Here is a 56,245-nt window from a genome sequence, read left to right as displayed (position 1 = left end):
TTCCGACGACACGATGAACTGGTCAATCATGGTCTGGGCGCCGTTGGCGAAGTCGCCAAACTGCGCTTCCCAGATAACCAGGGCCGTGGGGTTGGCCATAGCGTAGCCGAATTCAAAGCCCAGCACCGCGTACTCACTCAGCAGCGAGTTGTAGATGCTTAGCTTTTCCTGGCCTTCGCCGATGTAATTGAGCGAGTTGTAGGGCGCCGAGGTTTCGGCGTCGTGCAACACGGCGTGGCGGTGGGAGAAAGTACCGCGCTGCACGTCCTGCCCGCTGACGCGCACAATGTGCTTTTCGCTCAGCAAGGAGCCATAGGCCAGCAATTCGCCGGCGGCCCAGTTGAGCACCCGCGTCTCGAAGAACATCTTCTTGCGCTCCTCCATCAGCTTTTCAATCTGCTTCAGCGGGCGGAAGCCTTCGGGCAGCGTGGTCAGGGCCTTGCCCACCTGCTGCACTACTTCTTCACTGATACCGGTTTCGGGCGACTGTTCGAAGTCCTCGGGCTTGGAGCGGCGCAGGCTGCGCCACTCGTTTTCCAGGGCCTGGTAGTTGTAGGGCAAGGGCTTCTGCTTCACCATATCCAGGCGGGCCTGCAGGGTTTCGCGGAACTCCTTGTCCATCTGGGCAGCCAGCTGCGCATCTACGTCGCCGCGCTGCACCAGCGTCGCGTTATAGACTTCGCGCGGGTTCTGGTGCTTGCTGATGATGTTGTAGAGCGTGGGCTGGGTGAATTTGGGCTCATCCGACTCGTTGTGGCCGTGGCGGCGGTAGCACACCATATCAATGAAGATATCGGCGTGGAACTGCTGGCGGTACTCGGTAGCCAGGCGCACAGCAAACACCACGGCCTCGGGGTCGTCGCCATTTACGTGCAGCACCGGCGCGTCGATAATCTTGGCCAAATCGGTGCTGTAGATAGACGAGCGGGCGTCCTCGAAGTCGGTAGTAAAACCAACCTGGTTGTTAATCACGAAGTGAATCGTGCCCCCGGTTTTGTAGCCTTCCAGCTGCGACATCTGGGTCAATTCGTACCCAATGCCCTGACCCGCCAGGGCCGCGTCGCCGTGGATGAGAATGGGCAGAATCTGGTGGTAGTCGCCGCCGTACTGGTGCTCAATCTTGGCCCGCACGAAGCCTTCCACCACGGGGTTCACCGCCTCCAGGTGGGACGGGTTGGGCGCCAGCTTCAGGTTCACTTTGCGGCCGCCTTCCGTATCGACTTCCGACGAGTAGCCCATGTGGTACTTCACGTCGCCGTCGCCCATGGTCAAGTCCGGCACGGCCGTTCCCTCGAATTCCGAGAAGATCTGCTCGTAGGTTTTGCCCATGATGTTGGCCAGCACGTTGAGGCGGCCACGGTGGGCCATGCCAATCATGACCTCGTTCACGCCCAGCTCGGAAGCCTTGTTGATAATGGCGTCGAGAGCGGGAATCGTCGTTTCGCCACCTTCCAGGGAGAAGCGCTTCTGCCCCAGGAATTTGGTGTGCAGGAAGTTCTCGAAGACCACGGCCTCGTTGAGCTTCTTCAGGATCCGCTTTTTGTAGTCAACGCCGGGGTTGAAGGCCAAGGAATCCTTCTCGACTTTGGCCCGGAACCAGTCCAGAATCTGCGGGTCGCGGATATACATATACTCGAAGCCAATGCTGCGGGTATAGATTTTCTCCAGGGCCGAAATAATGTCGCGCAGCTTGGCGCCGGCACCGAGGCCGATAGCCTCACCGTTTTTGAACGTTGTGTCCAAATCGGCTTCGCTCAAGCCGAAATCAGCAATGTCGAGACGGGCTTTGCGGTCCTTACGCTCCCGCACCGGGTTGGTTTTGGCGCGCAAATGGCCGCGGCTGCGGTAGGCGTGAATCAGGTTACTGACCTGAGTTTCCTTGTCGGCCGATACCGTATCCACGGCGCGAATCTGGCCGGCGCCATCGGTGGAGGCATTCGTGCTGAGCACGCCGGAGCCAACAACCTGGGCTTCCCCGTCGGCAGGATACTGCTGGGAGAAGTCGAAGCCTTCGAAGAATTTGCGCCAGCCGAAGTCTACCGACTCGGGGTCGGCCTGATAGGCTTTGTAAAGCTGGTCGATGTAGTCGCCATGGGCATTGGCGATGTAAGAGTAAGCGTCCATGCGGGTAGGAGCTAAGTGATGTGGCGTAAATGTATTACGCTTCACAATAAGGCAAAAACCTAAATTCGATTACGCAAATATGCCTGTATTTCACAAGCTTATTTTTCGCAACGTCGGTTTGGGCATATTGGTGCCGGTCAATCTATTCAAAATAAAGCGCAAAGCTTTCCAGTGGATTCGGAAAGCTTTGCGCTTCAGTCGTTTATTATTTAGGCAGGGCCAACTTAAAAATCCGGTAGGGCTGGTTCTGTTTGCCGACGCCTTTGTTCCAGGTCGGCGTTTTGTGGATGGCGGAAGTCGTGACGTACATCGAGCCGTCGGCGGTGAAGGCAAAGGTATCGGGCCACTCCAGGCGGGGGTCCTGTACCACGGCTTCAATCTTGCCATCCGGCGTGCGACGCTTGATAGAGTGGTCTTCGAAGGTGGTCAGGTATAGGTTGTTGGCAGCGTCGATTTCCATTCCGTCGCAGGCCGGCACTTTGCCTAAGTCTTCAATCTGCTGGGCAAGCTGGGCATCCGACAAGGCCGGGTTGCGCAGAGCTTCGGTTTTGATGCGGTAGAGCTTGTAGCTCGTCAGGGGCTTCCAATACAGATACTGCAGGTCCTGGCTCAGGGCAATACCATCGGCGTTGAAGCGGGCCCGCTTACCGGTAGCATCAATCATTTCGTGGCCGTCGGCCTTAATGTTGAGCGTAGTGTCGCCCATCATGGAAGGATGCATGGCCAGCAATTTGCGCGCTTTGCCCGACTTCAAATCCACGACTACCAGGCTACCCACACCCGACTCGGTGATGTAGGCGTAGTTGTTCTGGGTATCGATGCGTACGTCGTTGAGGTAGGATTTGCGCGAGGCTACGTTTTCCGGAATGCTGATATTCAGCACCACCTTGTTGGTCTTGGGGTCAATCTTGACCAGCTTCGGACCGCCGGGCACGGTACCTTTCAGGCCGGGCGAGGCCGGGTCGAGGACCCAGAGCATACCCGTTTTGTCGGCGTGCACACTCTGCGGGCAAATCCAGTGCTTTTGGGGCTCGTTGCGGACCGTCTCATTCCACAGGCACCAATTGGAATCGGGGTATCCTTTTACGGAGCCATCCTTGCCAATTTCGGCGATGGGCGCCACGGGGTTGTCGTCCCAGCGGGGAAAGTCGCCGAACACGCGGCCATCGGGCAGCACGGCTACGCCCACAATCTGGGGCTCCCGAAACTCGGCCACGACCTGCAAGGGCGAGTTGGCTGGGGCCGCCGGGCCATTGATAGCCGTCGAATCGGCGGCGGCGGCGGGGCCTGAGCTGCCCGCGGGCTGGGATGGGGAAGAGCAGCTGACGGTAAGGCAAGCCACGAGCAGCGCGCAGCTGCTTGGTCTTAATAGGAATTGTGCGAAAGAGGACATAACAAAGAATTCTAGGGTTTTGGAAAGTAGCAAGCGAGATCAAACAGGTCGTATACCTGGACTATTGCTTACGACATGCCGCTCCCTGGGTTTATCCTTTGGAAAGTTAGAAGTAGTACTTTTTGCAGTAGAGCTTGCTTTTACGGCAATTCATTATTTGATTTACACTATAATTTATTAATTTTGTCTATATTTATCTTCTCTTCGTTCGACTTATTCTCCCGGCTCGGTAACCTTTTCGCCTAGTTGAGAGTTAACCCCATCTTGCCCGCCTTCCATATAGGCAACCCATTCTCTTCGGGTCTGAAGAAGAGTCCACCAACCTAACCGTCATGTCTATTGCGTTAGTCCTACTGACCCTCCTTTTCCCCCCGCGGCCCATTTTTTCCGCAGCTCTTCCTTCTACTGTTGCTCATTTGAGCCCCCGCACAGTAGCTTTCGTTTCGGCCCCCATCATTGCCAAACGTCCACCGCGTCGCCTGCCTATTTACACCGTTACGGCTACTATTTACGAAGCCGACGCCCGGCAGACGGATTCCGAGCCCTTCATCACGGCCGACAACTCCCGCATTCCCCGGCGGCACTCCAGCAAAATGCGGTGGATGGCCCTGTCGCGCGACCTACTCAAGCCCTGGGGCGGCGACTTTGCCTTCGGCGACTCGGTTCGCGTCACCGGAATTTCCCCCAAGCTCGACGGCAACTACATCATCCACGACACGATGAACCGTCGGCACCGCCACTGCATGGACATCCTGGCCGCCAAGTCGGAGCACCTGGACGAAATGTGGAAAAACGTCAAGATTACGAAAGTCGAGCCCCAGTGGCACGCCAGCTAAACTACTTTACACCAAGCACTTGCTGTTAGTTTTGCTGCACTATTCGGCTGCAACGCCTTATTGGGCGGCGGAGTCAGCCAAGCCGTTCCAACGCTCCAGGGTGAGCGGCTCGCCTTCCCGATCATAGAGGTAGCTCAGTGGTTGCCGCGGGTCCCGCATGATTTCGGTGTAGGGAATCTGCCACCGTTTCCACATTTCCTGCAAAGAGGTGCCGTAGGCCGAGTTTTCCCAGGGGTTAAAAATCTCGCGGGTTACGTCGTCAATCAGCGTATCGAACACCAATTCAGTGTCACCGGGCTGCACGGGCCGGGGAAAATAGTCGGGCACCACGTTTAGCAGGTAGGCGCCGTAATACACCCGGGCCTTGAACTCGGCCACCTGAATGGGATGCAGGGGCCGTTGGGCATCCCGGTACACCCGACCCATGGCCTGACGCAGCAACCCATTGTCAATCAGGCAGCTGACCAGCACCGTCTCGTCGAGCTTGATGCTGAACGTCATCGTGCTCAGGTCGTCGTCGTACTCGAAGGGAATTGTGTCTTCCCCGGGGGCAGCGTCGAGTAGGAAGATAGAGGCCGGCGTGAAGTCTTCGTACACGATGGGTACGCGCAGGGCCTGAAACACTTGGAAAAAGCACTGCAGCTTACGCAGCAGCTGGGTGTTTTCGGCCAGCGGGTAAAGCGGCTTCACCAACGGGTCCAGCTCGTTGAGAATTTCGAGCAGCATCACCCCGTAGAACATTTTGCCCAGCCACAGAAACAGCGTCTTCTCGTCGAGGCTGCGTATGGCCTGAGGCCCGGCCTGCACAGCCTGAGCCACGGTGTGCTCCAGGGGCTCCACGTGCTGCTGCCGGCACTCGGCGCAGCAGGGCATGCGCAGCTCATGGTAGGCTAGCACACTCTGGTCGAGCAACTTGATCTGCAAGTCGGCCAGCTGGTAGCGTTCCAGCAGCCACTGGTCGAACACCAGCACCGAGTCGGACGGGGCCGGCGTGGGCGTGCCGCACAGAAAGCAATGCTGGGCGAAGCGCATACCCGTGAACGGGTCGTAGAGCGAGAGGTCGGGCGTGGTGGCGGGCATAAGCGGCACGAGAAAATGAAGGCGCAAAAGTACGGCACCCCCGGCTGGTATCCGCCATTGGCTGGCAACTTCGCTTGGGATGCGCCTAACAACCAAAAGCCTCCGCCAGTGTTTGGCGGAGGCTTTTGGTTGGGTAACAATCCGGAACTAGCGGGAAAGTGAGGAACCCATTTTGATTAGGAGCTTGCCCAGCTGGGTGAGCGGGCCGCTGTAGTCGTCGGAGGTTTCATCGGCGACCTTCACCGTTTCGGCCCCGAGCGTGGCCAGCGTTTCGGCAATGTCGTGAGCGGCGGTATCGGGGGTGCTGAGTTGCTGGTTGAGCGTGGCCAGCTCCTGGATAATTTTGGCCAGGCCAGGCCGCTCAGAAGCCCTTAGGACCTGCTCCCACCGGTCAATTTCGCCCAGGCCGCGCTGGTCGGCTTTCTCGGGCACCCCGCTGTTGAGCAAAGCCAGCGTATCATCGAGCAAAGCGGAATTTTGCTGGTCGGTTACGTCCAGCGGCACGGTGGGCGTGGGAGTATTTTGGGGCGTAGGCGCAGTGGAATCCATGGGAGTAGAGCAAATAAGGCGAAAGATCTTACCTGCTATACTGGCTTCTTTGCAGAAAAGTTAAGTCACCACTGCCGGGCTACTTTCGTACACTGCGCCCACCCCTCCTCCCCGGCCCCGGCCGAGGCTCCTGCTTTTTTATGTTGCACGCCGTCATTCTTAGTCCCTTCTCCTGCCCAGTCCGCCACGAGCAGTTTGAAGCCGTACGCGCGGCCCTGGCCGCCGAGCCCAACGCGCCGGCCACGCTGCTGCTGGGCAACTGGCCTTTAGCCGAGAAAGAAGTAGTGGATGCGGTGGTGCTGCGGCCCCACCTGATAACGCTGCTGTTGCTGGAGCCCCGGGGCGGGCAGCTCACCATCCGCGACTTTGCCCACGCCGCCTGGCAGCTCGACGGCACCCCGCTCACCAGCGCGGGCGGGGCCGACAACCCCTTTCAGCAGTTTGTGCAGCAAAAAGCCGCGCTGGCCCGGGTGTTGGCGCCGTTCCTGGCACCCGGTCAGGCCAACCTCAACTTTATCAGTGGCCTGCTGCTGTTTGGGGAGCCAGTTGGGTTTGGGCCGGAAGTAGAGGCGAGACTGAATGCCGAGCCAGCGGCCAACAACTTTCAACTGCTGGCCGACCCCAGCCGTTTTACCCGCCGCCTGGCCCAGCTGGCCACGCCCCACATTGAGCTTACGCCAGCCGATTTAAAGTACTTAGCCGCTGAGCTGGCGGCGGCCACTCCAAGTACTGCCGCGGCTAACCGGCCAGCCCCTGAGCCGCCGATAGAAGCTGATGCTCACCACCCCTTCTGGCAGCAGAAAGCCGCCCAGCTCTGGCGGTGGCTAGGAGCCGAAGACGTTGCTGAGCTGGATGACGCACCCTACGGATTTGCGGAAACCAGCCTAGCGGCCCGCAACCAGGAAAAGCAGGAGCTGGAACAGCTGCGGGCCACGATGCAGCAGGAACTAAGTGCCCAGCTGCGGGCTATGGAGGCCCGGGAGGCGGAGCGGGAAAAAAGCATTGCTTACTTACGGGAGCAGCTGGCGGCCGCCCCGGCCGTGGCACCCGAGGCGGCCGTGCTCCAGGCGCGCCTGGCCGCCGAAAACCGTGAAAAAGACGCCCTGGAAACTGCCATCCAGACTTCCCGGGCCGAATCGGAGGAGCGTAACCGGGCGCTGGACGCCAAGATCCAACAGCTCGAGCAGCTGATGCGTCGCCTTGAAACTCACCCGGCAGCGGGAGCAGCCAGCGCCGCCGCGCCAAGCCCGGCCGCAACGGCACCAGACCAGCCGCGGCGGCCGTTGAGCTTTCGGCAGCTGCGGGCCTGGCAGCGGCGCCTGCCCCGCCTGGCGGCCCTGGGCACGGGAGTATTGGCCATGGTCATGGTCGGGAGCGGGATTAAGTCCCTGACGGCGGGGCCACCGACGCGGTTTGGGCAGGGTAGCACATGGGGGTTGCTCGCTGCAAACGGCGATACGCTGGTTCCGGCGCGGTATCAGGCCATCGGGGAGTTTCAGGACGGCCGGGCCGTGGTGGAGCAAAACGGCAGTTTCGGCTTTGTCGACGAGAAAGGCCAGCAAGTACTGCCCCCTACCTACGACGCGCTAAACCCCTACCACGACCAGTACGCCCGGGTCCGGATTGGCAACACCTACACCTTTATTGATGAGGACGGGCAGGAATTTAGTCAATATTACTACAACGCCCGGGACTTTGCCGAAGGCCACGCCGCCGTACTCGATTACCGCGGCTGGTTTTACATCACCGGCCCCGAGGCCCCGCCCCAGGCCCCGAAGCTGTTTCGGGAGGCTTACTCCTTTCATAAAGGCTTGGCGCGGGTGCGCTTGGCCGATGGCTATACCTTTATTACCAAAGACTACCTGCGCAACCCCGAGGCCGATACCAAGCCCTTCGGGCGCTACGCCCGCGCCACCGACTTCAGCGCGGGCAAGGCCCAGGTAACCCAAAACGGCCGCACGTTTTACATTGATGCAGACGGTGACGAAGTGGAATAAGCAGGTCTAATGATGATGCTTAGGACCTTTGCCGTGCTTTTTCTTTTTGAAATGCCCCCGGCCCCGGTGCTTGTCCGGTTTGCCTGCCGGCGGCGGCCGGTAGCCAGCGGGTAGGACAAACGGCCCAGCCGGCGCCCCGGTTCGGGGTGAAGTAGCGAGTTGGAGTTTACCCTGCGCGCCTACCCTAACGTCCACCACGGCCCCGGCCAAATTGCAGCCCTGCCCTTCGGCTAGCTCCGTGCGCTGCCCGCTGCGGCTTACCACAACTCCATCGGGCGTGACGACGCGGCCGTTGGGCAGGCGCACGTCCTGGGTCATGGGCCGCTTCACGCCGTTGCGAATAATGTACATCGTGCCATCCAGCCGCTGAAATCCGTCGTTATCCGCCCGGCCCTGGCCAAGGCTAGCAGCCGGTAGCAGCAGGATGTTCAACAAAACCCAGAGGCAAAAACAGGAAAGCGACGTATGCAAAGCAGTAAGAATGAAGAAAGGTGAACCCAGTACGACTGGGGCCCAGCGCAAGTTTTCAGCCATTTTCTGGCCGGCCGGTGGGTTACTTCTGAGCTTTGGCCGTATGAAAGCGCACCTAATCTTCTAATCTAATTCCTTTTAGCCATGAAAATGTCTTTCAAAGCTCTGTTCGTTGCCGCTGCTGCCTGCGCCATGTTCGCCACCACTTCCTGCTCGGAGAAAACCCAGGAAAACGCTGAAGCCACGACGGAAAGCGCCGCTACCGACGCTGCCAACAACACCCAGGACGCCGTAAACGGTGCTGCTGAAGCTACCAACAATGCCGCTGAAGAAGTGAAAGCCGACATGGCTCCCGAGAAAGGCGACACGGCCGTAGTAGTAAACAAAGAAGCCGACAAGCTGGTCGAGGAGACTCCCAAGAAGTAGTTTCTTCGTCTTGCTTGATTCATAAAAAAGGCCCGTGCTGTTACAGCACGGGCCTTTTTCGTGTAGCTGGTAGTCTCTGCCTACCGGGCCGCCGGGGCCGAGAGTTCCAGCAGGACGTCGTAGTAGGGCCGGCCGACGGCCCGGGATTTCAGCCAGGCGTAGAAGCTCATGGCGTGCAGGTCTTCGCGCTCCAGAGGCAAAAAGTCGGGCAGGGCTTCCATCCGGGCCACGAAGCCGGGCTTGGTGGGCGCCGCCGGGTCGTCGATAATTTCGCGGACCAGGGCCAGGTAGCTGAGGATGTAGTGGTAGTCGCCGCCCTCGTCGCCGAGCCGCTCGCGCAGCACCCGCTCAATGGCCCGCAGGCGGTTCAGGGCCAGGTCGGGGTTGCCCATTTCCAGCTGCACCAGCATTTCGCCCAGGCTCTTATTGAACACCCACTCCAGGCCCATCTGCTGCTCGCACCACCGGTCGGAGCGGCCGATGCCGATGAGGACCTGATTGGTTTTGTTGAATTTACCCTCGGCGAAATAGTGAAAGCCCAGCCCCAGCCGGGCCGTGAGCTGGTCGCGCGGGTTGAGCACCACGTCCCGGCCCTTGAGCACTTCCTCCAGCAGCTGAATACTCTCGGTGTTGCGGCGCAAAAAGGCGTAGTTGGCAGCCAGCAGGAAAGTATACTTGGGCACGAAGTCGGCGTAGTGCCCGCGCGGCCCGGCGTACAGGGCCGTGCGCAGCTGCTCCAGGTACTCGATGGACTCGGTGAAGCGGCGCGTGCGGTAGAGCCCGTGCGCAATCATGTAGAGTAGGTTGAGCTGGTAGTAGCGGTGGGAAGAGGCAAAGCCGTGACGCTTTTCCATGAGCTTGTAGCACCGAATCACGAAGGGCGTGAAGGAGGCAAAGTCGCGGCGGGCCAGCATGGCGCTGCGGGCAATGGCCATGAGGCGGTAGAGCAACGAGGGCCGGCGGGCAAAGGCCTCCTGCAGGTCGTACTCGCGCAGCACTTCCTGCATAATCCCGTCGAACGACTCCCCGGCCCGGCCCCGCACCCGGGCCTCGCGCAGGCGCTGCCGAATGAGGCTGTGAGCAATACCGGCCCGCTCTTCTTCGTCGGCGGCCTTTTTGTTGAGGTTGCGCCGCTTGATTATCTCGTGCAGGTCGTCGGCGTACTCACTTTCGGCCTGGGCAATCTGCAGGTTGTAAATCGTGTTGAGCAGCTCGTACTGCTCGTTGGCCTGGGCCTGCTTCTCGGCCTTGCGCAGTGTGAGCCAGGCCAGGCGCGGGATACCGGCCTCAAACAGGTACTGGGCCAGAGTCAGCTGCCCGCGCACAGAAGAAGCCGCCGTCGGGTCTTGCTGGCGCTGGCGCAGCAGCAGAAAGTCGGTGACGTGGCGCATCAGGCGCTTGCGCAGGGCGTAGTAGGCCACCGTATTGGGCTCCTCCGGGTAGAGGCGGGCTACGAGCTCCTCGGTATCATATTCCTTCTGGTGCAGCAGCAGCTCATACAGGCGGGAGTCCATTCGGCCCTTCTGTTTTTTGCGCTGGCGCTGAATAAAGCGGCCAAAATCCTTGCGGTCTTCGGCCGAGAAAGTGGCGAGGGTCGTGCGTAAGTCATCCATGGGGTAGAGCGAAGATGTAAATAAATCTATAAAGTCGAATTATTAATACATAACGACCTTAATATCAAGTATATATTTTACTATTTAACTTATTTCAAAAATCCCCAACCCTTAAAACGTGGCTAGTAAACGCCCAGCTTATCCTTGCATCTTTCGGATACAAATTTTCACTCTTACTACCACACCATGCAACGAACCCTACTCACGCTTTTTCTCGTCCTGCTGGGTTTTGTGGCCCAAGCGCAGGATGTCCTCACCAAGCAGAATGGGGAGGAAGTCCAGGTCAAGGTACTGGAAATTACGCCCTCGGAGGTGCACTACAAGCGTTTTGACTACCTGGACGGCCCGCTGATTATCGTGCCCAAAGCCGACGTCTTTATGATTCGGTACGCCAATGGCACCAAGGAGCTATTTGGCACATCGGCGGCCCCAATGGGCGCGGGGCCCGGCAAAACCAGTGCGGCTCCCGGCCCGGTAGTACCCGGCGACGAAGAATCGGCCTACGACGAGGTGCATCTGGGCGGCCCGCGCATTGGCGTTACGCTCTTAAGCGGCGGTGTGGCCGACAAGGCCCGGTCGGAACACGACATCAAGCCCTTTCTGACCCAGTTTGGTTGGCAGTTTGAAACCCGGATTTTCCGCCTGCCCAATGGTACGTCGGGGCTGGTCGAGTTTGTGCCGCTAATTGGGGGGTTAGAGCAAAACAAGTTTGTGCCCAGCCTGAATGCGTTGATTGGCATCCGCGGGCCCAAGGGTCTGGAATTTGGTCTGGGTCCCAACGTGACGCCGATTAGTGCCAGCATTGTGCTGGCGGCGGGCACCAGCTTCCGCTCCCACGGCGTCAACTTCCCGGTCAACTTTGCGGTGGTGCCCGGCAACGGCGGGGCCCGCTTCAGCTTGTTGTTTGGCTTTAACTCCCGCCGTAACTAGCTATGGCACGCTCCTTTACTTTAAGCCTCAAAACGCTGCTGCGGACGGGGGCCCTGCTGCTGAGTGGCCTGTTCAGCCAGACGGCCCACGCCCAGCACGACGTTATTTTGCGCGCCGACGGGCAGGAAATCAAGGCCAAGATTCTGACGGTGAGCCCCGAAAACATTCGGTATGTTCGCTCCGATACGGTTAGTACCGATACCCTGCAGATTGCCACCGCGCAGGTTTTTCTGTTGCGCTACGCCAATGGAGTCCGGGAGCTGGTGCACCCCCCGGCCGTGAGTAATTCCACAGAAATTCCCCGCGCGGAAGCCATCAGACTGGGTGCAGCTGATGCCCGCAAATATTTCCGGGCGCCCGGGGCCTTCTGGGGCACGTACGGGGCCACGCTAGCCAACCCCATGGCCGGGGTGGTCACGGGGGTAGCCGTGGGCAGCACCCGCCCCCCCGCGCACAACCTAATCGTATCCGACCCGAATTTGCTGCAAAACCCGGACTACGTGCGCAGCTACCGTAACCAAGCCCAAAATAAGAAGCTGGGTAAGGCCGCCGCGGGGTTTGGAGTGGGCATGGCTACGTGGGCCGTGGCAGTGGTCTATTTATTAAGCATTACCACGCACTGGTAACAGCTGGGCAGGCCGCCGCTAAGATCAGCCAATAATAGTTGAGCTCTTTCTTAACTCAACCATTGGGCTTGCGTAGTAGGATAAACTGTTTTTTCCAACCAACCCACACCCACCATGGACTTAAACAACAATAACTTCGACGACAAAACCGAACTGCGGGCCCGCGGCAACTGGAACGAAATCAAAGGCAAAGCCAAGCAGCAGTGGGGTGACCTCACCGACGACGACCTGGACTATCAGGAAGGCAAGCAGGATGAGTGGCTTGGCCGGCTCCAGGAAAAAACCGGGCACGCCATCGACGACTTGAAGAGCTGGTTTAACCGCCACTTGTAAGCCCCTAGCATAAAGCAAAAGAGTCCCGGGTCCGATAAATTTTATCGGGCCCGGGGCTCTTTTTTATTGCTCAGAAGGTTTATATATAGTATTCTGACGATTGAAAGCAGCATCTCCCCTCTCTAACGTAACATTTTAGCGTTTACGGCTGAGCAACTTATGGTTATTGGCCCCGAAGAACTTCGCAAACTAGGCAACGCCGCTCTACTGGGATTGTCGAAAACGGCATTTTTTTGCTCGCGGCATTATCCCAGCAGCGTGGAGCACCCCACGTATCTGTGGGCGTTGGAGCAACGGGCCGCCGGGTGCTGCATTATCTCGGGCTTTCACTCCATGCTGGAGCAAAGCGTGTTTCGGTATCTGCTGCAGGGACCCGAACAGCCCATTATCTACGCGCTGGGGCGCGGAATTCAGCCCAACCTCCGCCTTGAGTACGAGCCCGAGGTGACGGCCGGCCGCCTGCTGTTTATCACGCTCTTCGAAGCTGAGGTGCAAACCGTTACGCAGGACACGGCCGATATTCGCAACCTGCTGGTGGCCGATTTAGCCGACCAGATCTTTATTCCCTACATGGCTCCCCACGGCAACCTGACCCGCCTACTGCAAAACGTGGCGGCTCAAGGCAAGCCCATTCTAACGCTCGACATCCCCGAAAACCGGCCGCTGCTTGAGCAGGGCGCCACGCTGTTTTACCCGAGCGGCATACTGGGGCGGCAGAGCCAGCGGCTTTGAGGGAGGAGGTTGTACCCAAACTGTGGACGGGTTCGTAAGCAGGAGCCACACTCAATCTGCCTACGACTATGACTTCCCTTTCCTCTGCTCTTCCCCACCCCTCGCCCAGCCAGGGCATCCGCACTCTGGCCCGGTTTGGCTTCGCGGCTAAAGGCGCCGTGTATCTTACGATGGGCATTCTGGCCCTGCTGGCGGCTACTGGCCAGCAGGGCGGCAAAACCACCGACAAGCAGCAGGCCGTGCAGGCCATCCAGGACCTGCCGATGGGCCGCTTCCTGCTCGGCCTGATTGCGCTGGGCCTGGCCGGGTACGTTATCTGGCGCTTCACCCAGGCCCTGCGCGACACCGAGAATAAAGGCCACGGCGCCAAAGGTATTGCCCGGCGCATCGGCTACGCGGCCAGCGGCTTGTTTTACGTAGCTCTGGCTTTTTACGCGGGCAAAGCAGCCTGGCAAAACACGGCTGTGAGCAGCGCCGGCGGCAGCGGCAACTCCAAGCAGTCGATGGTGCAAACCTTGCTGGAGCAGTCGTACGGGCCCTGGCTGTTGGGCGCTATTGGGCTGTTTATCATCGGTACGGGTATTTACCAGATCTGGCGGGCCTATTCGGGTAAGTTTGCCAAGCACGTCAACGCCAGCCAGCTGCCGGCCAACCAGCAGCAAATTGTGTTTCGCACCGGGCAGGTGGGCTACACGGCCCGGGGCATCGTCATGGCCATTATCGGCTACTTTTTCGTGCAGGCGGCCCGCCACTCCAATGCCGGCGAGGTAGACGATACCGAAGGCGCCTTCGATTTGCTGAGCAGCATGGGCCCGGCCGTGCTGGGCGTGGTAGCCGTGGGCCTCATCGGCTACGGCGTTTACCAGATTGTGCAGGCTAAATACCCGGTACTCAACGGGGTGTAGCGCTGCTTCGCAACTTCAACAAAAAGGCCCGCTCTGTGAGCGGGCCTTTTTGTTTTACCGGAGCCGAGCCTTAGTCGGCCACATAGTCGCTCAGGTACTGGTAGCGGGGCGTGAGCTGGCCGCCGCGGGCAATGGTAGCCCGCTCGATGACTTCGTCGGCGTCGTCGCTAAGCAGGTGGGGAAACACGTTGTCGAGCAGCTGGCGGCCAAAGTCCCGGGAGGCGTTGCGGGGCAGCTCACAGGGCAGGTTATCCACGGCCATCATGGTGATGTTGCCGGGGCGGGAACAGGGCTCCTCCAGCTCCCCGGTCTGGGGATTGTAGTCAAACAAGGGCTTCTGAATGCTGCTGCTGCGCTTGGTGCACGGAATAGACCCGTTCACGTCGCAGGTCACGTCGGCAATGGTGTTGATGCGGAATTCCGGCTTACGGGTGTCTTCCTCTTCAAACAGCTTGGGCGCCGTGGGGTGCCAGTAGGCGCAGGCAATGAGCAGGTCCGTTACGGGCAGAAACTTGTCGAACGTGCTCTTGTACAGCTCGGGGTGGCGGTGAAAGTCGGGCGTGTCCCACACCCGGCCGTCGATACGGGCATTGTAGTCGGAGCTGCGCAGCTGGGCGTACACGGGCTCCTTGAAGTCGAGATACAGATAGTCGTACACGCTGACTTTGCGGATGCCCATCCGGTCGAGTACTTCCAGGGCGCCTTGCGCTACGCGGCCCGAGCCGGTTACGGCAATCTTGATGGGCGGCAGCTTTTTGACCTTGAAAAACTCCTCCTGCATGTCGTCCATGTCCACGCACTGGTAGGCGGGCTTGAGGCGGTAGAGCTCGTGCTTGCGGCCGTAGGTCAGCAGGCCATTATAGGCTCCCACAATGCCGGCGTAGCGCCCGAAGGCCACGATTCGCTCCCCGTGGGCGTTGGTCAGCATTTCGTAGTCAATCAGGGTAATGTTCTTCCGCAGAATGGCCCGCAGCAGCTCCCGGTTGGCGGGCTGCTTTTTCACCGTGTGCGAAAAGAACATATACGTTTTATCCGTAATCAACTGACTCACTGGCACTTCCTTGACGCCCAGCAGAATATCACACTGGCTCAAATCGGGGCTGACCTGAATGCCCAGGTCGCGGTATTCCTGGTCGGAATAGCTGCGCACGGCGCTTTCCTGCACCACCACCGTCAGGCCGGGAAAGGTGGCCTGGGCTTCCACGCACTTCTTCGGGGTCAGGGGCACGCGTTTGTCGGGCGGATTTTTGCCTTCGCAGATAATGCCAAGGGTAACATTTCGCATGGGTTTGGGGTTGGGTGGTAGCACGTTGGGTAGGAAGGAATTCGGGTAAAACTAGCCCTTTTGCCGTAAGGCGGCCTCACCTTTTCGTCTTACCTTTGTGGGCCCCACCCTCCCATCGGGCATTTCCCCGCCATTTCTAGCCCTTTTCTATGATTCTCAAAACCAAGCCCGCCGACGTATTTGTGGACCGCCATAACGGTCCGGATGCTGAGGCAGTGGCCGCCATGCTCCGCACCATCGGGGTAGACTCGGTCGAGCAGCTCATCGACGAAACAGTGCCCGCCGCCATCCGGCTTCAGCGCGAGTTGAACCTGCCCGCTGCCCTCACGGAGCGGGCTTTTTTGGCGAAATTCAAAGGCATTGCCGCTAAGAACAAAGTCTTCAAAAACTACATCGGCCTGGGCTACCACGACACCGAGCTGCCCCAGGTAATTCAGCGCGGCATCCTCGAAAATCCGGGCTGGTACACGGCCTACACGCCCTACCAGGCCGAAATTGCCCAAGGCCGCCTCGAAGCTCTCATCAACTACCAGACTATGGTAATTGACCTCACGGGCCTCGAAATTGCCAACGCCAGCCTGCTCGACGAAGGCACCGCCGCCGCCGAGACGCTGCACATGTTCCACAGCCAGACCAAGAAGAAAAGCGCCACCCGCTACTTCGTCTCAGACCTGGTGTTGCCCCAAACCATTGACCTGGTGCGGACCCGCGCTACCCCGCTCGGCATCGAGCTGGTGGTGGGTGACCACCGCTCGGTGGACCTTTCGGACGAAAACCTGTTTGGCGCCCTGCTGCAGTACCCCGCCGCCGACGGCCAGATTTTCGACTATAAAGACTTCATCAGCAAGGCCCACGACCACGGCATTTTCGTGACCGTAGCCGCTGATTTGATGGCCCTGACCCTGCTCACGCCCCCCGGCGAGCTGGGTGCCGACGCCTGCGTGGGCAACTCCCAGCGCTTCGGCGTGCCGATGGGCTACGGCGGACCCCACGCCGGCTTCCTGGCCACCAAAGACGCCTTTAAGCGCGTCATTCCCGGCCGTATTATTGGCCAGAGCATCGACGCAGCCGGCAACAAGGCCTACCGCATGGCCCTGCAAACCCGCGAGCAGCACATCCGTCGCGAAAAAGCCACCTCCAACATCTGCACCGCCCAGGTGCTGCTCTCGGTGCTGGCCGGCATGTACGCCGTGTACCACGGCCCGCAGCGCATCCGCCAGTTTGCCACCAACATCCACGCCCTGACCCAGCTGCTGGAAAAAGAGCTGAAAGCGCTGGGCGTAGAGCAGACTAACGACTTTTACTTCGACACGCTCAACATCCAGCTGGAAAGCGCCGAGCTGCAGCAGGCCGTGAAGCGCGAAGCCGAAGCCGCCGGCATCAACTTCCGCTACTTCGGCACGTCGAACGTGGGTATTTCCCTGCACCAGAACACCGAAGCTTCGGATGTGGCCTTTATCGTGGCCGTGTTTGCCAAAGTGCTGGGCAAGTCGGCTACCGAGTCGGTCGAAATTCCTGAGGAAGTAGAGCTGACCTGGCCCAAGAACCTGGTGCGCACCTCGGAGTACCTGACTCACCCCATCTTCAACACGCACCACTCCGAGCACGAGATGCTGCGCTACATGAAGCAGCTGGAAAACAAGGATTTGAGCCTGGCTCACTCCATGATTCCGCTGGGCTCGTGCACGATGAAGCTCAACGCCACCGCCGAAATGATTCCGGTGACTTGGCCCGAAATCGGTGGCCTCCACCCCTTCGCTCCCCGGGAGCAGGCCCAGGGCTACCAGCAGATTTTCGAAGACCTGGAAGCCTGGCTGTGCGAAGTCACGCGCTTTGCCGCCGTCAGCCTGCAGCCCAACTCGGGTGCCCAGGGGGAGTACGCCGGTCTGCTCGTGATTCGGGCGTACCACGAAGGCAACGGCCAGGGCCACCGCAACATCGCCCTGATTCCGGCTTCGGCCCACGGCACCAACCCCGCCTCGGCCGTTATGGCCGGCATGCAGGTAGTGGTGGTGAAAAGCACCGAGGAAGGCAACATCGACGTGGAAGACCTCAAGGCCAAAGCCGCCCAGCACGCCGACAACCTCTCTTGCCTGATGGTAACCTACCCCAGCACCCACGGTGTGTACGAGGAAACCATCATCGACATCTGCGCCACGATTCACCAGCACGGTGGCCGCGTCTACATGGACGGCGCCAATATGAATGCCCAGGTGGGCCTCACCTCGCCCGCCACCATCGGGGCCGACGTGTGCCACCTGAACCTGCACAAAACCTTCTGCATCCCCCACGGCGGTGGCGGACCCGGCGTAGGCCCCATCGGCGTAGTAGCCGACCTGGCGCCCTACCTGCCCGGCCACGTGGTGGTGGAAGTAGGCCACGAAAAAGCCACCGGCGCCGTTTCGTCGGCCCCCTGGGGCTCGGCCAGCATTCTGCCCATTTCGTACGCGTACATCTCCATGATGGGCGGCGAAGGTCTGAAAGCGGCTACCCAGACGGCTATTCTGAATGCCAACTACATCAAGGCCCGCCTCGAGGAGCACTACCCCGTGCTCTACACCGGTGCCAACGGCCGCTGCGCCCACGAAATGATTCTCGACTGCCGCCAATTCAAGAAGGCCGGCATCGAAGTCGAGGACATTGCCAAGCGCCTGATGGACTACGGCTTCCACGCCCCCACCGTGTCGTTCCCCGTGGCCGGCACTCTGATGGTGGAGCCCACCGAGTCGGAAAGCAAGGAGGAGCTGGACCGCTTCATCGACGCCATGATTTCCATCCGTAAGGAAATTGCCGCCGTGGAGTCGGGTAAGGCCGATGCCAAGGACAACGTCCTGAAGCACGCCCCGCACACGGCCGCCACGGTGCTGGCCCACGAGTGGAACCGTCCTTACACCCGTGAGCAGGCCGTGTACCCGCTCGAATACGTGCGCGCCGCCAAGTTCTGGCCCAGCGTGTCGCGCATCGACTCGGCCTACGGCGACCGGAACCTGATCTGCTCCTGCACCCCCCTGGAGGAATACGCCGACCAGGAAGAGAAGCTGGTCGCTACCGACAAAGGCCCGTCGTACTAAACTCAGTCTGACCCCAAACAAAAAGAGCTGCCCCGAAAGGAGCGGCTCTTTTTGTTTGGGGTTTGCAAACGGGTGTGGAGCTAGGCGGCCGACCTGGAAATAGTCTAACGCTGCGGAAAGCAGGTGCGGTACATATAGCCGGTCAGGGGCTTGCCATCCTTGGTTACGCGGGCCTTCACGAAGTAGGCATCCACCGTATCCATGACCTGCACTTCCATGCCCGAGGTAACGGTGGCCAGCTGGGTGGAAGTTTTGCTCATGCCGTCGTATAGAGTACACTCTACTACGGTGTTATACGCCACGGGTGTGCGGTTAGGGCGGGTAGAAGAAGCTGACTCGCCGGCGGCGCTGCAGGAGGCCAAAGCCGTGAGACCAAAGAAATACAGTAGACGTGTGTTCATATCGTGTTGTTAGGTCGGTTAAGATAGAGCTATTTCAAGGTTAAAAGGAATTTTCCTATAAAATTTCTTCCCACCGATACGCTGCAAGCCGACTACTTGGGGAACGTTGGCCGCCCAGCTAACGTTAAATCAGCAGACCCGGCAAGCGGGGCCTTTCAGCCAGGAGTTTCGGCTGATTCTCGCTACTAGGGTTCTTCTCTCAACTATCTGCTAAACGACGATGAACCGTATATCCCGCTTTTTTGCCCGCCCGCTGGCTTTAGCCGCCGTGGGTTTCTCCCTGCTGCTAGGTGCCACCAGCTGCGCTACCTCTTCCCGGGTAGGGGTTACTTCTGATTTCGACCACTCGGTTAATTTCCGCTCCTTCAAAACCTGGGCCTGGTATCCGCAGCAGCCCCAGGACAGTGAAGGCGGCCCGGCTCAGGGCTACCAGTCCTTCCTCGACAAGCGCCTGCGCACGGCCGTAGAGTCGGAAATGGTGAAGAAGGGACTGACCCGGGTCGACAAAAACCCCGACGTGTACGTGGCCTACAGCGCCAAAGTCGAGGATAAGCAGCGCGCCAACAACGCGTATTCGCCCTTCGGCTACCCTTATTACGGCTACTATGGCTACAGCCGCGGCTTCTACCAGCAGCCGATTACCGACTACAAAGCTGGCACCGTTATCATCGACCTGGTAGATGCCAAGCGTAAGCAACTGGCCTGGCGCGGCTTCGGCGAAGCCCAGATTGATCAGCAGACGATTTCGGAGCAAGAGGCCTACCGCATTGTGGGCAGCGTGCTGAGCACCTACCCTCCAACCGACAGCCAGGCTCAGCGCTAAGTTAGATCAGGCGCTGAATCATTGACCAACAAAAAAGCCGCATCCAGGGTTGGATGCGGCTTTTTTTATGCAGTAAGCAAATTATTAGATCGGCACGTTGACGTGACGCTCGGCGTGGTAGCTGCTGCGCACCAGCGGGCCGGCCTCTACGTATTTCAGGCCCCGGCGCAGACCCTCTTCCCGGTAGTGGGCAAACAAGTCGGGGTGAATGAACTCGGCGACTTCGATGTGGCGCTTGGTGGGCTGCAGGTACTGGCCCAGGGTCAGGATGTCGAGGCCGTTGGCGGCCAGGTCGTCCATGGCCTGGTACATTTCCTCCTTGGTTTCGCCCAGACCCAGCATAATGCCCGACTTGGTCCGCTTACCGGCTTCCTTGGTCCGCCGGATCTGCTCCAGGCTTCGGTCGTACTTGGCCTGGGGCCGCACGAGGCGGTAGAGGCTACCCACGGTTTCCACGTTGTGCGACACCACTTCCTGGCCGCCGGCAATCATGGTATCTAGCGCGGCCCAGTTGGCCTTCACGTCTGGAATCAGGGTTTCGATGGTTGTAGCCGGGCTCAGCTCCTTAATGCGCACCACCGTTTCGAGCCAGATGCTGGCCCCGCGGTCCTTAAGCTCGTCGCGGTTAACGCTGGTAATCACGGCGTGCTTGACGCCCATGAGCTGAATGGCTTCGGCCACGCGGCGGGGCTCGTCGGTATCGTACTCGTTGGGGCGGCCGGTGGCCACGGCGCAAAACGAGCAGGAGCGCGTGCACACGTTGCCCAGAATCATAAACGTGGCGGTACCAGCTCCCCAGCACTCGCCCATATTGGGGCAGTTGCCGCTCTCGCAGATGGTGTGCAGCTTGTGCTCGTCCACGAGGCGGCGCACTTTGGCATATTCGGGGCCTACCGGCAGCTTCACGCGCAGCCAGTCCGGTTTCCGGGGCTTGGCGGGCACCGCCGGAGCGGCCGTTTCGGCTTGAATGATAGGCAAAGTCAACAACAGGTCATCCATACTACAAAGGTAGCAGTCAGTTAGCAGTTATGAGTACCACCCATTGCGGGATGGGTAAAAAACGAAGGACTTTTCCGTCGTCGGGGTAACAACACCCGAGCGCCAGAAAAGTCCAAATTCGGAAGTAAAAAAACGGGCGGCTGCTTAGCTGCGGTGGCCGATGTAGAGCGTGAGGTACACGGAAGGAAAGAACTTCGTGTTCAGCGTGCCATCGTTAATATTCTGGGCCCGCAGAATGGTGAGCTCCTTGGGGTAAAGCTCAAACAAAAAGCCGGTTTCGATGCCGGCTACGGCGTCGCGGTAGCGGCCGTATTCGAAGCTCAGCGCCCCGCGGAGGTGGCCGCCAATCCGGGCCTTGGTTTGATTGGCTCCCGAGAAAATCGGGGCCCGGTCCAGGATGCGGGAGGCCGAAGAGTTGTTCATCGGGTCGTACTGCTCGCTGCGGATATCTTCCTGCACCGGAGCGCCGGGGCGGTTTTCCCGCACGGTGTAGTCATAGTAGATGTAGTAGGGCATCAGCAAGCCAATGGAAGGCCCGGCCCCTACCAGGGCATTTACCTGCACCCCCGACTCGGGGGCTTTACGGAAGATAACCCGCTGCATACCGTAGGAAGGCCGCAGGACGAATAGGTAGTTCGACTTGCCATACACGAACGAGCCCCCCGAGCTTTGGTTGAGCACGCGCTGTTCCTTGGGGTGCTTCACTTCCACGCCTTCTACGCCCCAGAAACGGGACCATTTCTCGTCCAGTACGTGGGTGGAGCGCACCGCTACGCCGCCAATCAGGCCGCCACGGGTGTTGAAATTGATGCCGTAAGTAAATTCCTTGCGGTAGGAAGGATCCTCGGAAACCTGCGCCTGCGCCGCAGACGCGCCCCCGAGCAGGAGGACTACCAAGCCAAGACCGAGAGTATAGAGTTTGCGCACGGAAGCGAGGAGCTAAAAAGGTGAAAATAACCAGCCAAAAAGAGGCCCGCAGGCCCTGCTGTCTAAAGTACGTAATTTTGTGGGCAATGTCTTGCCAACTTTCTGACTATGAGCGCAGCCATTGCTCACTACGCTGGTAATTCATGCCCCGAAGCCGTTCATACCGCTTCCGGCACCATTCTTTTTTCCCAAGCCGCCCGTTGACAACCACAACCGGGGCGGGTCATTTTCGCCGACCAACCTGGGCAGGGCCGCGCTGGGGCCCGCTTGATGCCGGTATGGGGTATGGACATCGTAGCAGAACATCAGCCGCTGGACCCCAGTGGAGTCAGCTTCGCCGGGCAGCACCACGGGGCCGCCGGGCCCCGTGGTGCTGCACCGGTTGTGCAACCTTCCGCATGCCCGCAGCCCGGGCGGACAAAGAGCGGGCCGGGCTCGAAAACGCGGCCCGGACCTGCCCGGTAGCTGTAAGCCTGAACCCCGAAATCCGGCAGGAGGTTCAGTTCCTCTTCGAGTAGTGAAATAGTGAGATGGTGAGTTTCTATGTGCTATTGGCGCAAGTAGCGCCAACTGAACGACAACTCACCATCTCACCATTTCACTATTTCACCAATTCCCGCACGTCGCTGAGGCGGATGCCCATGTGGGAGGCATCGAAGCGGCACTCGCCGTCCTGAATCAGCAGCAGCTGGGGCGACTCGTGGCGCACGCCAAACTTGCTGGCTATTTCGGCCGAGATGGGACGGTAGCGCAGCAGATCCAGGTAGTAGATAGTAGCGTTGGCCAGGTCGGCCTCGGGCCACTGCCGCTCCAGCTTGCTTTTGGCCGCGGCGCTGATGGAACAGGTAGTGCTATGCTTAAAAATCAGGACCGGATGCTCGTGCGACTCGTGTACAATGTCGGTAAGCTGGGCCGCGTCGGTGAGGGGAAGCCAGGGAGTACTCATAGGGATGGGATTATTCTTTCGTCGCTTTCTTTTTCTTGCGGAGTCCTAGCCCAATGTGAGCTGGTTCGCTAACCCGGGGTTCCCCGGTTTTATCGAACTTATAACTCTCCCGGCCATCTTTAGGTTGCTGGGGCCGCCCGGTTCCACCCGGTTTCAGGGCCGATTTATCCACGGCCAGGTGGGAATCCTTGTACTCCCCGTTGAACTTGCGGGCGTCGCGCAGGGCCCGGCGGTTTTCGGCCCGCTTCCGGGCGGGGTACATATCCTCGGTTTGGGCCGCGGCCACCGTGCTGAAGCCCAGTACCAATCCAGCAATAATCCAGACGTGACGCATAAGAAGCAGGAAAAAAGAAAAGCGTGAACCGGCAGACTACTCAGCGCCCCGCGGGTTTAAAACTGAAGAGCTATTTTGTACGCAAAAGCCGCTGCCTGAGGTGCTTAAAACGCAACTAGAATGGTAAAGTAATACCCAAAAACTTGCGCTGCCCCACCTTCTTCTTCAGCCGGCGGTTCTTATACTTGGGCTTCTTCAGAATCCCATTCTTGTCGTAGCTGTTCTTGATGGGCTTGGCCTCGGTCGTCGTGCTCATGTCGCGCCCGTCGGCGGCCTCGTTTTCCACGTTTTTGGCCTTGTGCACCTTGGGCTGGGGCGGCCCCGTCGGGTTGGGAATCCGGTAGGGGTGGCAGCTGACCGACATCAGGAAGCACATGAGCACCAGCCCCAGCAGATGACGCAGACCACGAAAAGCAAAACGAATCATAAGGCGGCAATAGTCCGACTGAAGCGTATCAATCAGCCGGCAAGATAAATAGCGGCCCGGACTCCCGCCGTTTTAAGTAGCCGGAGCCCGGGCCGGGCTTAGTAGGCCAGCAGCTTCTCGACCCGCTCGCGCAGGCGCTGCTGGGGCAAAAAGGCCTTTTCCAGGGGCGGCGAGAAGGGAATGGCCGTGTCCAGGGAGGCCACGCGCTGCACCGGACCGTCGAGGTGCTCGAAGCAGTGCTCGGCAATCCAGGCCGCAATTTCGCCCCCGATGCCGCCGGTCAGGGTGTCTTCGTGGAAGAGGATGATGCGGCCGGTCTTGAGCACGGTGGCCCGCACGGCTTCCTCGTCCCAGGGCAGCAGGGTGCGCAAGTCCAGGATGTCGCAGTCCAGGTTCAGCTCGTTGGCCAGGCTCGTCGCCCAGTGCACGCCGGCCCCGTAGGTGATGATGCTCAGCTCGGAGCCTTCCCGGGCCAGGGCCGCCTGGCCGATGGGCGTGGTGTAGTAGGCATCCGGCACCGGGCCGCTGATGGAGCGGTAGAGCATCTTATGCTCGAAGTAAATCACCGGGTTGGGGTCTTCGATGGCCGCGTTGAGCAGGCCCTTGGCGTCGTGGGGGTTGCTCGGGTACACCACCTTCAGGCCCGGGGTGTGGGTAAACCAGGCCTCGTTGCTCTGGCTGTGGAACGGCCCCGCGGCCGAGCCGGCCCCGGTGGGCATGCGCACCACCACGTCGGCATTCTGGCCCCAGCGGTAGTGGCTTTTGGCCAGGTTATTCACAATCTGGTTGAAGCCGCAGGTCACGAAGTCGGCAAACTGCATTTCGACCATGGCCTTTTTGCGGCGGATGCTCAGGCCCAGGCCCGCCCCCACGATGGCCGACTCGCACAGGGGCGTGTTGCGCACCCGGCCCTTGCCAAACTGGGCCACGAAGCCCTCCGTCACCTTAAACACCCCGCCGTAGTCGGCAATGTCCTGACCCATGAGCACCAGCTCGGGGTAGCGCTCCATGCTCTGGCGTAGCGCGTCGCTGATGGCGTCGACGTAGCGCTTGTCGGTGGTTGGTTGTTGGTCGTTGGTTGTTAGTTGCAAGGAAGCGTCGGCCTCGAAGGGCTGGTACATGTCGGCCATTTCCTGCTCGACGTTGGCCGTGGGCATGGGCGTGGCGTCGGCCACGCGTAAGCCTTCCTCGATTTCGCGCTTGATGGTTTCGCGGAAGCGCATCCGGGCTTCCTCATCCAGAATTCCTTCGGCCAGCAGCCACTTTTCGTAGTTCTCGACCGGGTCTTTCTGGGCCCATTCCTCAAACAGCTCCTGGGGCACGTACTTGGTGCCGCTGGCTTCCTCGTGGCCGCGCATCCGGAAGGTCAGGGCCTCCAGCAGCACGGGGCGGGGGTTCTGGCGCAGGTCCTCGGCGAGGCGCTTCACGGTGTCGTACACTTCCAGTACGTTGTTGCCATCCACCTGCACGGCTTCCATGCCGTAGGCCGGGCCCTTGTCGATGAAGTAGTTGAAGCGGAACTGCTCCTTGCTGGGCGTGCTCAGGCCGTAGCCGTTGTTTTCGATGATGAAGATAACCGGCAGCTGCCACACGGCGGCCACGTTGAGGGCCTCGTGGAAGTCGCCCTCCGAGGCGCCCCCGTCCCCGCTGTAAGTCACCGTGACGCGGGGCTGCTCGTCGAGCAAATCGGCCAGGGCAATGCCGCCGGCCACGGCCAGCTGCGGCCCCAAATGGCTAATCATGCCCACGATGTGGTGCTCGTTGGTGCCGAAGTGGAAGCTTCGGTCCCGACCCTTGGTGTAGCCGGTGGTTTTGCCCTGCCACTGGGCAAAGAGCCGGTCCAGGGGCACGTTGCGGCCGGTGAAGACGCCCAGGTTGCGGTGCAACGGCAGGATGTACTCGTCCGGGTTCAGGGCCAGGGTGCTGCCCACCGAAATGGCTTCCTGCCCGATGCCCGAAAACCACTTGCTGACCTTGCCCTGGCGCAGCAGAATGAGCATTTTCTCCTCAATCAGCCGGGGCTTGAGCAGGCCCTGGTAGAGGTGGAGCAGTACGTCGTTGGAGTAGTCTTTCCGGTCGAAGTTCATACGGGAGGAAGGGTGGGTGGTAAGCGGGGCAAAAGTACAGGTTTGGATGAAAGGAAAATTGTTGACTTGGCTTTGTGAAATCCGGCGCCGGGCGGCATCTATCTTTAGAACCCATTTTCCTCTTTTATCCTCATTATGACCCGAATCTTACCGTTTAGAATTCTTCTGCTCACTGCTTCTGCGGCCTCCGCCGTTCAGGCCCAACAGCCGGATTCTCCGGCCCGGCCGGCCGCTGACAGCTCGCGCATTATTTCGTGCGGCTACACTGTTACCGAAGTGCATATAGGCATACCGGCCTTTACCACCATCCAACCCGCTCTTAGCCGCGTAGCCGGCGTGCAGGTCACGCCCTACTCCGGGGCACCCGGGGCCTGGGCTACGATCCGCATCCGGGGGGCCACCAACCTGACCGGCAGCAGCCAGCCGCTCTACGTGGTGGATGGCGTGCCGGTGTACAATACCGACGTGACGCCGGAGCTATGGGCCGAGCGCAGCAGCTTTTTGCAGTCTTCCAACAACGGCAACTACCCCAACATCCCGACCCCGAGCACGCCCGGCGCCAATCCGCTGCTGGACTTGCCGGTGGAAGACGTGGCCCAGATAACCGTGCTGCGCGGGGCCGCCGCTACGGCCCAATACGGCATGCAGGGCTCCAATGGAGTTATTCTGATTACGACCAGGCAAGGAGCCGACGGCCGCACCACCGCCCAGCCCTCCCTGCGGGTGCGCTACAGCGGCTGGGGCGGCGTGCAGCAGGTGCGGCAGCGCTACGACCTGCTCAACGGCCGCCAGTACGCCGAACTCGCCAACGCGGCCGCGGCTTCCAGCTTCGGGCGGCCTCTTCCCTACTCAACCGCCGACTTGAGCAGCCTGCAGGAAGTAGACTGGCAGGATGAGCTCTTCCGGCCCGCCGCCGTGCAGAGCCACAACCTGAGCGTGGACGGCCTGGCCCACAACACCCGCTACTACGCCGCCGCCGACTACCTCAACCAGGCCGGCGTCATCGTCAAGTCGGGCATGAGCCGGGGCAGCCTGCGCTTCAACCTCGACCAGCAGCTTACCCAGAAGCTTAGCGTGGGCCTGCGGGCCAGCGCCAGCCAAACCGACCAGCACTACCCCGGGCAGGAGCTGGACGCCGGCCCGCTGGTGCAGCGCTACCTGCTGGGCATTCCGGCCGTGCCGGCCCGCACCTCCTCAAGCTACTCCCCCCCGACGCCGCGCTTTGCCCTCGACGACTACTCCCAAACGGCCCGCACCCGCCGCCTCGTTACCCAACTCAACGCCACCTACCAGTTTTCGCCCAGCCTGAGCCTCACCGCCCGCGGCAGCCGCGAGAAGATGGATGCCGAAGGCCTGGGCTATTCCCCCAACGGGTTTGGCTCCGGCGCAGTGCCCGTGGAGCACACCAGCACCTCTACCACCACGGCCCGCAACTGGGTGGTGGCCGCCGCCCTGCGCTACGAGCACACCTTCCGGGAACAGCACGCCGTGACGGCCGCCCTCAACTACCTGCGCCAGCAAGACCAGCGCACCCTCGACTACACCCTCCAGAGTGTGTATGGCTTCGGTTCTTTCAAGTCCGAAGAGAAGCGCCTGGCCATTCACAGCCCCTCGGTGGTGGCCGGCTACACCTACGCGGGCCGCTACGAGGTGCAGGCTTCCATGCGGACCGAGTTTGCCTCCGGCAAGAACGCCAACGACCGGAAAGTGTGGCTGCCCGGCGGCCAGCTGAGCTGGCATATCAACAAGGAAAGCTTCCTGGCCGACCAGGACCGCCTCACCGACCTCATGCTCTGGGCTGGCTCGGGCAAGACCAGCTCCTTTTTTGGGTTCGACCGCACCACCCACCACGACGCGGGCCTGCGCGCGGGCCTGCTCGGGGGCCTGCTTACCCTGGAAGTGGCGGCTTACCAGCGCCGCACCACCCGCGCCCAGGGGGCATTCCTGGTTACTATCCCGTCCTCAAGCGGCTTCAGTACTTTCTACACGTTTCCCAACGTGACGCTGCTCAACAAGGGCCTGGAGTTTACGGCCGGCGGCAGCTGGCGCATCGGCCCGGTGAGCGGCACTTCCCAGCTGAGCGCCGCTACCAATCATAATGAGGTAACCGAGCTCAAGCCCGGCGACGACTTCATCCGGATAGTGCCCAGCAGCCTGGCCGTGGGCCAGCCCGTGAGCCGTTTCCGGGTGTATGAGGCCGATGGCACTTTCCCGGTGGGTCATCCCAGCGCCGGCCAGCAACGCTACGCCGACCGCAACAACGACGGCCGCCGCGACTTTGGCGATATCTACGACGAAGGCACCGGTCTGCCCCGCTACTCGCTTAATTTCTCCCAGCAGCTACGCCTCAAGCGCTTCCAGCTCGATGCCCAATTCGACGGCCTCTTCGGCTACCAGATTCAGAACTCCCTGCTGCTGCGCCTCGACGCGCCCTCGGGCTTTGCTAACAGCTCCGTGCGGGCCCTTAACTACTGGACACCCGCCAACCAGGCTACCTCCGTGCCCCGCCCTGGCTTCGCAGACTTTTCGTACCCCGTGCCGACCAACGAAGACCTGGAAAACGGCAGCCACGTGCGTCTTTCCCAACTCTCGCTCAGCTACGAAGTGCTCACTACCGACACCCGCAAGATCAGCGTGTGGGTGGGCGGCCAGAACCTGTTCGTCACCGGCCCCTACCGCGGCTTCGACCCCAACGTGAGCAGCGGCGGCGCCGGCCCCTACTACGCCGGCCAGGATTCGGGCGGGTATCCCGTGGCCCGGATGTGGCAGCTGGGCCTGCGCGGGCAGTTTTAACGCTTACGAACGACCAAAACAGCCTTAGCTAAGACCGAAACGGTCTTAGCTAAGACCAAAACACCGATAGCTAAGACCGAAAATGCCTTAGCTAAGACCAAAACGGTCTTAGGTATCGCCGAAATGGTCTTAGCTAAGACCAAAATTGCCTTAGCTATCGGTAAAAATGCCTTAGCTAAGACCGTTTTGGTCTTAGCTAGCACCAAAACAGCCTTAGCCTCGACCATAAAGATCTGCGCTAAGGCTGTTTTGGTTCTGGTGCCGGGCCCCAGGGCCAGCAGCTACACGGGATTCTTCTTGTTCGACTTCCGGGCGGCGGGGCGGGCGTAGTAGGCGTTGATATCCTGGCGCAACTCGCCCAGGTCCACGTTTTCGCCTTTATCACTCTCGATGTCGGCGTGCACGTTGTTGACGTGAAACAGGATGTCGGAGCCCAGCACGTTAACGGCGTTGTCGAGGCGGGTCAGCTCGGGCGCTAGTTGGTTGCGCAGGGCCGTTAGCGCCCGGAACTGCTCGATCTTGCTGCGCAGTAGCTCGGGGTCAGCGGCTTTGCGCATAATGTCAGGAGCCTGCTCGGCGGCTTGTAAGGCCAGGTCGGCCAGGGGCAGCCGCTCGGCGGAGATGGTAGCCGACGTGAGCAGGCTTTCCGGCTGCTGGGGCACGAAGGCCAGCTTGCCTTGCAGGGCCTTGATGGCGGCGCGGGCCCCGGTCAGCTCGGCATCGGCCAGCACAGCGGGGAAATTATTTCCTTTGGGCATAAAAAAGAAGGGGGATAAGTGAGAAATAGAACACCGTGCAATAGGTCAGTAGATAGTTCGGAATCAGCCAGTTGCCGGGCTGCTAATAACACTCCCTAGATACCAAATAAGCCGCACAACCTCAACCATAGCCCGAAAACTTTTCTGTCCGCCGCCGTTGTTTCGTACCTAGCGGAAGCGGGTGAGCCGCTTATCTTTGGCTACCGCACCCGCCCACCTGCCTTATCTTGCCGACTCTATGATTCAATTCGAAGAATTCACCCTCGCCAACGGCCTGCGCTGCATCGTGCACGAGGACCACTCCACCCCCATTGCCGTCCTGAACGTGCTCTACAACGTGGGCTCCCGCGACGAGGACGTGGAGCACACCGGCTTTGCCCACCTCTTCGAGCACCTCATGTTCTCGGGCTCGGTAAACATCCCCAGCTACGACGAGCCCCTGCAGTACGTGGGCGGCGAAAACAATGCCTTCACCTCCCCCGACATCACCAACTACTACCTGACCCTGCCGGCGGCCAATATTGAAACCGGCTTCTGGCTGGAGTCGGACCGGATGCTGGGCCTGGCCTTCTCGGAGAACGGCCTGGAAGTGCAGCGCAAGGTGGTGGTCGAGGAGTTTAAGCAGAACTACCTCAACCAGCCCTACGGCGACGTTTGGCTCAAGCTGCGCCCCCTGGCCTACCAGGTGCACCCCTACCAGTGGCCCACCATCGGCAAGGAAGTCGGCCACATCGAAAACGCGGTGATGGACGACGTGCGGGCTTTCTTCGCCAAGCACTACTCCCCCGCCAACGCCATTCTGGTAATAGCCGGGGCCGTCACGGTAGCCGAGGCCCAGCGCCTGGCCGAGAAGTGGTTTGGCCCCATTCCCGGCGGCACCCGCTACGAGCGGCAGCTGCCGGCCGAGCCGCGCCAGACGGCCCCCCGCCACCTCGACGTAGTGGCCGACGTGCCGGCCACGGCCTACTATAAGGTGTACCACATGCCCGGCCGCGCCGCCGCCGACTACCACACCGTGGACCTGTTGAGCGACGTGCTGGGCCGGGGCAAGTCGGCCCGCCTCTACCAGCGCCTGGTGAAGGACCAGCAGCTGTTCAATTCGATTTCGGCCTCCTGCAGCGGCTCCCTGGAGCCCGGTCTGCTCGTCATTAGCGGCCGTCTCAACAGCGGCGTGGCCATCGAAGCGGCCGATGCGGCCGTGGAAGCCGTGGTGGCCGAGCTGCGCGAGGAGCTGGTGGCGGATCAGGAGCTGGAAAAGGTGAAAAACCAGGCCGAGGCCAGCATCGTGTTCGAGGAAATCGAGCTGCTGAACCGCGCCATGGCCCTGGCCTACTTCAAACTGCTCGGCGACGCCGACCTGGTCAACCAGGAAAGCGCCAAGGTGCAGGCCGTTACGGCCGAAGACCTGCGCGCCGCCGCCCGCGAGTACCTGCGCCCCGACAACAGCAGCACGCTCTTCTACCGGGCCCAGGCCGAAGTGGCCGCCGGCACCCTCGCCACCGCCGACTCCGCCGAGTAAGCGGCTGCTTCAGGCAGTAAGGTCACAAAAAAAGCCCCGCCGGATAACCGGCGGGGCTTTCTTATGCGGTTTGCAGCAAACTGCGAGGCTTACCAGCCGCTGCCGGAGGAAGAACCCCAGCCGTCGTTCTTGGCAGGAGCCTTCTTGGCGGGAGCTTTCTTCGGAGCCGGGGCCGCGGCGGCAGCCGGAGCAGCGCCAGCGGCGGTTACTTTCTTCGTAGTCGAGGTGGAGGTCGAAGTAGCAGCCGACTTGGTAGCCGTAGCCGACTTCGCGGCGGGGGCCGCTACGGGAGCGGCTACTTCGGTCGTGGTTACGGCCGGAGCGGCGGGAGCCGTAGCTTCTACCATCGGGGCCGGGGCCGTCGTCGAGGTGTTCGTGCTTACGTTGCGCTTGATGTAGGGCGCCAGGGGCCGGCCCCGGTAGTCCATCCGCACGCGGTGCGAGGGAGCAGCGGTAAAGCCGGGCGCAATGGCGAAGCCATTGGACTGCGGGTTGGCCTCTACGCCGGCGGCGGGAGCAGCAAACCCACTGGTTGCGGCCGGGTCGGCGGCGGGAGCAGCGGCGGGTGCCGCAGCCGGGGCGGCAGGAGCAGCCTCGGCACCCCAGGTGTCGGCGGCGGGCTTCTTAGCCGATTTCGAGCGGCTTTGCTGGGCTAGTGCGTTTGAGGTGCTCAACACGGCAACCAACAAAAGGCACGAAAAAACGGGACGTAGCATAGCGAAAAAACGAGTGGTAGTAGAAAAGTTGCTCTCCCCTACTACGCAGAAACTGTAGGATTTGTGCCTGAAAGCACAAAAATATCTACTCCAACCCGAAGTATTGGACTTAGCCCGATATTTTTCTTGCTACGGCCGGCGCACCGGGGCCTATTTCTCCGACGAAATGGTGGAACTCGTGGAAGCGGGCTTGGCTACTTTCTTCTTGATGGGCCGGCCCATGTAATCGGTGCTCGGGGGCGTGGGCATGTTGATGCGCATGCCCGGGGCCAGCCGCTGCCGGTCCTCATCCGAGTAGCGCCGCGTATTCGACACCCGGGCTACGGTTCGGGAGCGGGCCGGCGAGGCCTTTTTGTGGTAGCCGCTGGCGCGTTTGGTTTGGGCTTGCGCACTAGCTACGCTCAGCAGAAGGGCCAGGCTCAACAGCCCGGAAAAGAGTCGAGGGTACCGCATCAGAAAAACAGGATAAAGTGAGACATACACTCCTGTTTCCTAATACGGTACCCCCGCGAACTTAGGCCATCTAAGGCCGGCTAACTTTTACAGTCCCGACGAAGCCGTAGTAGCAACGGTCGAGGACTTGGCAATTTTGGCGGCTACTTTGGCGTCCTGGCGCTGAGCCTTACGAACGGGGCGGCCCCAGTAGTCGGTGCTGGTGCCCCGGTAGGGAGCCGTGTTCATGCCGGGCGCAATCATCACGCCGGAGGAGTGCATCATCGGGTCGTCGCTGGCTTCGTCGGCGGTAGCGGCCTGGGCTACGGGGGCCGTGGTCAGGTTGCTCTTCGCTTTTTTCTTGAGCGGACGGCCCCACCAGTCGGTGCTGGGCTTGTCGTGCAGGCTCAGGCTGATGCCGGGGGCGCTGCTCCAACCCGTATTATAAGTAGCGGGCTCATCGGTGGCGGCGGTAGGCTGAGCGGCTTTTTCGGCGGCCTTGGGCGTGTTCATCGTCCAGGGGTCGAGTTCGGGCTGGGCCCAGTCGGTAGCCGCGGCAGCCGAGGTATTTTTGGTTTGGGCCTGGGCCGAGGCGGCGCTCAGAACTACACAGAAGAAGGCGGCAGACAGGAAACGGTTCATAATTTCAGAGAAGACGAAAGGAGGGAAATACAGACTTGGCGCGGAGCCGTCGGCGAGCAAGTTCGAACGGGTGGCGCCCCGCGTTCAGTCTTCTGTGCCGCTTGTGGAAAGGCATTTTGCAGCAATCGTACCAACTTTTTCGAAGGCCGAATTTGCCCTGGTTTATGTCCTGAAATTCAAGACCGCTACCTTTGCCGAACTATGCAGGACCAAATCAACCGCCTCCGCGCCGAAATTGAAGCGTACGACCTCTCCGCTCCCGACCAGCTGGAGCAGTTCCGCATTGCCTTCACCGGGCGGAAGGGGCAGCTGGCCGATTTGTTCGACCTTCTCAAAACCGTGCCCCAGGAGCAGCGCCGGGCCGTGGGCCAGGAGCTGAACCAGCTCAAGCAGCTGGCCCTCGACAAGTTCACCCAGCGCCAGCAGGAGCTCGAAGCCGCCGCCCAGAACACGCCCGCCGACCCCACGTTTGACTATACCCTGCCCGTGGTGCCCAACGCCCTGGGCACGCGCCACCCGCTGAGCCTGGTGCGCGAGGAAATGGTGCGCATCTTCTCCCGCATCGGCTTCAACGTGGCCGAAGGGCCCGAAATCGAGGACGACTGGCACAACTTCACGGCCCTTAACTTCCCCGAAAACCACCCGGCCCGCGACATGCAGGACACGTTCTTCGTGACCCGCAACCCCGCCGACCCAACCCACGACGCCCTGCTGCGCACTCATACTAGTACGGTGCAGGTGCGGGTGATGGAAAGCCAGAAGCCGCCCATCCGCAGCATCATGCCGGGCCGCGTGTACCGCAACGAGGCCATTTCGGCCCGGGCCCACATGATGTTCCACCAGGTGGAAGGCATCTTCATTGACGAGGGCGTGAGCTTTGCCGACCTGAAGCAGACGGTATATTACTTCGTGCAGGAAATGTTCGGCCAGGATATCAACATCCGCTTCCGCCCGTCCTTCTTCCCCTTCACCGAGCCCAGCGCCGAAATTGACATTACCTGCCTGATCTGCAAGGGCGCGGGCTGCAACATCTGCAAGCAAACCGGTTGGGTCGAAATCGGGGGCTGCGGCATGGTAGACCCCAACGTGCTGGAGCAGTCGGGCATCGACGCCGAGAAATACTCGGGCTACGCCTGGGGTATGGGCATCGAGCGGATTACGATGCTCAAATACCAGATTAAGGATCTGCGCTTGTTCACCGAAAACGATATGCGCTTCCTGCGTCAGTTCGAAGGCGTACAATAAACCGGGCTCATTGATTGTTTAGCTAAGGCACAGCCGCCCGGAACAAGAAAAGCCGGCAGCCAGTTCTAAGGCTGCTTCTGTTGTCGCCCCGGTGGGCAATGCACTTATGGAGGCATTGCCCACCGGGGCGACGCCCGTAAACCCGAATTCTATGTCGTTGTTGTCTTCTGCCCGCCTTTACATTGTCGGATTGGCCCTGGCCAGCCAGGCGCTGCTCTGGGGCTGCGGCTCCAGCACCAACGTGCAGCCCCAGATTCCGATTGTGGCCTTTAGTGAGGTGCTGTACCTGACTAACCAGGAAAACAGCGCCCTGCGCTTCGACAACGGGGCCGTATATCATAAAGGCGGCGTGAACGGGCTGATTGTGGTGCGGCAAAATGCCAGCACGTATTTGGCCTTCGAGCGGACCTGCACCTACAACCCGACCGATACCTGCGCCCGGGTCAAGATTTCGCCGTTTGTGCAGCTGTTCGACCCCTGCTGCAAGTCCCAGTTCAACTTTCAGGGCCAGCCCCAGGGCGGTCCGGCCAGCTTGGCCCTGCGCCGCTACTCAACTTCGCTCTCCGGCAACATCCTGACAATCACAAACTAGAGATTTTTTTACAATTATTTTTAGGGCAATGCTTGCAGAAACTCTCCTGGTGCACTAATATTGCACCCGCAACGACAGATAAACGTCGCCATAACCGCTTCCTTAGCTCAGCCGGTTAGAGCATCTGACTGTTAATCAGAGGGTCCCTGGTTCGAGCCCAGGAGGGAGCGCCACTACCGAAAACACCCGCCGAGACCCGGCGGGTGTTTTTGCGTTTAGGCCCTTCCCAAGCCGCAGAGCCTGGCGCCTTGGACACGGCCGTAAGCCAAACCCGGCGAAAACCCTACTCTTCCGCCGTTTTCACCTGCTGATACACCGGTAGCTCGTAAAATGGCCGCAGTAACTGCACCACGTCCAGGGCGTCGGCCAGGGCTTGGTGGGCCACGGTATCGTCGGCGAACCGGGCGCGGGCCTTGCAGATGCTCATTGTGGGCAGGCGGGTGTCTTTGCGCCAGTTCAGGTAAAACGCGGCCGGGTCGAGCAGGGCGGGCTCGTGGCGTACCAGCGTGCCCCAACCCGGCAGCAGGCGCAGAAACGGCACGTCGAAGGAGCCGATATTCTTACCCGCCAGCGTTACGGCCAGGCAGTCTTTCTTGTCGGGCCGGAAGCCGTGGAGCAGCAGAAACTCGCGCAGCTGAGGTACCAGCTCCTCGGGCAGGCAGAGCTCGGGGTTGGGCTCTTTGCGGGCCAGTTCCTCCAGCAGGCGAGCATTCAGGGCCAGGGCGCCAGCCGTGCCGGTGTAGTCGGGGTGGCGCACCACCCGCCGAAAAGCGGGCAGCTCAGGCAACGGCCGCAGGTGTTTGGTGTCTTCTACAACAGCGGCCAGCTCCAGAATCTGGTGGCGGCCGGGCGTACCACCGGTGGTCTCAAGGTCGAGGGAAATGTAGCGCATGCAACCCCAGTACGCTTCCTGGTGGTCAAGTGTTAGCGGGCCGGAGTATCCGAAGAACTGTATAAATTCCTGATTACCTTGCCCAAATTATAGAGCAGTAAGTTTAAGCGTATGTCAATCGTTACTTTCCGTTACGTCATATTGCTGGTCCTGCTACTGCCCGCCGCGGCCGGCCGGGCCCAAACGACGGCCGCTGCCGACACGGCTTTTCTGGCCACCGCCGTGACCCAGGCCCAGCAGCGCTACGAGGCCGTGAGTGGGCAGCTCCGGCCCCTGACCGGCGCCGAGTACGTGGATTATACCCGCTCCTATGCTGCGGTACAGGGTAACCAGTTTTTCGGCAACCCCGAGCAGCAGCCGAGTACAGTGACCTACAATGGCTACCAATTCGCGGCCGTGCCGGTGCAGTACGACCTGCGCTTCGACCAGCTGATTGTGCGCAAGCCCAACACTCCTTTTGCCCTGAAGCTCGTCGGGGAGAAGGTGCAGGCGTTTTCGCTGCAGGGCCACTCCTTCGTGCGGCTCAATACCGAGCAAGTGGCTGGCCAGCCACTGAGCCCGGGCTTTTACGACGTGATGCTGGATACGAGCAACGTGCGGTTTCTGGTCAAACGCATCAAACGGCTGCAGGAACAGGCCGTCAGCCAGACGCTGATTGCCTATTTCAGCGTGGCCGACCGGTATTTCCTGCAGTTGGGCTCGGCTTATTATCCGCTCAGCGGCAAGGCCTCGGTGGTGCGCCTATTTGAGCCCCAGAAAAAGGCTTTGCAGAAATACGCCCAGACGCAGGGGCTGAAGTTTAAGCCCGAAACCCGGGAAACCGACCTGCTGCAGCTCCTGGGCTACGGCCTCAGTCTGGGCCCGCCCACTGCCCCAGCGGCCGGCCACTAGCCTTACTTACCCGTTATAAATCAGGTTTTTACCAGACTGAATGATACATTTTACCCGACTATGGCTCTTACTGGTTTGCGTAGTGCTGGCGGGGCCCGCAGTGGCCCAGCAGGCGCCCGGGCCGATGGTGAGCGGCACCTTCAGCGCCCTGTCCTTCGAGGAGTTTGCCCGGGCCGTGGAGGCCCAGACCCCGGCCCGGTTCTTCTTCGACCCGGCCGCCCTCGACAGCGTGAAAATAACCCTGCAGGTACAAAACCAGCCCCTAAAGGACGTATTGGCGCTGGTCGGGCAGCACACCCGCCTGCACTTCGCCCTCGACTCGCTCAACCACGTCTACGTTACGGTGGGGGCGGCACTGCCGCTTTCCCTGCCCGACGCGTTTTTTGAGCCCCGCAGCTTCGTACTCGTTACGGCGGCGCCCACGGCGGCGGAGTCCGTGCCGGGCGCGGCGCCGGCCAAGACCCGGGGCAGCGTATCGGAGCTGAAGGTGTACGAAATCGGGCGGGGGGAAGCGGCCGGCGGCAAAGCTACGCTGGCGGGACACATCCGGGAGCTGAAATCGGGGGAGCCGGTGATTGGGGCCACCATTTACAGCGAGGCTTCCAAGATTGGGACCAGCACCGACCAGTTCGGCTTTTTCTCCTTGACCCTGCCCACCGGCCGCCACGAGTTGCGGGTACGCGGCATCGGCATCAAGAACACCCGCCGCCAGGTGCAGCTGCGGGCCAATGGCAGCCTTGAAATTGAGGTGGAGGAAGATATTACGACCCTCAAAGAAGTCGTCATCGAGGGCGAGAAGGACAAGAACGTGTCGGGAATGCAGATGGGCCTGGAAAAGCTCGATATCCGCACGATGAAGCAGGTACCCACGGCCTTTGGCGAAACCGATATTCTGCGGGTGGTGCTGACCTTGCCCGGGGTGAAATCGGTGGGCGAGGGCAGCACCGGGCTGAACGTGCGCGGGGGCTCGGCCGACCAGAACCTGATTCTGTTCAACAACGCCACGGTGTATAATCCCAGCCACCTGTTCGGCTTCTTTTCGGCCTTCAACCCCGATATTATCAAGAGCGTGGAGCTCTACAAAAGCGCCATTCCGGCCAAGTACGGCGGCCGCCTGTCCTCGGTGCTCGACATTACCACCCGCGACGGCAACAAGAAGAAACTCTCGGGCTCGGCCGGCATTGGGCCGCTCACCAGCCGCCTTACCCTGGAAGGGCCCATCATCAAGGACAAAAGCTCGTTTATCATCAGTGGCCGCAGCAGCTATTCCGACTGGATTCTGCACCTGCTGCCCAGTGAGAGTTTCAAGCAAAGCTCGGCGGGCTTCTACGACGTGAGTGCCCACATCAGCCACGAAATCAACGAGAACAACACGATTTACGCCACCGGCTACCTTAGCAACGACCGGTTTCAGCTGGCCTCCGACACGGCCTACCGCTACGTGAACCGCAGCGGCAGCCTGAAATGGCGGCACAACTTCAGCAACAAGCTCTACGGTGTGCTCAGCGGCAGCTACTCGCACTACGGCTACGACGTGACCAGTGAGCTGAACCCGAGCACGGCCTCGCAGCTGCGCTACCGCATCAATCAGGGCACTGCCCAGGCCGACTTCAGCTTTTTCCCCAACACCCGTCACACCATCGACTTCGGGGCCAGCACTCTGCTCTACAACGTGGCCCCAGGCAGCCTCCGGCCGGAGGGCGCCGAGTCGCTGGTGGTGCCCAAGCTGCTGGACGACGAGCGGGCCCTGGAAAGCGCCCTTTACGTATCGGACCGCATTGATTTGAGCTCCCGCCTGTCGGTGTCGGTGGGGCTGCGCTACTCCTTCTTCAACGCCCTGGGGCCGCGGCAGGTGTACCAGTACGCCCCGGGCCTGTCGAAGTCGGAAAGCACGATTCGGGACACGGTGACATACGCCAAAAACCAGGTACTGGCCACCTACCACGGCCCCGAGTACCGGCTCTCCGCCCGCTTTGCCCTGTCGGACAACTCCTCGGTGAAGGCCAGCTACAACCGCACCCGGCAGTACATCCACATGCTCTCGAACACGGCCTCGATGTCGCCGACCGACATCTGGAAGCTCAGCGACTCCAACATCCGGCCCCAGGTGGGCGACCAGTACTCCATCGGCTTCTACCGCAATTTCAAGAGCAACACGATTGAGACGTCGGTGGAGACTTACTACAAGTCCATGCACGACTTTGTGGACTACAAGAGCGGAGCCACGCTGCTGCTCAACCGCCACATCGAAACCGACATCGTGAATGCCGAGGGCAAGGCCTATGGCGTGGAGGTGATGGTGAAAAAGCTCACCGGCAAAATCAACGGCTGGGTGAGCTACACTTACTCCCGCTCCCTGGTGCAGGTCAACATTGCCACGACTTCCGACATGATTAACGGCGGCAATTTTTACCCCAGCAACTTCGACAAGCCCCACGACGTGACCCTGATTAGCAACTACCGCTTCAGTCGCCGCATCAGCACGTCCCTGAACTTTACCTACAGCACCGGCCGGCCCATTACCCTGCCCCTGGTGAAGTACTACATCGGGACCTCCACGCGGGTGTATTACTCGGAGCGCAACGCCTACCGCGTGCCCGACTACTACCGGGCCGACTTGGCCATGAACCTGGAAGGCAACCACAAGGTGCACAAGCCTTTCCACAGCTCCTGGACGGTGGGCGTCTACAACCTGACCGGCCGCCACAACCCGTATTCCATCTATTTCAAGTCGGTGAACGGGCAGATCAAGGGCTACAAGCTGTCCATCTTCGCTCAGCCCATCCCGACGGTTACCTACAACATCAAGTTTTAACCCGATTGGCGATGCTACGACCGGTGCTTTATCTGCTCCAAGCAAGTGCGCTGCTGGCGATGCTCAGCGGCTGCATCGAGGACTACACACCCGAGGTGAAGAGCAGCAAGACGCAGTTTCTGGTCGTCGACGGCTTTATTAACACCCAGGGCCCGACGACGATTAAGCTCTCCCGCTCGGCCAACCTGGCTCAGACTGGCGGGCCGGTGGTGGAAAGGCTGGCCCAGGTCAGCATCGAAGACGCGGCCGGCAACCGCACTCCGCTGAAAGAAACCGTGCCGGGCACCTACGTGTCGGCCGACCAGCAGCTGGTACCGGGCCGCAATTACCGGCTTACCATCAAAACCGGTGCGGGCCGCCAGTACGTCTCGGCCTTTACGGCCGCTAAGGTCACTCCGCCCATCGACGCCATTACCTGGAAAGCCAGCGACGCCGGCGTGCAGCTCTACGTCAACACCCACGACCCCGCCGGCGCTACGGGCTACTACCGCTGGATTTACGACGAAACCTGGTTTTTCTTGTCGGCCTACAATAGCGAGCTGGAATACGTGGACGGCGAAATCAGGCCGCGCAAAGACAACATCTACGAGTGCTGGGGAACTGAAAACCCCGAAATCATCCAGGTGGGGACGACTACCGGCCTGACCCAGGATGCGGTAACCGACTTTCCGCTGACCCGCGTGCCGCGGAACTCCATCAAGCTGCGGTTTCGCTACAGCCTGCGGGCCCGGCAGTACGCCCTGAGCCAGGAGGAATATAAGTACTGGGAGACCCTGAAGAAAAACACCGAAACCCTGGGTACCCCTTTCGACCCGCTGCCGAGCCAGGTGCAGGGCAACGTGCATTGCCTGCAGGACGCCACCGAGCCCGTGCTGGGCTTTGTGGGCGCAACGTCCCTGGTCGAAAAGCGCCTCTTCGTCAACAACAATGAGCTGCCCGCCGACTGGACTTTTCTGGATAGCAACTACCTCGGCTGCCAGTATCTGGCCGACACCACTCTTTTAACCAAAGACGAAATCTTCGGCTACTTCTCCTTTATTAAGCGCACCCCCATTGCCTACGTGCGCGGCAAGACGTCCTTCTCCGGCAGCACCACTGATTGTGTAGACTGCCGGGTGCACGGCACCAACGTGAAACCCTCCTTTTGGTAACAGCAACCTCCGACCTGATGATATTTCCTTTTTCTCTTCTGCGAATAGCGCGCGGGCAAACCAGCCGGCGGGGCGGCTTGCTGGGGGCCGTAGCCCTGCTGCTAGGGCTGCTTAGCGGCTGCATTGAGGACTACTCGCCCGATGTGCCGCGCAGCAAAACCCAGTTTCTGGTCGTCGACGGCTTCATCAATACCCAGGGCCCGACGACCATCAAACTCTCGCGCTCCACCAACCTGAACCAGAACACGGCGCCGGTGGTCGAAACCAAGGCTCAGGTAGCCATTGAAGACGCTACCAGCGTGCGGGCCCTGCTCACGGAAACGGCGCCGGGCACTTACGTATCGGCCAGCCAGCAGCTGGTACCGGGCCGCAATTACCGGCTTACCATCAAAACCAGCGCGGGCCGCACTTACGCTTCTGCGCTGACGGCGGCCAAAGTCACGCCACCCATCGACAAGCTCAGCTGGAAAGCCGATAACGCCGGCGTCGACATTTACGTGGATACCCACGACGAATCGGGCCAAACCGGTTTTTACCGCTGGGAATACGACGAAACCTGGGCCTTTACCTCCGCCTTCAACAGCGAACTACAATACGCCAACCAGGTCATTAGTCCGCGCCAGGAGAATATCTACAGCTGCTGGGACACCCAGTCCGGCGGCGTTATCCGCATCAACAGCACCACGGGTCTCAGCCAGGACGTGGTGCGGGGCTTTCCCATGGCCCAGGTGCCGCGCAACTCCATTAAGCTGCGGCTGCGCTACAGCATTCTGGCCCACCAGTACGCCCTGAGTCAGGAAGAATACCAGTACTGGGAAACGCTGCGCAAGAATACCGAAACCCTGGGCACGCCCTTCGACCCGCTGCCCAGCCAGGTGCAGGGCAACGTGCACTGCCTGCAGGACGCTACCGAACCCGTGCTGGGTTTTGTGGGCGTAACGTCGATGACCGAGAAGCGCCTCTTCATCAGCCGCCCCGAGCTGCCCGACGAGTGGCGCTTCCTGGATACCAACTACCTGGCCTGCACCGCCCCCGATACCCTTTGGATTTTCCGCGGCGACTACACCATTGCCGAGTTCTTTGGCAACGCCAGCTACCGGATTCCCATTGCCCCCCTGATTCACAACGGCCGGGTGGACGCCTACACCGCCTACACACCCGAGTGCGTGGACTGCCGCGTGCACGGCACCAATGTGAAGCCCTCCTTCTGGTAATCAGCGGCTCCTTACCCCATGACTTTCGACCGTATTCTTATTCTTATGCCGCTACAATCACGCTACGTGCTGCTGAGCTTGTGCAGCCTGCTGCTGGGCCTGGCCCGGCCCGCGGCAGCCCAAACGGACTCGTTGCCGGGCATTACCGGGCCACTGGCGCGGTACCGGGCCCAGCACCTGACCGAAAAGCTGTTTTTGCACCTGGACCGGCACCTGTACCTGACCGGCGAAACCATGTGGTTTAAGGTGTACGCCGTGGATGGCACCCGGCAGCGGCCCTTGCCCATGAGCACGGTGGCCTACGTGGAGGTGCTCGACGAAAGCCGGCAGCCGGTGCTGCAAGGCAAAGTGGCTCTGCAGCAGGCTACCGGGCAGGGCTCCTTTCAACTGCCGGGCACCCTACCCTCGGGCACCTACACGGTGCGGGCCTACACCAACTGGATGAAAAATTTCAGCCCCGACTTCTACTTCCACAGCTCCGTCACCATCGTCAATACCTTTCTGGCTTCCGGGGCGGTACCCAGCCAGGACTCGGCGAGCTACGACGTGCAGTTTTTCCCCGAGGGCGGCAACCTGGTACAGGGCCTGACTAGCCGCGTGGGTTTCAAGATAACCGACAAGAGCGGCCGGAGCGTGGCGGCCCAGGGTCGGGTGCAGGACGGCACCGGCCGGAACGTGGCCAGCTTCAGCACCCTCAAATTTGGTCTGGGCAGCTTTGAGCTAACTCCCGCCGCGGCCGGCAATGCCTACACCGCCACCGTGGTGCTGCCCAACAAACGGGTGCTGACCCGCCGCCTGCCCGCCGTGCAGGAGCAGGGCTACGTGCTCCGCCTCGACGCCAGCAGCCCCGACCAGCTGAGCGTGGTAGTGCAGGCCCGGGGTGGGGCCGGCAACGGCCCGGTCTACCTGCTGGCCCACGCCCGGCAGCAGCTGGCTTTTTCGGCCGGGGCGCCACTCACCGGGGGGCAGGCCGTTTTCCGCCTCAGCCGCGGCACCCTGCCGGCCGGTATTACGCACTTTACCGTCTTCAACGCCCAGAGCCAGCCCGTGGCCGAGCGACTTTACTTCCAGGCGCCCGAAGCCCTGACCATCCAGGCCAGCGCCGATAAGCCCCGGTACGGAACCCGCGAAAAGGTGAGTTTGCAGGTGGCTACGGCAGCCGGCTCCCGGCCCATGCCCGCCAGCCTGTCGATGGCCGTGTACCGCCTCGACTCGCTCACGGCGGCTACTCCGGCCGGCATCAACGGCTACTTGTGGCTGGCCGCCGACCTGAAGGGCGTCATCGAAAACCCGGACTATTACTTTGCGCCCGGCCCGGAAGTGGCGCTGGCCGCCGACAACCTGATGCTGACCCAGGGCTGGAGCCGCTTCCGCTGGGACGAGGTGCAGACGGGCCACCCGCCGGTGCTGGAGTTTGCACCCGAGCTCAACGGCCAGCTGGTGCGGGGCCGGATTCTGCGCAACGGCAGCAACCAGCCCGCGCCCGGCATTCTGGCCTACTTGGCTTCCCCCAGCCGCATCGTGCAGCTGCAGGCTGCCCGCAGCGGCCCCGACGGAGGCGTGGTGTTCGAAGTACCCAGTTTGACGGGCCTGCACGACGTGGTGCTGCAAACCAATACCCAGCAGGATAGCACCTACCACTTCGAGCTGCTGGACCCCTACTCTGCGCGGTTTGCGGCCCTGCCCCGGCGGCCCTTTGCCGCCCCGGTGCAGCGGCGGGCAGAGTTTGCCCAGCGCCACCAGCAGGCCCAGATTCAGGCCACGTACTTCCGCAAGTTTAATAGCCTTTACGCCACCAGGGCCACCGATAGCACGGCCTTTTACGGCAAAGCCGACGAGCAATACCGCCTCGACGACTTCACCCGCTTTAAGGTCATGGAGGAAGTCTTGCGCGAGTATGTGCCCGGCGTGACGGTGCGCCTGCGCAAGGATGGTTTCCACTTCATCGTCACGGACCGGCAGCGGGGCGTGCTGCTGGAAGAGTCGCCGCTGGTGCTGCTCGACGGGGTGCCGGTATTCAACGCCAACCGGATTATGGCCCTCGACCCGCTGAAGGTGCAGAAGCTGGAAGTCGTCGACAGCCGCTTTTTCCAGGGCCCGGCCCTCTACAACGGTATTGTAAGCTTTACAACCTACGGCGGCGACCTGGCCGGCTTCCAGCCCGATGCCAAGGCTCTGCTCCAGGAATACGAAGGCGTGCAGCGCCAGCGCGAGTTTTACGCCCCGCGCTACGACACGCCCCAGGCCCGGCAAAGTCGCCTGCCCGACCAGCGCCACCTGCTCTACTGGAACCCGGCCGTAACCACGACCGGCGGGGGCAGCACGCCGCTGGAGTTTTACACCGGCGACCAGCCCGGCCGCTACCGGGTGGTGGTGCAGGGTCTATCTGGCGCGGGCCAAGCCGGCAGCCAGACCATAACGCTCGAGGTGAAGCCCGCTTTGTAGCAGGGCGGGCAGGCCGAGGCGCCACAAAGCCCGCCAACCGATGCAGAAAGCCAGGCCGGTCAAGCCGACCGACGGGTATTAGCCACGCGCCCTTTGCGCATTGGCTGCCACGGTGGTTTCAAGCCTTGAGGACCGGGTCGGCAACTGTCACCACGGGAGCCCCCCACAGCAGGCGTAGCCGGTCGGCAGTACCGTTGAACCGGTCCCGGTCGCAGTTGCCGATTACGCCCGGCACGCCCCCCGTCTCGGTATACTGCCACATCGTCCAGGGGTTGGGCCAGCCGGGCGGGCACTTCGGCGCACTAATGACGCTGTTGTACTCAGCCAGCCACAGCCAGCACTTGTGCAGGCTGTGGCTTGTGGTAGCTCCTTGCTGCTGCAAATAGCCCGTGGAGGTGTAGAGCCCCGGATACCGGCCCGTTTGCTGGTATACGTACTGCACGAAGGCCTCCGCCTGGCCGGTCGTCATTCCAGCGTTGCTCTCAAAGTCTAGCACCAGCAGGTCGGTGGGCCCGGGCTGCACTACACCCAGGAAGTATTTGGCCTGGGCGGCACCATCGTCGTTGTGCCCGAAGTGGTAAGCGCCCCAGAGCAGACCCGCCGCCAGGGCCTCCGACTTGCGCCCGGCATAGAGCAAATCTGTATTGGTCAGGCCTTCAGTAGCCTTGTGCACGACGCCCACCATCCCGGCTTGCGCGGCCGAGACGAAATCAACCGTCGGATTGTGGTGAGAAATGTCAAATACGATATCAATCATAATTATGAAAGGAGCAAGGATTGGATGGTTAAGGGCAGAGTAGTATTACCGGCACACTAGGCCCGGCCCCCACTGGGCAGGCACGAAGTCCGCCGGTGAGCGGCGGCCGGGTAACTGCCCTTGTCAACTTAGCTAAAAAATTACGGAGCGTCGGCCAGCGCATTTTGCGGAATGGAGCCGCGGGTGGTCAAGCAGGCCTACACCTGTCGCCAGCACTTGAGCTGCATCGACGTTGCGCAGCAAAAAAAGCCGCCGCACCAATAATGATGCGGCGGCAAACTCGTAAACTCAGATTACGCCAGCTCCTACTCGACCACTACGCGGCGCGTCACGGGACCGTCGGCGTAATTCACCCGCAGCAGGTACTGCCCCGCCCGCAGGTGGTGCACGGGCAAGCTTAGCTCGGCCTTGGAAGCAGGTTGGGTGAGCACCACCCGGCCCAGATTATCGAGCACCTCTACCGACTCGGGCCGGGCTGTAGCATCCAGGCGCAGGTGCAGCTTGGAGTGGGCCGGCACGGGCCAGGCCTCGGTGCGGACTTCGCGTTGCTTGTTGGCCACGGCCAGCACGTTGGGCGCAATAATCCGGGCAATAGCCGGGCGCGCCTGCCCGTATACTTGGCCAAATGTGCCCCCGATTACCAGCTTCCCATCGGGCTGCACCACCAGGGCAGCCACGGAGGCATCTATCTGGCTGGGACCGGCTATAAAGCTGTTGTCCAGCGCCCCGTCGGCGGTCAGGCGGAAAAGCACGCCCTGACTGACGCCGGCCACGAACTGGTTGCTAATGGTCCCGACGATGATTTTGCCGTCGGGCTGCTGGTACAGTGCCGATACCTGGCTGCCTGATAAGGCAGCATTCAGGGTTGGGTCCACGGTGCCATCGGCATTGAGGCGCACCAGATTGGGGCGGGCAAAGGCACTGTAACCGCTAAAGGAGCCGGCCAAGAGCACTTGGTTATTATCGACGGGCAGCACTTTGAGTATCGTGCGCAGTGTGGGCAGCGAGGCGGGCAACTGGAAGCCGGGGTCCAGCTCACCAGTGGGCAGCAGCCGCACTACCGATTCGGCAAATACGCCATTGGTGCGGGTGAAAAAGCCGGCCACGTAATGTCGGCCGTCGGGCAGCAGGGCAATATCCTGCACCGAGCCGCTGGGGCCGGTGCCCACGTTTTGCGCGTAAGCCAAATCGGGTTGCCCGTTGGGTAGCAGCCGGTGCAGGTAGGCCGAGCGGCCGTTGATGGTCAGCATCCCGCTGCCTCCTACCAAGATGGCGCCATCGGGCTGCAGAGCCAGCGCGGCCACGCCGGCGCGCACGGCAACGGGACTGGTAAAGCTGGGGTCGACGGTGCCGCTGGGCAGCAGGCGAACCAGGCTGTTGGTAGCCACCCCGGCCACCGTCGAGAAGTTACCACCCAGCAAAATCTTACCATCGGGCTGCAGGGCCAGGGTTTGCACGGCCCCGTCGATGGTGGGCCGGCTAAAGCTGGCGTCGAGGGTGCCGTCGGCATTCAGCCGGGCCACATTCCAGGCCGCCAGCCCGTTTATTTCCCGGAAAAAACCAGCCGCAACCAGCTTGCCATCCGCCTGCCGCACGATGCGCTGCACGGACCCCGAGGCGTCCAGTACCGGACGGAAGGTGGCATCTACCGGGCCCTGGTCAGTTAGCCGCACTATCGGGGTTTCCGTCATTGAGCCGTATTGCGTGAAATAGCCGCCCAGCAGCACCTGCCCGTTGGGGTGGCGCACAATGGCATTCACTGTGTTATTGGGCTGGCCCGCCGCCGAAAATTGCGGGTCCACCGCCCCCGAGGCCAAGTAGCGGGTCACGTACTGGCTGCCCACTCCCGTGCTGGACCCCGTTACGCAGTTGCGGGCCAGTATTACCCGGCCAAAGTCGTCGACGAGCAGCTTCCGGTTATTAAAGAACGTGAAGCCCACGCAATACGACGGCAACGCGGCCACGAACGACCCGTCCTGGCTGCCGTCCGTATTCAGGCGGATCAACTCCGGTGCCCCAACCAGGCCGTACACCACTGCCTGGTCCGTAGTAGGGTCGATGGCGACGCCGGCGGCCGTGGCATTGGCGTTGGTCACCAGTGGGTTGTAGCTCGTATCCAGGGCCCCCGAGGGCCGCAGCCGCAACAGGGCCCGGCGGCCCGTGTTGTTGAAATTGGAGAATGTGCCAGCCACCAGAATATTCCCCGTCGACTCCAAGGCTATGGCGAATATCTCGTTGTTGAAACCCGTGCCCAGCGCTGTCGAAAAAGCCTGGTCGACGCTGCCGTCGGGGTTGAGGCGCACCAGGCCCGGGGCCGGACTGCCGTTGAAGGTCGTGAACGGACCCGCCAGCAGCACTTTGCCATCGGGCTGCACCGTTAGGGCCCGGATGCTGCCCTGGGCCCCGCTGCCGACGCTGAAGCTGCTGGCCACCGTCCCGTCGGCGTTGAGCTTCACCGGGGAGTTATAATTTTGCCCATTAAGCGAAACCACGCCGCTGGCCGTCGTCACGAGCAGGTGCCCACTGGGCAGAACCGTCACCGTCGCGAAAGCCGAGCGGGTCCGGACGTTAGCGGCAAAGCCTTGGTCGAACGAGCCGTCGGCATTGAGGCGCACCAGCGTCGAGGCGGCTGCACCGTTAACCCGGTTGAAATTGCCGCTTACTATGTATTTGCCGTCGGCTTGCAGGGCCATGGCCGTCACGGCGCCCGTGGCATAGGTAGTGACGGGCGCAAAAGTGGGGTCTACGCTCTGGGCCCGGGTTTCGAAATGGGCCGCCAGCAGTAGCAGAAAGACAACGAGTAGTTTATGGGACATTGTAAAAACGTTAAAGAACCTTTGATTGATATATTTCCGGCGACTGGCAGCAAGTTAGGAACCGGCCCCGGCAGATAAAATAGGGGCTTTTCCGTTTGTGGGTCCGGGCAGCGGTGAGCTGGCCGGGCAGCGCCCGAGCGTTACGCTGAAACTAACTTCGGGCTCACTCGACTACCACGCGGCGCGTCACGGGGCCGTCGGCGTACTCCACGCGCAGCACGTACACGCCGGCGGGCAGGTGGAGCAGCGGCACGGTTACAATGCCAGTGGCAGCGGGCTGGCGCAGCACGGTTTTGCCCAGCGCATCGATGAGCGTGAGCTGCCGGGGCTGGGCGGCCAGGTCTAGGCTTAACGTGAGCTTGTCGTGCACCGGGTTAGGCCAGACTTCGGTGCGGGCCGAGCTTTGCTGGCGGCCTACGGCCAGCACGCCGGGCGCCGTGAGGCGGGCCAGGCCGGCCCGCGCCACTCCGCCGACGTGGGTGAATTGGCCGGCAACCAGGAAAGCGCCGTCGGGCTGCACTACCAGGCTGCTGATGAAGGCATCCGCGGGTGAGAAGACGCCGGCGCTGTTGAACGAGGTATTGAAGCCGCCATTGGCATTGAGCAAGGCCAGCGGCCCACCCGAGTTGCCACTGGTGCCGATGGTGCTGCCCGCTACCAGGATTCGCCCGTTGGCCAGTTGCCGCATTTCGCTAAGCCCATAGCTGGCCAGGCCCGTCGTAAAGGTTGGGTCCAGGGCCCCGGTGGCCGTCAGGCGGGCTAGGCTCCCAAACTGCCCGTTCAGCCGGACGCTGCCCACCAGCAGCTGCCCCGTCGGCAGGGGCAGAATTCTGGGCACCAGGTTTTCGGTCAGGGCGGCTACAAACGAATTGTCGCGGGTGCCGTTGGCAGTGAGCCGCGCCACGCCCGAAGCCGCCGAGCCCCAAACTGGCTGAAATAACCCGACACGTAATGTTTGCCATCGGCCAGAGCCGCAATGCTGTACACTATAGGAGCGGTGCCGGGAAAAGTGGGTCCGCCGGCCAGGGCCGTGTTGTAGGCCGCATCGGCGACGCCCGCCGCCGAGAGCCGGTGCAATATCCCCGTAATACCGTTGAACGTAGCCGCGCTGCCCCCACCAGCAGGCTGCCGTCGGGCAGCGGCGCCAGGCTCAGAACCGGAGTAGAGGAGGTGGAAGTGGTATAGCTGGCCGTGGTTGTGAAGGAAGCATCCGCGCTGCCATCCGCCAGCAGCCCGGCCACCAGCGCGGAGCTGCGGCCATCCACGGTAGTGAAATTACCGCCCACCACGATACGGCCATTGTCCTGCAGCGTAACCTGGGTTACTTCCGCATCAGCTCCGGTAGTGCGGAAAGTGGCGTCCAGGGTGCCGTTGGCGTTGAGGCGGGCCAGCCCCTTAGCCGCCGTGCCGTTGAGGCGCGTAAAGGTGCCGCCTACCACGTACTTGCCATCGGCTTGCAGCAGGGCATCCTCGATTATGCCGGTCTTTTCCAGCTCCACGGCGGCAAAGCTGGGGTCCAGCGTTTGGGCCGGCGCGGGGAGATAATAGCTGAGGCCTGTTACCAATAAAGCAGTGATGCGTATGAATCTTTTCATTCCTGTTGGTTAGTCTAACCATCAAAGCTAACCACTATTTGCCGCTCGTAACGCCCGCTCGTTGCGTACCTTCGCCCTCACTATGACCGACGCCACCCAACCCCGCAAAAAGCTCTTCCTGCTCGACGCCTTTGCCCTGATTTACCGGGCCCACTTTGCCTTCAGCAAAAACCCGCGCATCAACTCCAAGGGCATGAACACCGGCGCCGTGCTGGGCTTTACCAACACGCTGGTGGAAGTGCTGCAAAAGGAAAAGCCCACCCACATCGGCGTGGCCTTCGACGCGGCCAAGAAGACCTTTCGTCACGAGCAGTTTGCCGAGTACAAGGCCCAGCGCCAGGCCATGCCCGAGGACATCGGCACGGCAATTCCCTACATCAAAAAGATTATCGAAGCCTTCAACATCCCAATCCTGATTATGGATGGCTTTGAAGCCGACGACGTCATCGGCACCCTGGCCCAGCGGGCCGAGGAGCACGGCTTCGAGGAGGTGTACATGATGACGCCCGACAAGGACTACTGCCAGCTCGTCACCGAGAAAATCAAGATTTACCGGCCGGCGTTTATGGGCAACTCGGCCGAGGTGCTGGATTTGGCCCACGTGCTGCAGCGCTTCGAAATTGACCGGGTCGAGCAGGTCACCGACATTCTGGGGCTGCAGGGCGACGCCTCCGACAACATTCCCGGCATTCCCGGCATCGGCGAGAAGACGGCCAAGGCGCTGATTAAGCAGTACGGCTCGGTCGAAAACCTGATTGCCAACGTGGACCAGCTCAAGGGCAAGCAGCAGGAAAACGTGCGCAACTTCGCCGAGCAGGGCCTGCTGAGCAAGGAGCTGGCCACGATTCACGTCAACGTGCCCATTCCCTTCGAGCCCGAGGAGCTGTGCTGCTCCGTGCCCGACGAGGAGAAGCTCACCGCGTTGTTCGACGAGCTGGAGTTTCGGCAGCTGGCGGCCCGGGTGCTCAAAACCGGCCCCGCCCGCACTTCGGCCACGCCGATTAGCCCGGCCAAGGGCAAGAAAAGCATGATTCCGACCGGAGCCGGCCACCAGGCTTCCCTGTTTGCGCCCCCGGCGGGCATTACCGAGTTTATTGAGGACGACGAAGCCGACGCGCTGCCCACCACCCGCCGCACTTTGGCCGAAGTGCCCCACAATTACCACCTGATTGATACGCCCGCCCTGCGCCAGGACTTGCTCAAGTTCTTGCTGCAGCAGAAGGAAGTCAGCTTCGACACCGAAACCACCGGCCTCGACACGATGACCTCCCGCCTGGTGGGCCTCTCCTTCTGCTGGCTGCCCGGCGAGGCCTACTACGTGCCCGTGCCCCACGACGACGACGAGGCCGCCCAGGCCCTGGTCGACGAGTTCCGGCCGTTTCTGGAGCACGAGGGTATTACCAAGATTGGGCAGAACATCAAGTACGATCTGACCATTCTCAAGCATTACGGCATCCGCATCGGTGGGCCCCTGTTCGACACCATGCTGGCCCACTACCTGCTGGAGCCCGACATGCGCCACAACATGGACGTGCTGGCCGAAACCTACCTGCATTACACGCCGGTATCGATTCTGGAGCTGATTGGGCCCAAAGGCAAAAAGCAGAAAACCATGGCCGACCTGCCGCCCGCGCAGGTTTCGGACTACGCCTGCGAAGATGCCGACGTGACGTTGCAGCTCAAGCACGTCTTTGAGCCCAAGCTCGAAGCCTTAGGCCTGCTCAAGCTGCTCAACGAAGTGGAAAACCCGCTGGTGCCGGTGCTGGCCGACGTCGAGTACGAGGGCGTCCGGATTGACTCCAGCGCCATGGGCGAATACTCGGCCCAGCTGCAGGGCTACATTACCGACATTGAAAAGCAGATTTTCGCGGCAGCCGGGCAGGAATTCAACATTGGCTCTCCCAAGCAGCTCGGCGAAATCCTGTTCGACAAGCTCCAGCTCGGGGGTGGCAAAATCAAGAAAACCAAGACCGGGCAGTACGCCACGGGCGAGGAAGTGCTCAGCGTGCTGGCCACCGAAAACCCCGTCGCCGCCCTGATTCTGGAGCACCGCCAGCTCACCAAGCTCCGCAGCACCTACGTCGAGGCCCTGCCCCAACTCGTGTGTGAGGCCGACGGCCGGGTGCACACCAGCTTCAACCAGGCCGTAACCGCCACCGGCCGCCTGAGCAGCACCAACCCCAACCTGCAGAACATTCCGATTCGGACCGAGAAAGGCCGGGAAATCCGCAAGGCCTTCGTCCCACGCGACGCCGACCATATCCTGGTGGCGGCCGACTACTCCCAGATTGAGCTGCGCATCATGGCCGACTTCTCGAAGGACGCCACCATGATTGAGGCTTTCCGGCAGGGTATCGACATTCACAGCAGCACGGCCAGCAAGGTGTTTAAAGTGCCGCTGGAAGCCGTGGACTCGGAAATGCGCCGCAAGGCTAAAATGGTCAACTTCGGCATCATCTACGGCATTTCGGCCTTCGGCCTGGCCCAGCGCCTGGGCGTGGGCCGCAAGGAAGCCGTGGAAATCATCGACGCCTATTTCGAGGAGTTTCCGGCCGTGAAGCAGTTCATGGACGCCAGCATCAACAAGGCCCGGGAGCTGGAATACGCCGAAACCCTGCTGGGCCGCCGCCGCTACCTGCGCGACATTAATTCCCGCAACGCCACGCTGCGGGGCTTCACCGAGCGCAACGCCATCAACGCCCCGATTCAGGGCACCGCCGCCGACATCATCAAGATTGCCATGATCCGCATCCACGAGTGGCTGGACAAGGAAAACCTGGGCACCAAGATGATTCTGCAGGTGCACGACGAATTGGTTTTTGACGCGCCCAAGCAGGAAGTCGACTACATCATTCCGCGCATCAAGGAGCTGATGATTGGGGCCCTGCCCCTGAGCGTACCGATGGAAGTGGAAGTGGGCACCGGTCAGAACTGGCTGCAGGCCCACTAACACACCCGAAACGCAACAAGCGAAGCGCTTTACCATAGCGCTTCGCTTGTTGCGTTTTCTACTGAATTAAACGTAACTACCCTTGCACGGCCAGCGCAGGAGCCGGTTCGGAGCTAGCCGGGACTGCGCCCCACAGCCGCCGCAAGTTATCGGCCGAGCCGTTGAAATTGTCACGGTCGCAGGGGCCGATGCCATCGACGGCGAAGGGGGGCAATCCTGTTTGGCCATTGGTGTGTTGCCAGAGCGTCCAGGTGTTCCACTGGGGCGGGTGAACTGGCTCGGCTACGGCGGCCCAGTCGGTTATCCACAGCCAGCATTGCTGCAGAATAGAACTGTTCTGGGCATCGTTTTGCAACAAGTAGCCGTTGGTGGCATACAAGCCCGGATAACGGCCGGTAGCCTGATACACTTGCTTTACGAAGTCTTCGGCCTGCTGCAGCCCCATGCTGGCCCCTGCTCCGGTGTCTTCAAAGTCCAGCACCAGCAAATCGGTAGGGCCGGGCTGCACCGTGCTCAGAAAATGGTTGGCCTGGGCCGTGCCATCCTCGTTATGCCCCAGATGATAGGCGCCCCATAGCAAGCCAACGCCCAAGGCCAATGGCTTGCGGCTGGCGTACAGGGGGTCCACATCGGTAAGGCCCTCGGTGGCTTTGTGAATCAGACCCAGAATTCCGCTACTGGCTACAGTGGCAAAATCAATGGTCGATTGGTAGTGCGAAACGTCTACAACGGCGTCAATCATGGTGAAATAATTAAAAGGTGAATTATGTAAGCAATACCTCACTCAGTAGCTGACCAGCCGCGAACCGGCGTGCTGCTGAATGACACAAAGGAACAGTGCGCGCCCCCCGGGTTTCAGCGTATAAACCCCTGAATTACACTTGCAGGTACTATTACCTGCATCCCGTAGAAACACCTGAAAATGCCCTCGCTACCCTTCCGATGGGGGTAGTGCTCGGCTTGCCCTGCTATGGCCACCCCCAGGCCGGTTCGGCTCCACGCCCGTGTACACTACGGTCGGCTACGACGAGCTGCTGCGTGTCTTTAAGCAGCGCGGGCGCCGTGGCGACACGCTGTTGGCGCCGCCAGTTATCTACCGGGGCAGTGTGTACAGCGGAACCGTTACCTGCCAAAAACAACCTCAGTTCGAAGTGCATCTGGCGGAGCAGCCGTTGTTGTCGCAGCGCCAAACCGTCCGATTAACCAACCCGTTTGGCGGCGCAGAATACCCGGCCTCTTATTCCGTTATCTACCGGCACTGCCTGGTGGTCCTGGTTGCGCCCGGCAAGTTTGCGTGTTACCGGCTGCAGGATTTGCGCCGCAATGAGCTGCTGGAGCAGCAGCTTTAACACCCAGCGTTTCGAGCAGCACTGGATTTCCAACGACCAGCTCATTGGCTGGCGCACTAAGCAAGCCTACGCTTACGACACGATTCAACATGCTCGGCACACGGCTAAGCCAGCCTTGCCTTTTGCCAAACAGCCGAAGCTTTTCGAGGACGAGCGTTTCGTTTGCTCAATGGAATGCAGCGGGGAATTTGGGGTTCCTGTATTTCTACGACAAGCAAACCCACCGGACGCACTACGCCGACGCCACGTGTGGCACTTTAGTCTGGAAGCAGGACGGGCAGTATCATGTGCTGGCTTCCCTGGCCCACATGATGGGCAGTGCGGGCAGCGCCGTCATTCCGGCTCCCGAAAAGCTGCCGCTGGTTTCGGTGCCGCGCATTGCCGCCCAGGACGGGCAATACAGCTTTCCTTCCTCGGTTCCCAATCCGGCGGTTCACCGGGTTTTTCCTTATAAGGAAAACGAAGCAGCGTGCCTGCTGCTTGATAACAGCTGCGTTGGCAAAGTAGAGTGGGCAAGTCGCTAAGAACCGACTCTTACTACCGGCGCCCCGTATAGCTGAGCAGCACGCCTCCACTCTCAGCTCAAAGCTCATGACTTCTCAGCCTTCCACCACTACTGCCCAGAACGTGGCCCGCCTCGGCCTGGGCGCCTTTATGATCGTAGCCGGCCTGAGCCACCTCACCGTGGCCCGCCGCGAGTTTCAGGCCCAGGTCCCCGATTTCGTGCCGCTCGACAAGGACACGGTGGTGCTGCAGTCGGGCGTGGTCGAAATCGGCCTGGGGCTGGCCCTGCTGCTCTGGCAGCGCCGCCGCCGGGAAATGGGCCTAGGGCTAGGACTGTTCTACGCGGCCGTATTTCCCGGCAACGTGCACCAGTACACCCACCATATTTCCGCCTTCGGCCTCGACACCGACGCCAAGCGCCTCGGCCGCCTCTTCTTCCAGCCCGTGCTCATCGGCACGGCCCTGTGGTCGACCGGGGCCCTGCAGGGGCGGCAGCGCCGGGCGTAACGGCCCCAAAGCTTCTACTGCACCCCGAAGGTCGTGAGCGTCACTACGGTCTGGTCGGGCTGCACCACGGTGCTCTTCAGCACCAGCCGGCTTTCTTCCAGCGTCACGATGTCCATTTGCACGGCGGCCACCCGGCTATATTCGGGTAGTTGCAAGCTGATGGTGGTATAGTCGGGGTGCACGTCCCAGCTGCCTTTCGACTGCTGGGGCTTGTCGGCGCAGCGGTTGGCACCCTCGTTTTGTTCCAGGGTTTTGTCGGCGCTGAAGCGCAGGTAATTGTCCTTTTCGCAGGGCTGCAGCAGGGCGTAGCCATCCACGGTGCCGGCCTGGGCACCGGTAGAAGTAATGGAAATGGCTTGGACCTGCCAGTTTTTATCGAGCAGCAGGGCGGCTTTCGAATCGGTTTTCTCCTTTTTGCAGCCCGCACTCAAGCTTAGTGCCAGGCAAACCAGCCAAAACAGACGTACACGTTGCATAACAAGCCAACTGCGGGATGAACTGCCAAGTTACGCAGTTTGGTCTGGAACCCAGAAGTTGCATCCTCCCCCCGTCAGGTAGAACCCGCTGGTCTTCCTTAAGCCAAGCTGGCCCGGGCGGGTATCTTCGCTTTTTTGTAAACCAGAAGCAAAGCTCCCGGGTATTAGACGTGTTATGCTGGAAAATATCAATTCTGCTGCCGCGCCGGCCGCCTACGACGTGGTAGTTATCGGGGCTGGGCCCGTGGGCCTGGCCTGCGCCCTGGAAGCGCAGCGCCGGGGCCTGAGCGTGTGCGTGGTCGATAAAGGGGCCCTGGTCAATTCCCTGGTGGGCTACCCTACCAACATGGAGTTTTTCTCCACGCCCGAGCTGCTCGAAATCGGGGGCTACCCTTTCCCCACGGCTCATTATAAACCCCTGCGCGAAGACGCCCTCGACTATTACCGCCGCGTGGCCGTGGCCGAAAACCTTACCCTGCGCCTCTACGAGCGGGTGTTACGCCTCACCGGCACGCCCGGCGCCTACGAAGTCGTGACGGAGAAAGGCACGCTGGCCACGCGCTTTGTCATCGTGGCGACTGGCTTTTTCGACGTGCCCAACCGCCTGGGCGTGCCCGGCGAAGACGCGCCGCACGTGAGCTACTACTACAAGGAGCCCTACGCCCACATGGGGCAGTCGGTGGTGATTATCGGGGCCAAAAACTCGGCGGCCAAAGCGGCGCTGCAGCTCGTGCGGGCCGGGGCCCAGGTCACGCTGGTGGTGCGCGGGGCCGCCGTGTCGGAGTCGGTGAAGTACTGGATTCGGCCCGACTTGCTCAACCGTATTGCCGAAGGCCGAATTCGGGCTTTCTACCACACGACGGTGCAGAGTATTTCGGCGGCGGGCGTTACCGTCGTCACACCCGGGGGTGAGCAGCAGCTGCCCGCCGACTACGTCTACGCCCTGACCGGCTACCGCCCTGACTACAGCCTGCTCGAAGCTCTGGGCGTTTCGTTTCAGGACGACGCGGCCCGCACGCCGACCCACAATCCGGAAACCTTCGAAACCAACCGGTTGGGCGTGTTCTTGGCCGGCACCGTGTGCGGGGGCCTCAACACCAGCCGCTGGTTTATCGAAAACGGGCGCCACCACGCGGCCATCATTGCGGCCCGCCTGGCAGAACCACAAGCAGACTAATCCCCACGCCAAAAGGCCCGTTCTGGTAGCAGAACGGGCCTTTTAGCGTATGGGTGCGGCAGCGCTTTACAGGGCGCTAAACGTGTAAATTTCCGAGTAGGAATCGGCGCCCAGCGTTTGGGTAATGCGAAGCTTCATGGTGTTGGCACCCAGCTCAACCAGCTCAAAGGGAATCACTACTCCCCCCAGGTCGGGCGAGTCGAGCAGAAGCTTGGTTTGATCGGAGTTAAAGTCCCAGGTGCCGCTGCTTTGCTGGTCGCCATTCGGGTCGCACTTGAGCTTGCCCTCGTCCACGGTCACCTTTTTGTCGGAGCTGAATTTGGTGAAGTTGTCTTTCTCGCACTCGTCGTAATCGGCAAACTCATCGTAGCTCGTGGTTTTGCCGCCGCTAGTAATGCTACTCACGTCAGCAATCAGCCGCCAGTTGCGGGCGGTGAGCAGCGAGGTTTTAGAAGGAGCCGCTTCTTCCTCCTTCTTACAGCCCGTAAAAGCACAAGCCAAGGCCAGAATGGCAATAGGTAAACGTTTCATAGAAAATGATAAAAGGTAGAACGACTTGCTGCTGGCCAGGCCAGTGCACAACGCCTCCAAACCAGTGTTGGGGAGGCGGGGCCCAGCTAGAGCAGCCTACAAAGCTAGCAGAAGATAAATGCCGGCCCATTCGGCACCGGACCTAGCTCCCCGGGGCGGCCCA

51 protein-coding genes and 1 tRNA gene (1 of these 52 running past the window's edge) are annotated in these 56,245 nt (G+C 61.1%); 25 read left to right on the top strand and 27 right to left on the bottom strand.

Going from position 1 to position 56,245, the window contains the following annotated elements:
- Together CLV45_RS19380 and CLV45_RS19375 are read right to left on the bottom strand one after the other, a co-directional pair.
- Window positions 1-2,124, bottom strand: partial view of a 2-oxoglutarate dehydrogenase E1 component gene (locus CLV45_RS19380; protein WP_100338122.1) — the 5' portion only. 732 nt of this gene lie to the left of the window's left edge; the window shows 2,124 of its 2,856 coding nt (coding positions 1-2,124); it begins with the start codon at window positions 2,122-2,124; the stop codon falls past the left edge of the window.
- A 205-nt stretch (window positions 2,125-2,329) separates the two neighbouring features.
- Entirely contained in the window at window positions 2,330-3,517 is a 1,188-nt protein-coding gene (locus tag CLV45_RS19375) for an SMP-30/gluconolactonase/LRE family protein (protein ID WP_100338121.1), read from the bottom strand.
- A gap of 416 nt (window positions 3,518-3,933) precedes the next feature.
- Between CLV45_RS19375 and CLV45_RS19370 the strand changes: the two genes are divergently transcribed.
- The gene (locus CLV45_RS19370) at window positions 3,934-4,353 is read left to right on the top strand and encodes an RlpA-like double-psi beta-barrel domain-containing protein (protein WP_100338120.1); all 420 of its coding nucleotides are present in this window, start codon (window positions 3,934-3,936) and stop codon (window positions 4,351-4,353) included.
- Window positions 4,354-4,410: 57 nt separating this feature from the next.
- Here CLV45_RS19370 and CLV45_RS19365 read toward each other — a convergent pair whose 3' ends face one another.
- Complete coding sequence (locus CLV45_RS19365) at window positions 4,411-5,433, bottom strand: hypothetical protein (RefSeq protein WP_100338119.1); 1,023 nt, start codon at window positions 5,431-5,433, stop codon at window positions 4,411-4,413.
- Window positions 5,434-5,580: 147 nt separating this feature from the next.
- Window positions 5,581-5,982, bottom strand: a complete 402-nt coding sequence (locus CLV45_RS19360) for a hypothetical protein (protein ID WP_100338118.1) — start codon at window positions 5,980-5,982, stop codon at window positions 5,581-5,583.
- Between the two features lie 140 nt (window positions 5,983-6,122).
- Between CLV45_RS19360 and CLV45_RS19355 the strand changes: the two genes are divergently transcribed.
- Window positions 6,123-7,979 carry a WG repeat-containing protein gene (locus tag CLV45_RS19355; protein ID WP_100338117.1) on the top strand — a complete coding sequence of 619 codons (1,857 nt, stop codon included), beginning with the start codon at window positions 6,123-6,125 and terminating at the stop codon, window positions 7,977-7,979.
- 6 nt (window positions 7,980-7,985) lie between these two features.
- On the opposite strand, the gene CLV45_RS19350 is transcribed toward CLV45_RS19355, so the two are convergent.
- On the bottom strand, window positions 7,986-8,414 hold the full coding sequence (locus tag CLV45_RS19350) for a DUF6799 domain-containing protein (RefSeq protein WP_100338116.1): 429 nt from the start codon (window positions 8,412-8,414) through the stop codon (window positions 7,986-7,988).
- 186 nt (window positions 8,415-8,600) lie between these two features.
- On the opposite strand from CLV45_RS19350, the gene CLV45_RS19345 reads away from it, so the two are divergent.
- Window positions 8,601-8,876, top strand: coding sequence for a hypothetical protein (locus tag CLV45_RS19345; protein WP_157807662.1), 276 nt, complete (start codon window positions 8,601-8,603; stop codon window positions 8,874-8,876).
- Window positions 8,877-8,956: 80 nt separating this feature from the next.
- On the opposite strand, the gene CLV45_RS19340 is transcribed toward CLV45_RS19345, so the two are convergent.
- A complete protein-coding gene (locus CLV45_RS19340; protein ID WP_100338114.1) occupies window positions 8,957-10,489 on the bottom strand; it encodes a hypothetical protein in 1,533 nt (510 codons plus the stop codon).
- A 186-nt stretch (window positions 10,490-10,675) separates the two neighbouring features.
- Between CLV45_RS19340 and CLV45_RS19335 the strand changes: the two genes are divergently transcribed.
- The 5 genes from CLV45_RS19335 to CLV45_RS19315 all read left to right on the top strand — a co-directional run bounded on the left by CLV45_RS19335 (window position 10,676) and on the right by CLV45_RS19315 (window position 14,015).
- Window positions 10,676-11,419: a hypothetical protein gene (locus tag CLV45_RS19335; RefSeq protein WP_100338113.1), complete on the top strand. Its 744-nt coding sequence runs from the start codon at window positions 10,676-10,678 to the stop codon at window positions 11,417-11,419.
- Window positions 11,420-11,421: 2 nt separating this feature from the next.
- Entirely contained in the window at window positions 11,422-12,045 is a 624-nt protein-coding gene (locus CLV45_RS19330; protein WP_100338112.1) for a hypothetical protein, read from the top strand.
- A 114-nt stretch (window positions 12,046-12,159) separates the two neighbouring features.
- Entirely contained in the window at window positions 12,160-12,378 is a 219-nt protein-coding gene (locus CLV45_RS19325; protein ID WP_100338111.1) for a CsbD family protein, read from the top strand.
- Between the two features lie 258 nt (window positions 12,379-12,636).
- Entirely contained in the window at window positions 12,637-13,110 is a 474-nt protein-coding gene (locus CLV45_RS19320) for a DNA-binding protein (RefSeq protein WP_100338110.1), read from the top strand.
- 68 nt (window positions 13,111-13,178) lie between these two features.
- Window positions 13,179-14,015: a DUF1206 domain-containing protein gene (locus tag CLV45_RS19315; RefSeq protein WP_100338109.1), complete on the top strand. Its 837-nt coding sequence runs from the start codon at window positions 13,179-13,181 to the stop codon at window positions 14,013-14,015.
- A 70-nt stretch (window positions 14,016-14,085) separates the two neighbouring features.
- Here CLV45_RS19315 and CLV45_RS19310 read toward each other — a convergent pair whose 3' ends face one another.
- Window positions 14,086-15,300, bottom strand: a complete 1,215-nt coding sequence (locus CLV45_RS19310) for an NAD(P)-dependent oxidoreductase (protein WP_100338108.1) — start codon at window positions 15,298-15,300, stop codon at window positions 14,086-14,088.
- A 149-nt stretch (window positions 15,301-15,449) separates the two neighbouring features.
- Between CLV45_RS19310 and gcvP the strand changes: the two genes are divergently transcribed.
- Window positions 15,450-18,371 carry an aminomethyl-transferring glycine dehydrogenase gene (gene gcvP / locus CLV45_RS19305; protein ID WP_100338107.1) on the top strand — a complete coding sequence of 974 codons (2,922 nt, stop codon included), beginning with the start codon at window positions 15,450-15,452 and terminating at the stop codon, window positions 18,369-18,371.
- A gap of 104 nt (window positions 18,372-18,475) precedes the next feature.
- Here gcvP and CLV45_RS25050 read toward each other — a convergent pair whose 3' ends face one another.
- Window positions 18,476-18,772 carry a hypothetical protein gene (locus CLV45_RS25050; protein WP_157807661.1) on the bottom strand — a complete coding sequence of 99 codons (297 nt, stop codon included), beginning with the start codon at window positions 18,770-18,772 and terminating at the stop codon, window positions 18,476-18,478.
- A 220-nt stretch (window positions 18,773-18,992) separates the two neighbouring features.
- On the opposite strand from CLV45_RS25050, the gene CLV45_RS19300 reads away from it, so the two are divergent.
- Entirely contained in the window at window positions 18,993-19,595 is a 603-nt protein-coding gene (locus tag CLV45_RS19300; protein WP_100338106.1) for a DUF4136 domain-containing protein, read from the top strand.
- A gap of 84 nt (window positions 19,596-19,679) precedes the next feature.
- Here CLV45_RS19300 and lipA read toward each other — a convergent pair whose 3' ends face one another.
- From lipA to CLV45_RS19265, 6 genes are all read right to left on the bottom strand, one after another.
- A complete protein-coding gene (gene lipA, locus CLV45_RS19295) occupies window positions 19,680-20,582 on the bottom strand; it encodes a lipoyl synthase (RefSeq protein ID WP_375378233.1) in 903 nt (300 codons plus the stop codon).
- A 156-nt stretch (window positions 20,583-20,738) separates the two neighbouring features.
- Window positions 20,739-21,491: a hypothetical protein gene (locus CLV45_RS19290; protein WP_100338105.1), complete on the bottom strand. Its 753-nt coding sequence runs from the start codon at window positions 21,489-21,491 to the stop codon at window positions 20,739-20,741.
- 631 nt (window positions 21,492-22,122) lie between these two features.
- Window positions 22,123-22,467 (bottom strand): bacillithiol system redox-active protein YtxJ, encoded by a 345-nt coding sequence (ytxJ, locus tag CLV45_RS19280; RefSeq protein WP_100338104.1) that lies wholly within the window; start codon window positions 22,465-22,467, stop codon window positions 22,123-22,125.
- 10 nt (window positions 22,468-22,477) lie between these two features.
- Window positions 22,478-22,801: a hypothetical protein gene (locus CLV45_RS19275; RefSeq protein WP_157807660.1), complete on the bottom strand. Its 324-nt coding sequence runs from the start codon at window positions 22,799-22,801 to the stop codon at window positions 22,478-22,480.
- 115 nt (window positions 22,802-22,916) lie between these two features.
- Window positions 22,917-23,228 (bottom strand): hypothetical protein, encoded by a 312-nt coding sequence (locus CLV45_RS19270; RefSeq protein ID WP_157807659.1) that lies wholly within the window; start codon window positions 23,226-23,228, stop codon window positions 22,917-22,919.
- Window positions 23,229-23,326: 98 nt separating this feature from the next.
- Window positions 23,327-25,315, bottom strand: coding sequence for an alpha-ketoacid dehydrogenase subunit alpha/beta (locus tag CLV45_RS19265; protein ID WP_100338101.1), 1,989 nt, complete (start codon window positions 25,313-25,315; stop codon window positions 23,327-23,329).
- Between the two features lie 276 nt (window positions 25,316-25,591).
- Between CLV45_RS19265 and CLV45_RS19260 the strand changes: the two genes are divergently transcribed.
- The gene (locus CLV45_RS19260) at window positions 25,592-28,108 is read left to right on the top strand and encodes a TonB-dependent receptor plug domain-containing protein (RefSeq protein ID WP_157807658.1); all 2,517 of its coding nucleotides are present in this window, start codon (window positions 25,592-25,594) and stop codon (window positions 28,106-28,108) included.
- Here the strand turns inward: CLV45_RS19260 and CLV45_RS25235 are convergent.
- Together CLV45_RS25235 and CLV45_RS19250 are read right to left on the bottom strand one after the other, a co-directional pair.
- On the bottom strand, window positions 28,105-28,335 hold the full coding sequence (locus CLV45_RS25235; RefSeq protein ID WP_100338099.1) for a hypothetical protein: 231 nt from the start codon (window positions 28,333-28,335) through the stop codon (window positions 28,105-28,107). The two genes, CLV45_RS19260 and CLV45_RS25235, sit on opposite strands and share 4 nt — an antisense overlap.
- Before the next feature lie 54 nt (window positions 28,336-28,389).
- Window positions 28,390-28,866 carry a hypothetical protein gene (locus CLV45_RS19250; protein ID WP_100338098.1) on the bottom strand — a complete coding sequence of 159 codons (477 nt, stop codon included), beginning with the start codon at window positions 28,864-28,866 and terminating at the stop codon, window positions 28,390-28,392.
- 238 nt (window positions 28,867-29,104) lie between these two features.
- Here CLV45_RS19250 and CLV45_RS19245 point away from each other — a divergent pair, with 238 nt between their 5' ends.
- On the top strand, window positions 29,105-30,385 hold the full coding sequence (locus CLV45_RS19245; RefSeq protein WP_100338097.1) for a M16 family metallopeptidase: 1,281 nt from the start codon (window positions 29,105-29,107) through the stop codon (window positions 30,383-30,385).
- Between the two features lie 89 nt (window positions 30,386-30,474).
- Here CLV45_RS19245 and CLV45_RS25045 read toward each other — a convergent pair whose 3' ends face one another.
- The 3 genes from CLV45_RS25045 to CLV45_RS19225 form a co-directional block, all read right to left on the bottom strand.
- The gene (locus CLV45_RS25045; RefSeq protein ID WP_157807657.1) at window positions 30,475-31,062 is read right to left on the bottom strand and encodes a hypothetical protein; all 588 of its coding nucleotides are present in this window, start codon (window positions 31,060-31,062) and stop codon (window positions 30,475-30,477) included.
- Between the two features lie 189 nt (window positions 31,063-31,251).
- On the bottom strand, window positions 31,252-31,554 hold the full coding sequence (locus CLV45_RS19230; protein WP_157807656.1) for a hypothetical protein: 303 nt from the start codon (window positions 31,552-31,554) through the stop codon (window positions 31,252-31,254).
- A gap of 87 nt (window positions 31,555-31,641) precedes the next feature.
- Window positions 31,642-32,175: a hypothetical protein gene (locus CLV45_RS19225; RefSeq protein ID WP_100338093.1), complete on the bottom strand. Its 534-nt coding sequence runs from the start codon at window positions 32,173-32,175 to the stop codon at window positions 31,642-31,644.
- Window positions 32,176-32,376: 201 nt separating this feature from the next.
- On the opposite strand from CLV45_RS19225, the gene pheS reads away from it, so the two are divergent.
- From pheS to CLV45_RS19210, 3 genes are all read left to right on the top strand, one after another.
- Window positions 32,377-33,420, top strand: coding sequence for a phenylalanine--tRNA ligase subunit alpha (gene pheS / locus CLV45_RS19220; RefSeq protein ID WP_100338092.1), 1,044 nt, complete (start codon window positions 32,377-32,379; stop codon window positions 33,418-33,420).
- A gap of 151 nt (window positions 33,421-33,571) precedes the next feature.
- Window positions 33,572-34,012: a hypothetical protein gene (locus tag CLV45_RS19215; protein WP_157807655.1), complete on the top strand. Its 441-nt coding sequence runs from the start codon at window positions 33,572-33,574 to the stop codon at window positions 34,010-34,012.
- Between the two features lie 96 nt (window positions 34,013-34,108).
- A tRNA-Asn gene (locus CLV45_RS19210) sits at window positions 34,109-34,185 on the top strand.
- Window positions 34,186-34,295: 110 nt separating this feature from the next.
- Here the strand turns inward: CLV45_RS19210 and CLV45_RS19205 are convergent.
- Complete coding sequence (locus CLV45_RS19205) at window positions 34,296-34,904, bottom strand: 3'-5' exonuclease family protein (protein WP_100338090.1); 609 nt, start codon at window positions 34,902-34,904, stop codon at window positions 34,296-34,298.
- 111 nt (window positions 34,905-35,015) lie between these two features.
- On the opposite strand from CLV45_RS19205, the gene CLV45_RS19200 reads away from it, so the two are divergent.
- From CLV45_RS19200 to CLV45_RS19180, 5 genes are read left to right on the top strand one after another with little or no spacing between them, the layout of a single operon-like run.
- Entirely contained in the window at window positions 35,016-35,795 is a 780-nt protein-coding gene (locus CLV45_RS19200; RefSeq protein WP_157807654.1) for a hypothetical protein, read from the top strand.
- Between the two features lie 40 nt (window positions 35,796-35,835).
- Complete coding sequence (locus CLV45_RS19195; protein ID WP_100338088.1) at window positions 35,836-38,610, top strand: TonB-dependent receptor; 2,775 nt, start codon at window positions 35,836-35,838, stop codon at window positions 38,608-38,610.
- Between the two features lie 11 nt (window positions 38,611-38,621).
- On the top strand, window positions 38,622-39,761 hold the full coding sequence (locus CLV45_RS19190; protein ID WP_100338087.1) for a DUF4249 domain-containing protein: 1,140 nt from the start codon (window positions 38,622-38,624) through the stop codon (window positions 39,759-39,761).
- Window positions 39,762-39,778: 17 nt separating this feature from the next.
- Window positions 39,779-40,975, top strand: coding sequence for a DUF4249 domain-containing protein (locus tag CLV45_RS19185; protein ID WP_100338086.1), 1,197 nt, complete (start codon window positions 39,779-39,781; stop codon window positions 40,973-40,975).
- Between the two features lie 45 nt (window positions 40,976-41,020).
- The gene (locus tag CLV45_RS19180) at window positions 41,021-43,420 is read left to right on the top strand and encodes an MG2 domain-containing protein (protein WP_157807653.1); all 2,400 of its coding nucleotides are present in this window, start codon (window positions 41,021-41,023) and stop codon (window positions 43,418-43,420) included.
- A gap of 118 nt (window positions 43,421-43,538) precedes the next feature.
- On the opposite strand, the gene CLV45_RS19175 is transcribed toward CLV45_RS19180, so the two are convergent.
- From CLV45_RS19175 to CLV45_RS19160, 4 genes are all read right to left on the bottom strand, one after another.
- Complete coding sequence (locus tag CLV45_RS19175; protein WP_100338084.1) at window positions 43,539-44,177, bottom strand: glycoside hydrolase family 25 protein; 639 nt, start codon at window positions 44,175-44,177, stop codon at window positions 43,539-43,541.
- A gap of 305 nt (window positions 44,178-44,482) precedes the next feature.
- Window positions 44,483-46,993 (bottom strand): T9SS type A sorting domain-containing protein, encoded by a 2,511-nt coding sequence (locus CLV45_RS19170; protein ID WP_100338083.1) that lies wholly within the window; start codon window positions 46,991-46,993, stop codon window positions 44,483-44,485.
- A gap of 163 nt (window positions 46,994-47,156) precedes the next feature.
- A complete protein-coding gene (locus CLV45_RS19165) occupies window positions 47,157-48,071 on the bottom strand; it encodes a T9SS type A sorting domain-containing protein (protein ID WP_262496900.1) in 915 nt (304 codons plus the stop codon).
- Entirely contained in the window at window positions 47,980-48,588 is a 609-nt protein-coding gene (locus CLV45_RS19160; RefSeq protein ID WP_100338081.1) for a delta-60 repeat domain-containing protein, read from the bottom strand. The genes CLV45_RS19165 and CLV45_RS19160 overlap by 92 nt, the downstream gene beginning before the upstream one ends.
- Before the next feature lie 82 nt (window positions 48,589-48,670).
- On the opposite strand from CLV45_RS19160, the gene polA reads away from it, so the two are divergent.
- Window positions 48,671-51,538 (top strand): DNA polymerase I, encoded by a 2,868-nt coding sequence (gene polA / locus CLV45_RS19155; RefSeq protein WP_100338264.1) that lies wholly within the window; start codon window positions 48,671-48,673, stop codon window positions 51,536-51,538.
- Between the two features lie 76 nt (window positions 51,539-51,614).
- On the opposite strand, the gene CLV45_RS19150 is transcribed toward polA, so the two are convergent.
- Window positions 51,615-52,280 (bottom strand): glycoside hydrolase family 25 protein, encoded by a 666-nt coding sequence (locus CLV45_RS19150; protein WP_100338080.1) that lies wholly within the window; start codon window positions 52,278-52,280, stop codon window positions 51,615-51,617.
- 262 nt (window positions 52,281-52,542) lie between these two features.
- On the opposite strand from CLV45_RS19150, the gene CLV45_RS19145 reads away from it, so the two are divergent.
- From CLV45_RS19145 to CLV45_RS19135, 3 genes are all read left to right on the top strand, one after another.
- On the top strand, window positions 52,543-52,887 hold the full coding sequence (locus CLV45_RS19145; RefSeq protein ID WP_100338079.1) for a hypothetical protein: 345 nt from the start codon (window positions 52,543-52,545) through the stop codon (window positions 52,885-52,887).
- Window positions 52,888-53,075: 188 nt separating this feature from the next.
- Complete coding sequence (locus CLV45_RS19140; protein ID WP_100338078.1) at window positions 53,076-53,411, top strand: hypothetical protein; 336 nt, start codon at window positions 53,076-53,078, stop codon at window positions 53,409-53,411.
- 67 nt (window positions 53,412-53,478) lie between these two features.
- Entirely contained in the window at window positions 53,479-53,898 is a 420-nt protein-coding gene (locus CLV45_RS19135; RefSeq protein ID WP_100338077.1) for a DoxX family protein, read from the top strand.
- A 14-nt stretch (window positions 53,899-53,912) separates the two neighbouring features.
- Here CLV45_RS19135 and CLV45_RS19130 read toward each other — a convergent pair whose 3' ends face one another.
- Window positions 53,913-54,374, bottom strand: a complete 462-nt coding sequence (locus CLV45_RS19130; protein WP_157807652.1) for a hypothetical protein — start codon at window positions 54,372-54,374, stop codon at window positions 53,913-53,915.
- Between the two features lie 175 nt (window positions 54,375-54,549).
- On the opposite strand from CLV45_RS19130, the gene CLV45_RS19125 reads away from it, so the two are divergent.
- Window positions 54,550-55,551 carry a YpdA family putative bacillithiol disulfide reductase gene (locus CLV45_RS19125; RefSeq protein WP_100338075.1) on the top strand — a complete coding sequence of 334 codons (1,002 nt, stop codon included), beginning with the start codon at window positions 54,550-54,552 and terminating at the stop codon, window positions 55,549-55,551.
- 66 nt (window positions 55,552-55,617) lie between these two features.
- Here CLV45_RS19125 and CLV45_RS19120 read toward each other — a convergent pair whose 3' ends face one another.
- Entirely contained in the window at window positions 55,618-56,082 is a 465-nt protein-coding gene (locus CLV45_RS19120) for a hypothetical protein (protein WP_100338074.1), read from the bottom strand.
- Window positions 56,083-56,245: the final 163 nt, after the last annotated feature.

The organism is Hymenobacter chitinivorans DSM 11115, from assembly GCF_002797555.1.
In the GTDB taxonomy this organism is placed as follows: domain Bacteria; phylum Bacteroidota; class Bacteroidia; order Cytophagales; family Hymenobacteraceae; genus Hymenobacter; species Hymenobacter chitinivorans.
Note: the sequence above shows the minus strand (reverse complement) of the source record. Positions and strands in the feature narration are given on the sequence as shown.

Excerpts from the sequence above, each read along its gene's own strand:
- CLV45_RS19375 (WP_100338121.1), bottom strand. The coding sequence starts at position 3,517 with ATGTCCTCTTTCGCACAATTCCTATTAAGACCAAGCAGCTGCGCGCTG.
- CLV45_RS19365 (WP_100338119.1), bottom strand. The coding sequence starts at position 5,433 with ATGCCCGCCACCACGCCCGACCTCTCGCTCTACGACCCGTTCACGGGT.
- CLV45_RS19360 (WP_100338118.1), bottom strand. The coding sequence starts at position 5,982 with ATGGATTCCACTGCGCCTACGCCCCAAAATACTCCCACGCCCACCGTG.
- CLV45_RS19355 (WP_100338117.1), top strand. The coding sequence starts at position 6,123 with ATGTTGCACGCCGTCATTCTTAGTCCCTTCTCCTGCCCAGTCCGCCAC.
- CLV45_RS19345 (WP_157807662.1), top strand. The coding sequence starts at position 8,601 with ATGTCTTTCAAAGCTCTGTTCGTTGCCGCTGCTGCCTGCGCCATGTTC.
- CLV45_RS19340 (WP_100338114.1), bottom strand. The coding sequence starts at position 10,489 with ATGGATGACTTACGCACGACCCTCGCCACTTTCTCGGCCGAAGACCGC.
- CLV45_RS19335 (WP_100338113.1), top strand. The coding sequence starts at position 10,676 with ATGCAACGAACCCTACTCACGCTTTTTCTCGTCCTGCTGGGTTTTGTG.
- CLV45_RS19330 (WP_100338112.1), top strand. The coding sequence starts at position 11,422 with ATGGCACGCTCCTTTACTTTAAGCCTCAAAACGCTGCTGCGGACGGGG.
- CLV45_RS19325 (WP_100338111.1), top strand. The coding sequence starts at position 12,160 with ATGGACTTAAACAACAATAACTTCGACGACAAAACCGAACTGCGGGCC.
- CLV45_RS19315 (WP_100338109.1), top strand. The coding sequence starts at position 13,179 with ATGACTTCCCTTTCCTCTGCTCTTCCCCACCCCTCGCCCAGCCAGGGC.
- CLV45_RS19310 (WP_100338108.1), bottom strand. The coding sequence starts at position 15,300 with ATGCGAAATGTTACCCTTGGCATTATCTGCGAAGGCAAAAATCCGCCC.
- gcvP (WP_100338107.1), top strand. The coding sequence starts at position 15,450 with ATGATTCTCAAAACCAAGCCCGCCGACGTATTTGTGGACCGCCATAAC.
- CLV45_RS25050 (WP_157807661.1), bottom strand. The coding sequence starts at position 18,772 with ATGAACACACGTCTACTGTATTTCTTTGGTCTCACGGCTTTGGCCTCC.
- CLV45_RS19300 (WP_100338106.1), top strand. The coding sequence starts at position 18,993 with ATGAACCGTATATCCCGCTTTTTTGCCCGCCCGCTGGCTTTAGCCGCC.
- ytxJ (WP_100338104.1), bottom strand. The coding sequence starts at position 22,467 with ATGAGTACTCCCTGGCTTCCCCTCACCGACGCGGCCCAGCTTACCGAC.
- CLV45_RS19275 (WP_157807660.1), bottom strand. The coding sequence starts at position 22,801 with ATGCGTCACGTCTGGATTATTGCTGGATTGGTACTGGGCTTCAGCACG.
- CLV45_RS19270 (WP_157807659.1), bottom strand. The coding sequence starts at position 23,228 with ATGATTCGTTTTGCTTTTCGTGGTCTGCGTCATCTGCTGGGGCTGGTG.
- CLV45_RS19265 (WP_100338101.1), bottom strand. The coding sequence starts at position 25,315 with ATGAACTTCGACCGGAAAGACTACTCCAACGACGTACTGCTCCACCTC.
- CLV45_RS25235 (WP_100338099.1), bottom strand. The coding sequence starts at position 28,335 with ATGGTCGAGGCTAAGGCTGTTTTGGTGCTAGCTAAGACCAAAACGGTC.
- CLV45_RS19250 (WP_100338098.1), bottom strand. The coding sequence starts at position 28,866 with ATGCCCAAAGGAAATAATTTCCCCGCTGTGCTGGCCGATGCCGAGCTG.
- CLV45_RS19245 (WP_100338097.1), top strand. The coding sequence starts at position 29,105 with ATGATTCAATTCGAAGAATTCACCCTCGCCAACGGCCTGCGCTGCATC.
- CLV45_RS19230 (WP_157807656.1), bottom strand. The coding sequence starts at position 31,554 with ATGCGGTACCCTCGACTCTTTTCCGGGCTGTTGAGCCTGGCCCTTCTG.
- CLV45_RS19225 (WP_100338093.1), bottom strand. The coding sequence starts at position 32,175 with ATGAACCGTTTCCTGTCTGCCGCCTTCTTCTGTGTAGTTCTGAGCGCC.
- pheS (WP_100338092.1), top strand. The coding sequence starts at position 32,377 with ATGCAGGACCAAATCAACCGCCTCCGCGCCGAAATTGAAGCGTACGAC.
- CLV45_RS19215 (WP_157807655.1), top strand. The coding sequence starts at position 33,572 with ATGTCGTTGTTGTCTTCTGCCCGCCTTTACATTGTCGGATTGGCCCTG.
- CLV45_RS19205 (WP_100338090.1), bottom strand. The coding sequence starts at position 34,904 with ATGCGCTACATTTCCCTCGACCTTGAGACCACCGGTGGTACGCCCGGC.
- CLV45_RS19200 (WP_157807654.1), top strand. The coding sequence starts at position 35,016 with ATGTCAATCGTTACTTTCCGTTACGTCATATTGCTGGTCCTGCTACTG.
- CLV45_RS19195 (WP_100338088.1), top strand. The coding sequence starts at position 35,836 with ATGATACATTTTACCCGACTATGGCTCTTACTGGTTTGCGTAGTGCTG.
- CLV45_RS19190 (WP_100338087.1), top strand. The coding sequence starts at position 38,622 with ATGCTACGACCGGTGCTTTATCTGCTCCAAGCAAGTGCGCTGCTGGCG.
- CLV45_RS19185 (WP_100338086.1), top strand. The coding sequence starts at position 39,779 with ATGATATTTCCTTTTTCTCTTCTGCGAATAGCGCGCGGGCAAACCAGC.
- CLV45_RS19180 (WP_157807653.1), top strand. The coding sequence starts at position 41,021 with ATGCCGCTACAATCACGCTACGTGCTGCTGAGCTTGTGCAGCCTGCTG.
- CLV45_RS19175 (WP_100338084.1), bottom strand. The coding sequence starts at position 44,177 with ATGATTGATATCGTATTTGACATTTCTCACCACAATCCGACGGTTGAT.
- CLV45_RS19170 (WP_100338083.1), bottom strand. The coding sequence starts at position 46,993 with ATGTCCCATAAACTACTCGTTGTCTTTCTGCTACTGCTGGCGGCCCAT.
- CLV45_RS19160 (WP_100338081.1), bottom strand. The coding sequence starts at position 48,588 with ATGAAAAGATTCATACGCATCACTGCTTTATTGGTAACAGGCCTCAGC.
- polA (WP_100338264.1), top strand. The coding sequence starts at position 48,671 with ATGACCGACGCCACCCAACCCCGCAAAAAGCTCTTCCTGCTCGACGCC.
- CLV45_RS19150 (WP_100338080.1), bottom strand. The coding sequence starts at position 52,280 with ATGATTGACGCCGTTGTAGACGTTTCGCACTACCAATCGACCATTGAT.
- CLV45_RS19135 (WP_100338077.1), top strand. The coding sequence starts at position 53,479 with ATGACTTCTCAGCCTTCCACCACTACTGCCCAGAACGTGGCCCGCCTC.
- CLV45_RS19130 (WP_157807652.1), bottom strand. The coding sequence starts at position 54,374 with ATGCAACGTGTACGTCTGTTTTGGCTGGTTTGCCTGGCACTAAGCTTG.
- CLV45_RS19125 (WP_100338075.1), top strand. The coding sequence starts at position 54,550 with ATGCTGGAAAATATCAATTCTGCTGCCGCGCCGGCCGCCTACGACGTG.
- CLV45_RS19120 (WP_100338074.1), bottom strand. The coding sequence starts at position 56,082 with ATGAAACGTTTACCTATTGCCATTCTGGCCTTGGCTTGTGCTTTTACG.